Origin of the sequence: Ornithinimicrobium tianjinense, assembly GCF_014636495.1 — a bacterium.
GTDB classification, from domain to species: Bacteria; Actinomycetota; Actinomycetes; order Actinomycetales; family Dermatophilaceae; genus Ornithinicoccus; species Ornithinicoccus tianjinensis.
In genome coordinates, this window is sequence record NZ_BMEM01000001.1 from 519318 (window position 1) to 576089 (window position 56772).

The following is a 56772-nucleotide window of genomic DNA, read 5'->3' on the forward strand; positions in this document are numbered from 1 at the left end:
CCACGGAGGACATGGACTGGACCATCGCCTTCGGCCCCGGTGGCGGCAACGACATCATGGCCCGCACGATGGTCGAGATCATCAAGCAGTACGAGCTCTACCCCGAGGACATTCGACTCGAGAACCGCGAGGGCGGCAGCGGCGCGACCGGGTGGGGCTACCTTCTCAACCAGCGCGGCAGCGGCTACGGCATCTCCACCACGTCCGGCTCCTTCATCACCACCCCGCTGCAGGCCGACACCGGCTGGACCTACAAGGACTTCACCCCCGTCGGCCTGTTCGCCACCGACGACGCCCTGTTCGTCGTGCCCGGCGACAGCGAGTTCCAGACGTGGGAGGACTGGGTCGAGCACGCAACCGCCCAGGAGAGCGTGGTCGTCGGCGGCATCAGCACAGTCAACGTCGACTTCATCCTGCACTCCCTGATCGCCGACGCCGCCGGCTACGAGATCGAGTACGTGCCGTTCAACGAGGAGGGCCAGCTCCAGACGGCGCTGTTCTCCGGCTCGCTGGACGCCATCGTCTCCAACACCGGTTCGATCCTGGGCCAGGTCGAGGCCGAGGAGGTGCGCCCCTTGCTCTACACCGGGAAGGAGGCACTGCCCGCCCTCCCGGATATCCCTACCGGTGAGGACAAGGGCATCGAGGACCTGCCGGCGATGCCGCGCGGCATGATCCTGCCGCCCGAGGCTCCTGCAGAGGCCCAGGAGTGGTGGATCAACACCATGAAGGAGGTTGTCGAGACCCCGGAGTGGGACGAGTACATCGAGTCCAACTACCTGACCGAGAACGTGCTGTGGGGCGAGGACTTCATGGAGTTCCTGGACGCCACCAACGAGGACTTCCGGACCACCCTGGAGGAGGCCGGAGCGCTGTGAGCGACTCGCCGGCCCGGCCGGAGGTCGCCGCCCCGGCGGCCCCGGCCGGGCACGCGGAGGGACGGCCGTGGGGTCGCGCAGTGTTCTTCGCCGTCCTGCTCGCCGTCCTGGTCGGCTACACCGTCATGGCCTTCCAGATGGATCGGATCACCGGCGGCGGGCGGATCGGTCCCGGCTTCTTCCCGCAGATCATCGGTTCCCTCGGCGTGCTCATCGCGGCGGGCGCGCTCGTCAACAGCCTTCGTCCTGGTGAGGCCGCCGTCGAGGACGCCGGCTTCGAGGAGGACGAGGCGGGCGAGGGTGACCTGGGGCGGCACCCGCTCGCCCTCATCGTCACGATCGCCCTGAGCGGGGTCCTGCTGCTCACCCTCAACAGCCTCGGGGCCATCATCAGCTCGGCGCTGTTCACCATCGGCCTGCTCTCGTTCCTCAACCGAGGCCGCTGGGTGGCCAACATCCTGGTGGCGGTGCTGGTGCCGATCGCCATGTACCTGCTCTTCCAGACCGCGCTCAACGCCGGTCTGCCCAGCGGGCTCCTGCCCCGCTTCTAGCGAAACACGACTGCCCGAGGAGAGCGTCAGCGTGGACATCTTCAACGACCTGGGGGCGGGTATCGCCGCGGTCCTGACCCTGCAGAACATCCTGCTGCTCGCAGCAGGCGTGACGGTAGGGATGATCGTCGGTGTCATGCCAGGGCTCGGTCCCTCAGCCGGCCTGGCGATCCTGCTGCCGCTGACGTTCGGGCTGGACCCGACGGGCGCGATCGTCATGCTGGCGGCCGTCTACTACGGGTCGATGTACGGCGGCACCATCACCTCGGTCCTGATCAACACCCCAGGAGAGTCAGCCACCGTCGCCAGCACGTTCGACGGCTACCCGCTCGCCCGGAAGGGCCGGGCCGGACCCGCCCTGGTCATGGCAGCTGTGGCCTCGTTCGTGGCCGGCACGGTCGGCGCCGTGCTCATCAGCTTCTTCGCCCCGCTCACAGCCTCCGTGGCCAAGACATTCGGGCCGCCGGAGCTGTTCCTCGTGGTGGTGGCCGGGCTGCTCACGCTGATCGTCATCGTCGGCAAGCACCGGATGCTCGGCTTTCTCTCCGCCCTCATCGGCTTCGCGCTGGCCACCGTGGGCATCGACGTGGGCGTGGGCCAGCAGCGGTACACCTTCGGCTCGACCGAGCTCATCAACGGCATCGACTTCGTCCCGGTCGCCATCGGGCTCTTCGGCGTGGGCGAGATCCTGCACACGGTGTGGCGCGGCGGCCACCTCGAGAAGATCGCCTACGCCAAGGTCTCGGTGCGCGACCGCGCCTTCTGGCCGACCCGGCAGGACTACCGCGAGAGCGCCGGCGCCATGGGCCGCGGCTCCCTCCTCGGCTTCTTCGTCGGCACCGCGCCGGGTGCCGGAGCCACTGTGGCGTCGCTGATGTCCTACAACCTTGAGAAGTCGGTCTCCAAGACGCCGGAGAAGTTCGGCAAGGGCGCGATGGCCGGGCTGGCCGGCCCGGAGGCGGCCAACAACGGCGCGTCGGCCGGAGCCATGGTGCCGCTGCTCACCCTGGGCATCCCGGGGTCTGGTGCCACCGCCGTGCTGCTTGCAGGCTTCCTGATGTGGGGGCTGCAGCCCGGGCCGCTGCTGATGGAGCAGAACCCGGAGTTCGCCTGGGGTCTGATCGCCAGCATGTACCTCGGCAACGTCATGCTGCTGCTGATCAACGTCTTCATGATCCCCAGCTTCGCGAGCGTCGCGCGCGTCCCGTTCCGGATCCTGGCGCCGGTCATCATCGTGCTGTGCGCCCTCGGTACGTACACCGTGAACGGCAGCATCATCGAGGTCGGGATCATGCTGACCTGCGGCGTGCTCGGGTTCTTCATGCGCCGTTACGGCATGTCGCCGGCGGCTCTGGTGATCGCCCTGGTCCTCGGCCCGCTGGCGGAGGAGACGCTGCGCCAGACGATGGTGATCTCCGGCGGTGACATGACGATCTTCCTGCGGCGGACCACCTCGATGTGGCTGCTCGTGGCGATCGCCGTGCTGGTGACGCTGCCGCTGCTCAGCCCGTGGATCTCCCGGATCGTGAGGGTAAGGGTCCGCAACGCAGGGCTGCGCCGGCGCCGCCGGGAGCGGACCGGGAGGGGTCGGCCGGGCCGCGCCGGTACGGTCGGTACGCACCCGCCGGAGCAACCCCATACCTCCCCGGAGGACACCCAGCACGCGACTGTCGGGGCCGAGCCCCCGCGGCAGAGGGAGGATCTGTGAGGGGACGCAGGTATGCGGTGGTCGGCGGGGGCATCGTCGGCGCTGCCGTCGCACACCGGCTGATCGAGGTCGAGCAGGGGGCCGAGGTGACCGTGCTCGAGAAGGAGTCGGCGCTCGCCCAGCACCAGACCGGCCGCAACAGCGGGGTGGTGCACGCCGGGCTCTACTACACGCCCGGCTCGCTGAAGGCCCGGCTCTGCCGCCGGGGCGTGGGCATGCTCCGGGAGTTCTGCGCCGAGCACGACGTCGCCTACGACGAGATCGGCAAGGTGCTGGTGGCTCTCGACCACGCCGAGGCCTCCCGGCTCGCCGGGATCGCCGGGCGGGCCGAGGCCAACGGCGTCCCAGGCGTGCGCCACCTCTCCGCGGCCGAGCTGCGCGAGCTCGAGCCGCACGTCGAGGGGGTCGCCGGGCTGCTGTCGCCGACGACCGCCATCACCGACTTCCCCGGCGTGGCGCGGCGGCTGGCCGGGCTCGTGGAGCAGGGCGGGGGCCGGGTACGGACCGCCACTGAGGTGACGGACCTGCGGGAGCGCCCCGGCGGGGTCGTCGTCACGAGCACCTCCGGCGGACGGACCGTCGAGGAGGAGTTCGACCACGTCGTCATCTGCGCCGGGCTCCACGCCGACCGGCTGGCCCGCAGGGTCGGCGGCTCCGAAGAGCCACGCATCATGCCCTTCCGCGGCGAGTACTACGCGCTGCGGCCGGAGCGGAGGGACCTGGTCACCAGGCTCGTCTACCCCGTCCCCGACCCGCGATATCCCTTCCTTGGCGTGCATCTGACCCCCAGGGTCGACGGCGAGGTGCTCATCGGGCCGAACGCCGTGCTGGCGCTGGCCCGCGAGGGCTACGGGTGGGGCACCATCTCGGCACGAGACCTGGTCGAGACGCTGCGGTGGCCGGGGTTCGCCGGCTTCGCCCGGAAGAACTGGCGGACCGGCGTGCAGGAGATGGCAGGCTCGCTGAGCCGGCGCCGGTTCATCGCCGCGGCCCAGAAATATGTGCCTGAGCTATCCCCGGACGACGTGGTGGTCGGTCCGCGCGGCATCCGCGCGCAGGCCATGGACCGCGACGGCAGCCTGGTCGACGACTTCCGCATCGACCGCAGCGAACGGGTGACGGTGCTGCGCAACGCGCCGTCGCCGGCGGCCACCTCCAGCCTGGCGATCGCGGAGTACCTTGTCGACCAGCTGGTCGGCCCTTCCTCGACGGTCGGGGAGTAGGCGTGGTCCCGACCGTGCCGGGGACCCTGACCCCGGGCCTCTGGGTCATCCTGACCACGCCCTTCCTCGCCGACGGCCAGGTCGACCTCAGGTCGGCACGACGCCAGGTGCGCTTCGCCCGCCAGGCCGGTGCGGACGGGCTCGTGGCGCTCGGAGTCTTCGGTGAGGCGGCGCACCTGAGCCTGGAGGAGCAGCGCGCCGTCGTCGAGGTGGTCGCGGAGGAGGCGGCCGGTATACCGCTCGTCCTCGGCGTCGCCGGACGCAGCACGGCCGTGGTGGTCGAGCAGGCGCAGAACGCGCTGCAGGCCGCAGGCCGTCCCGCGGCCCTGATGGTCCAGCTCAACTCTCCTGACCCGACTGTCGTCGTGCGCCACCTCACCGCGGTGCACGAGGCCACGGGCATGGGTGTCGTCGTGCAGGACTACCCCGTGGCGAGCGGTGTGGTCATGGTTGTGGATCGGGTTGTCGAGGTGGTCCAGCGCTGTCCCTTCCTCGTCGCGGTCAAGGCCGAGGCGCCTCCGACGCCGCCGGCCATCAGCCGTCTCAGCGAGGTCGGAGCGGTGCCGGTGTTCGGCGGGCTCGGCGGTGTCGGCCTCATCGACGAGCTCGCCATGGGCGCTGCCGGTGCGATGACCGGGTTCAGCCATCCCGAAGGCCTGCGCGCCACCCTCGACGCCTTCGCCACGGGTGGCGTCGCGGCCGCGCGGGACGCCTGGTCCCCGTGGCTGCCCCTGGCCACCTTCGAGCAGCAGCACGGGATCGCCCTGGCGCTGCGCAAGATGCTCCTGCACCGGAGGGGCGTGCTCGACCACCCGGGCGTCCGGCCACCGGCCGCCACCATGCCCGATCGGCTGCTGGCGCTGCTCGAGGACCATCTCGCAGCCGTGCAGCCCCTGCTCCTTGGGGAGGCGTCGCCCTGATGGACCTGGGACTCAGCGACAGGACAGCGCTTGTGCTGGGGGCGACCTCGGGGATCGGCCGGGCCATCGCGCAGGCGCTCGCCGCCGAGGGCGCCAACCTCGTGCTCGTTGGCCGTGACGTCGACCGCGTCCGGGCACTCACGGAGTCGCTGCCCTCTACGGTGGGGGTCGCCGCGGACCTCACGGACTCGGGAACTCCGGAGAGGGTCCTGTCGGTCGCCCAAGAGACGTTCGGCGACGTCGACGTGCTCGTCCTCAACGGCGGCGGCCCACGCCCCGGGACGGCGAGGGAGCTGGGCGCGGACGGCGTCACCACCGCGGTCGACCTGCTCGTGCGGCCGCACGTGGCGCTCGTGCAGGCCGTGCTGCCGGCGATGATCGAGCGGGGGTGGGGCCGCATCGTCGCGGTGGGGTCCAGCGGCGTCCAGCAGCCGCTTCCCAACCTCGCGGCGTCCAACGTCGGCCGCGCCGCCCTGGCCGGCTACCTCAAGACACTGGCGGGCGAGGTCGCGGGCTCCGGGGTGACGGTCAACATGGTGCTGCCCGGCCGGATCGACACCGACCGGGTGACCCAGCTCGACCAGGCTGCCGCGGAGCGCACCGGCCGGACGGTGCAGGAAGTTCGCGCGGGGTCCGAGGCTTCTATCCCGGCCGGCCGTTACGGCACTCCCGAGGAGTTCGCGGCCGTGGCCGTCTTCCTCGCGAGCCAGGCGGCCGCCTACGTCACGGGGGAGCAGATCCGCTGCGACGGCGGTCTCGTCCGCGCCCACTGACGCAGCATCCCTCACGCCCAGCACACGCCATACCGGCGTCAAGAAGTCCAACGACCTGAGAAGGAGTCCACGTGAACCTGGCGACGATCATCGAGGACGGCGTCGAGCTGGCCGTTCTGGTCGACCCTCACCGCGGTGTGGTGACCGCCTCGGACCTCGACCCGGCCGCCGGGGGTGACCTGCTGGCCCTGATCCGGCAGGACCGGGTCGAGACGCTGCGCAGGATGGCCGCGGAGGCCCCTGCGCACCGGTTCCGGCCACGGGAGTCGGTGACGTTCACCGCGCCCTACCGCCACCCGCGGCTGATCTGGGGGATCGGGCTGAACTACCGCGACCACGCCGCTGACCTGTCGGAGGACGTGCCCGAGGAGCCGGCGTCCTTCGTCAAGGGTGACCACACGATTATCGGGCCGAACGAGCCCATTCCCCTGCCACCGCAGAGCGAGCGCACCACGAGCGAGGCAGAGCTGGGCATCGTGATCGGCAGCTACTGCCGCAACGTGGAGGAGGAGGACGCCCTGGACCACGTACTCGGAGTGGTCCCCGTCCTCGACCAGACCGCGGAGGACATCCTCCAGCGCAACCCCCGCTTCCTGACCCGGTCCAAGAACTTCCCCGGGTTCTTCTCCTTCGGGCCAGAGATCGTCCCGCTGGAGACAGTCCTGGCACAAATCGGCAGGCTCGAGGACGTCGAGGTGTCAACCGTGGTCAACGGCTCCGACCGCCGGACCAACGTCGTGGCCAACATGCGGTTCTCGCCGGCGTTTCTCATCAGCTTCCACAGCAAGGTGATGCCGCTGTACCCCGGCGACATCCTCTCGCCCGGGACGCCGGGAGCAATCCACGTGCGGCCGGGCGATGTCGCCGAGTGCCGCATACCCGGGGTGGGCACGCTGCGCAACGATGTTGTGGCGGCAGGCAGTTGACCAGGAACAAGGCAGGCCACGACCTGTCGCACAGGAAGAACGGAGAAGGGGCCCTGGATGTCGACAGCACAGGGACCGACAGACGGACAGGCCCGTTGGCGGGCACGCTGGTGGTCGACCTGACGCGTGCGCTAGCGGGTCCGCAGGCGGCGATGATGATGGCTGACCTGGGGGCGCGGGTGGTGAAGGTGGAGTCGCCGGGAACTGGGGATGACACGCGCTCGTGGGGTCCGCCGTTCGTGCCGGGCTCGGACGGTGATGAGGTGGCGACCTACTTCCTGTCGTGCAACCGCAACAAGGAGTCGGTGGCGCTGGACCTGAAGTCCGATGACGGGCGGGCTGTACTGGCCGAGCTAGTGCGGCGGGCGGACGTGCTGATGGAGAACTTCCGTCCGGGCACGCTGGACCGGTTGGGGTTCCCACCGCAACTGCTGTCCGAGCTGAACCCGCGTCTGGTGGTGCTCTCGATCTCCGGGTTCGGTCATGACGGTCCCGAGGGCGGCCGGGCCGGTTACGACCAGATCGCCCAGGGAGAAGCGGGGCTCATGTCGTTGACCGGCTCAGGACCGGAGGACCCGCAGCGGGTCGGTGTCCCGATCGGGGACGTGCTCTCGGGCATGTACGGCGCCTACGGGGTGATCGCAGCCTTGCTGGAGCGTGAGCGCACGGGTCGCGGGCAGGTGGTGCGGACGTCGCTGCTGGCCTCGATCGTGGGGGTGCACGCCTTTCAGGGGACCCGGTGGACCGTGGCGAAAGAGGTGCCGCGGGCCCAAGGCAACCATCATCCTTCGATCGCCCCCTACGGCTTGTTCCACTGCCGCGACGGGGCGGTGCAGATCGCCTGCGGCAACGAGGGCCTGTGGCGGCGGCTATGCGACGAGTTCGGCCTGGAACCAGACGGGGCGGGCATGGCGACGAACGCCCAGCGGGTCGCGCATCGGCCGCAGGTGATCGCGCTGCTCGAGAAGACCTTTGCCGACCTGGACAAGGCAGACCTGCTGCAGCGGCTCTCTGTTGCCGGGGTGCCCTCGGGACGGGTGCGGACGTTGGAGGAGGTGTACGAGTGGGACCAGACCCGATCCCAGGGCCTGCTCGTGGACGTCGAGCACCCGACTCTGGGGACCGTGCAGCTGCCCGGGCCCCCGCTGCGGTTCTTCACCCCCGACGGCTCCGAGACCACGCCCGTACACCACGCCAGCCCCCCACTGCTCGACCAGCATGGCGACAGCATCCGCGCCTGGCTTTGGGAGGGTGACGATCTGGGCAAGACCCTCCGGCGCGACTAGTCGACGCGTCGTCCCGCCCCATCCCCGGCTGCGACGCGTGGCCGAGCCGGCCATCGAGGGCCGCGTCGTGACCGCGATGGAGGCCCTTGGTCCCGGTTGCTGTCAAGTCCGGTGAGTCGTCACCGTCCGATGTGACCTGTGACGGGTACGGTCGGTGGACGTGGGCCGATAGTGCCGACCACCGCTGTGCGAAGGACTGGTGTGGAAGACATTCGAGTAGCGCTGACCGGTGCCGCCGGCGGGTATGGTCGGACCCTCCTGCAGCAGCTCCGCCTCCGGAGCGACATGCGGGCGACGGTGCTCGTGGACCCCGACACCGACGCGGTGGAGGCGATGCTCGCCAGCCTCGGCGTGCCGACGGACGAGGTAGAGGTGTGCCGCACCCCCGACGACGCGCAGGCCGCGGTGTCGTCCGGTCGCGTGGTGGTCGCCGTCCCGGAGGCGCTCGACGAACGGTCCTACGACGTGCTCGTCGAGGCCACGGGCCGTCCTGCCGCCGGGTTCCGCTTCGCGCGCGACGCCCTGCTCCACGGCAAGGGGGTCGTCATGGTGAGCAAGGAGGTCGACAGCGCGGCCGGCCGTCACCTCGCCCAGCTCGCCCGACGGTGTCGGGTCGGCTACCTGCCGGGCCGCGGCGACCAGCCGGCCAACCTCCTCGAGCTGCTGGACCGGGTGCAGGACCTGGGGCTCGACGTCGTGGCGGCGGGTAAGGCGGGCGAGTACGACCTGCACTTTGACCCCACCAGCGGTGTCGCCGCGCTCAACGGCCGGACGGAGCACGCCCCCGGGCTCGCCGGGACCCTCGTGCCGGACGCCGACCTTCGCGGCTCGCTCGCCCGGCGTGCCGGGTCCGTCGGGACGCTGCTTCGGCATGTCGCCGCCGACTACTGCGAGATGGCGGTCGTGTCGCAGTACTCGGGCCTGGGGTCCGACGGCCTGACCATGCACTACCCGCTCGCACGTCCCGCGGAGCTGGCCGACATCTACGCCGAGCACGCCGACGGTGGGCTGCTGACCTCGACCGGGGTGCTCGATGTCTTCGTCATGCTGCGGCTCCCCGGGGAGGCCAGCTTCGCCGGTGGCGTCTTCGTCGTCGTCCGTACCGGAGACCCGCAGACGTGGGCGATGCTGCGGGACAAGGGGCACGTGGTCAGCCGGGACGGGCGCTACGCCTGCATCTACCACCCCTACCACCTGATGGGTGTCGAGACGCCCGCGTCGGTGGCGCAGGCGGCGTCCGGCGTGGTGCGCGCGCCGCAGCCGCACGGTGTGAGCATGGCGGCGCGAGCCACGCAGGCGATACCGGTCGGTTCGGTGCTGCGCGTGGCGGGCCACCACCATGAGATCGCCGGCTGCGAGCCGGTCTTCGTGAGCACGCAGTCGTCCCCGGCGGAGGCCTGCCCGTTCTACCTTCTGGACGGGGCGCGCACGCGCCGGAACATCCGGCCGGGGGAGGTCCTTCGGCTGGACGACGTCGACGGTGTGGACGCGGAGGTGCTCGACGCGCTGGTCAGCGGCTGACGTGCCGGCGCCAGGTCTGCAAGGACTCGGCCGTGGTCGTCGTGGGCTTGTACTCGAGCGCCACCGCGCCCTGATAGCCGCGGGCGAGCAGCGCGTCGACGAAGGCCGCCACGCGACCGGCTCCGCTGCCCGGTTCGCCCCGGGAGGGTGACTCGGCCACCTGGACGTGCCGGACGTACTCGAGCGTGCGGGCGTCGGGCAGGGGGTCGAAGCCGTTGCGCTCCAAGTGGTACTGGTCGAGCAGGAGAGCGACGTTGGGCAGGCCGGACGTCCGGCGCACCGACTCGATCACTTCCACGGCGTCCTGCGTCGAGCGCAGCGGGTAGTCCGGCGCGCCGCTCAGCGGCTCGATCAGGACGGTTCCGCCCACCTCGTCGAGCCTCGTCGCTGCCGAGCCGAGCGACCGCAGAGCGGTCCGCGCCTGCACGTCCTCCGGCAGGTCCGGTAGGCACAGTCCGTACGGGGCGTTGAACAGCTTCACCCCTAGGCGCTGCGCGAACGTGACGGCGGTGTCGAGGCACGAGCCGAACTCGGCGGCACGGTCGGGGTGGGACAGCACGCCCCGGTCGCCCTGCGCCATGAACCCGGCGAAGAGGTTCATCGCGGTCAGGTGCACTCCTGCCTCGACGATCACCTCGACCAGGCGGTCGACCTCGGTCGGTCGGGGGACGGCGCGGCCGTCGAAGGGCCACCACATCTCCACATCCTCGAAGCCCGCGGCCCTGGCCGCGGCCGGACGCTCCAGCAGAGGCAGCTCGTTGAACAGCATGCTGAGGTTGGCCACCCAGCGCACGGCGGCCGTCACGTGGGCGTCTCCTCGGCGGTAGCGAGGCCCCAGGGCTGGCCGTGGTGCCGGGCCAGCGCGCGGCACTCCTGCTCGGAGAGCAGACGGGCCCGTGGCCTGTCGCCGATCAGCACGGCCGTGCGGGCGGCGACCTCGACCTCCACCGCCCGATCGACGGCCTGCTGCACGTCGACACCCGTGACGACCGGTCCGTGGTTCTGCAGCAGCACTCCGTGGAAGTCCAGGGTGAGGTCGCCGATGAGTTGGGCCTGAGAGGGGTCACCGGGGGCCCGGTAGGGGACGAGGGGCAGGTTGCCCAGGCGCATGACGAGGTAGGGGGTCAGCGGCGGCAGGGCGCTGTACGCGGTCCACGGAGGAAGGCACGAGGCGGCCACCGCATACGTCGAGTGCAGGTGGACCACGCAGGTCACCGAGGGGTCGCGGAGGTACATCGCGGCATGGAGGGACGCCTCCTTCGACGGTCGTGGTCCTGAGAGCGGATCGAGGCCGTTCGGGGACAGGGCGGTGACCGCCACGGATCCCTCGTCGAGGTCTGCCAGCGCGACGCCGGTCGGGCTGAGGTAGAGGCGGTCGCCCTCGCGGACGGAGATGTTTCCGGAGGAGCCGGGTGACAGGCCGAGCTCCGCCAGGTGCTTGCCGGCCCGGCACATCTGCTGGACGACGGTGCTCACACCAGCGCCTCCCATGCGGTGAGGAAGAGATCGGGGCTTCCGAAGTTGCCCGACTTGAGCACGAAGTTGTGGTGTCGGCCGGCTGCCGTGGTCCCGCCCAGCCAGGAGACCCCGGGGGCCAGGGCCTGCCCGACGGCCAGCCGCCGGACCCCGAGCGCCCGCATCACGGCCCCCGACGTCTCGCCTCCCGCCACCAGGAACTCCGTGGCGCCGGCGTCCGAGAGAGCGACCGCGAGCTGGGCGTGCGCGTCCTCCACCAGACGGCTGGCGTCGGTGCCGAGGTGGCGGGTGCGCCGAAGGTCGTCGGTCGAGGCCACGGAGTAGACCAGCGCGGGGCGACGGGGCTCGGCCCGCCAAGAGGCCGAGAGGGCGTCCACCAGCTGAGCCAGGTAGGCCGAAGGACGAGCCAGGAGCTGCTCGACGTCCAGCCGGACGGAGGTCACCCGGCCGGCCGCCCGGCGGACCTGCTCGCGGGTCGCCGTCGAGGCGCTCCCGGAGAGGATGACGCGGTGGCCCGGGACGCTGCGCAGCGCGCGGCGCTCGCCGGCTCGACGCGGCATACCCAGGGCGAGGCCGGAGCCACCGGTGACCAGCCGGTCCGACCGGGTCGCCTCGGCGATCGTGGTGAGGTCGCGGGGGCGCACGGCGTCGACGACCACGAGCCGGCAGCCCGCGCGCGCCTGGTCGTCCAGCGCCCGGCGGAGGACGTCCGGGCCGCCCTCGACCCGATCCAGAGTGACCAGACCCACGTGGTGCCTCGTCTGCGCCGCCAGCAGCCGGGGGACGTGCGAGTCCCGCATCGGTGTCAGTGGGTGGTCCTTCATCGGGCTCTCGTGGAGCAGGGTGCCGCCGACGAAGAGGTGACCCTGGTAGACCGTGCGTCCGTTGTCCGGGAAGGAGGGGACGACGACTGCGCGGTCGGCCCCGGTGAGCTCCAGGAGCGCGTCGGCCACCGGGCCGATGTTGCCCCGCGGCGTGGAGTCGAAGGTGGAGCAGTACTTGTCGTAGAGCTGCACGCACCCCCGCTCCAGGAGGAACCGCCCGGCCCGGACGGAGAGGTCGCGTGCCTCCTGCGGCGGGGCCGACCTGGTCTTCAGGGCCACCACCACGGCGTCGTCGTCACCGCCGCCGAGGTCGGAACTGTCCTCCGGGACACCGAGCAGGACAGAGGTCCTCAGGCCCCGCGAGGCCCAGTTGCCCGCCAGGTCGGTGGCCCCGGTGAAGTCGTCGGCGACCGCTCCGAGCCGCTGCCCCGTCATCGGCCGTGGCTCAGCCGCCGGCCGGCTGCGCCGCCCGGGCGAGGGACGCCCGACGACCCAGGTTGGTGGCGATCTCGAAGGCACGCCGGGTGGGGCCGAGGCTCGCCACGCCCTTGCCGACGATGCCGTATGCGGTGCCGTGGGCGGGGGTGGCTATCGGCACAGGCAGGCCCCCCTGAACGGTCACGCCCTGGTCGAAGCCGAGGAGCTTCATCGCGATCTGGCCCTGGTCGTGGTACATCGTGACGACGCCGTCGAAGCGCCCGTCCCGGGCCTCGATGAAGATCGTGTCGCAGGGGAAGGGCCCGGAGGCGTCGATGCCCTCGGCCCGGGCCAGCTCCACGCCAGGCTCGATGTGGTCGATCTCCTCACGCCCGAACTGGCCGTTCTCGCCCGCGTGCGGGTTGAGCGCGCAGACGGCCAGACGGGGACTCTCGGCGCCGTTGTCCCGGACGACCTGGTGCAGCAGGCGCGTCGCGTCCAGGACCGACCGCGCGCTGATCCGCCGAGACACCTCCGAGAGCGCCACGTGCGAGGTGACGCGCGAGGTGGTCAGGCCAGGCACGAAGTTGAGCTCGGACGTGGTGCCGTCCCAGCCGAGCTCCTTGGCGAACCACCGCAGCTCGTCCTCCTCGTGCATCCCCGCCCAGTGCAGGGCGCTCTTGTTGAGGGGGGTGAACATGATCGCGTCGACCGAGTCCGACCTGTAGAGGTCGAGGCAGTGCAGCAGGTCGGTCATCGCGCGCCGGCCACCCTCCACGGTGGCCCGGCCGCGGGCAACCGGGCGGTCCCCTAGCTGGGGCGGCACCAGGGTCACGTGGCCGGCGGTCGGCTCGGGGGAGGTGGGCACCTGCACCCCGGCCTCCTCGCAGGCCGCGTCGAGCTCGGCCGGGGTCGCGAGGAGCCGCACGTCGGCCTGGTCCAGGGTGTCGGGCTCGGCCAGGAGGCGCACGGCCAGCTCAGGGCCGATCCCGGAGGGGTCGCCCATGGTCATCGCGATCCGGGGGCGCAGTGCGTCGGTCATCGTGTGGTTCCTCTCGCGGCGTCAGTGGTGTCGTTCGCGGTGTCGGCCGGATCCTCGGCGTGGGGGAGAACGGTGTCGTTGTCCGCACCCAGCACGGGCCCGGCGGAACGGCGCACCGTCGGCGTCCGGGAGAACCGCATGGGGGAGCCGAGCTGGCGGACCTTGCCCATGACCGGGTGCGGGGAGTCCCAGAAGAAGTCCCTGGCCAGGAGGTGCTCGTCGGTGAACACCTGGGCGTAGTCGCTGATCGGGGCGCACGGAACCCCGGCCTCGTTGAGCAGCTCCACGATCTCGGCGGTGGTGCGCGTCGAGGTCTCGGCCTCGATCTCGGCGATGAGCTCCTCGCGGTGCTCAAGCCGCTCCCACGCGCCGGCATACCGGGGGTCCTCGAGGAGGGACATCAGGCCGAGCGTCTCGCAGAAGGCCTTCCAGTTGCGGGGTGTCGTCGCCCCGATCGTGACGTAGCCGTCCTGGGTGACGACCGCCTGGTAGGGAGCCTGGTTCTGGTGCGCCGACCCGTTCGGGCCGCCGACACGACCGTCTGTGAAGAAGCCACCCGCCTCCCAGACGGCCAGGGACACACCACTCTCCATCAGGGACACGTCGATGTACTGGCCCTCGCCGCTACGGTCGCGTTCCCGCAGGGCGGCGACCACCGCGAGCGCGACGTACAGCGCCGCGGTCAGGTCGCAGATCGGTACGCCCACCTTCGCCGGCGGCATCCCGGGGTGACCGGTGATGCTCATCAGGCCGCTGCGTGCCTGGGCCATGATGTCCAGCCCCGGAAGGGGGCTCAGCGGTCCGTCCTGCCCCCAGCCGGAGGCGGAGGCGTAGACGAGGCGCGGGTTGACCTCGTGCAGGTCACCCCAGCCCAGGCCGAGCCGCGACAGCGTGCCAGGCCGCAGGTTCTCCACCAGTACGTCGGCCCGGCGCGCCAGCTCGAGGAAGGCCGCCCTGCCCTCTTCGCTCTTGAGGTCCATCGTGACCGACTCCTTGTTGCGGTTCAGCAGCGCGAAGGGGGCGCTCTCGCCCTCGACGTGCGGGCCGGTCGCGCGGGTCTGGTCACCTCCCTGCGGGTTCTCCACCTTGATGACCCGGGCCCCGAGGTCGGCCAGCTGCATCGTGGCGAACGGCCCGGCCATGAAGACGCCGATCTCCAGAACGGTGACCCCTGCGAGCGGGGCGGTCGAGGTGTCGGTCATGGGCATCCTCCAGCAACAAAAGTTCTTCGGCCGCATCGTTGCGTTCCGGTGTGACCTGGGCTATATTCTCTCGCACACTGTATACCAAGTACAGGACCGTTCGGAGGTGACGCATGACGACGCTCGCGACCCGCAAGCTGTCCGAGACGCCGAGTCTTGCGGTGCTCGCCGCCGAGCGGATCGAGCGCGGGATCCTCATCGGGGACTACGTCCCCGGGCAGCGCCTCACCGAGGAGTTTCTGTGCGCCGAGCTCGGCGTGTCCCGGCCCCCCATCCGCGAGGCGCTCCAGTCCCTGGCGCGGATGGGGCTCGTGGAGCACCAGCCGCGGCGGGGCGCCAGGGTGACTCCCCTGACGCAGCACGACGTCTACGAGATCGTCACGCTGCGCAAGGAGCTGGAGCTTATGTCTCTGCGGCTCGCTCTGCCGGACCTGCGCCCCGACCGGGTCCAGCGGTGTCACGACCGCCTCTCGGACATGGAGATGATCGTCGACACCGGGGACGAGGCCGCGATGATCGCCGCGGGGTTCGACTTCCACATCGCGCTCGTGGGCCTCGCCGGTCACTCGCGGGTCGAGGACACCTACCACCGGATGGCGATGCAGCTGCAGCTGTGCATGGCCATGAACAACCAGGCAAGGAGGACCATCGAGGACCTCGAGGGCAACGTGCAGCGACACCGCGACCTCCTGGCCGCGGTGCTGACGGGCGAGCTTGAGGTGGCGTCCACGGCGCTGCGCAACCACGGGGACGGCACCTTCCTCCTCGAGGTCGTCGACACCCTGCCCGGCGCCACCACGGAGTCGCGGGAGTGGCTCCAGCAGCTGAGGGCCGGCGGCGCCGGCGTGCCGCTGCAGACCACCTGACACGTCCACTTCGACGACATATCACCACCTATCAAGGGAGATAGAACATGACCGCACACAAGCGCACCCGTGGTGCTCTGGCCGCGCTCGGGACGGTGAGCCTCATCGCGCTCACCGCCTGCGGGAACGGCGGGGACGCCGGAGACGGCGGAGACGGCGGATCGACCGGCGGAGGCGGGTTCGAGCCCGGCAACGTCACGATGATCGTCCCCTTCGCGGCGGGCGGCGGCAGCGACATTGCCGGCCGGGCGACGGCCGCCGGCTTCGAGGAGGTCTCGGACGCCACGATCACCGTCCGCAACATCGACGGCGGCTCGGGTGCCGTGGGCTACTCGGAGTTCCTCGGGGAGGCCGGCAACGGCAACGTCCTCCTGGCGACGGAGACCGCGCTGATCGCCCTGCCGGCGACCCAGGACGTGGAGTTCACCTACGAGGACTTCACCCCGATCATGATGCTGGGCGAGGACTACACCCTGATCGTCGTCAACGCGGACTCCGAGCTCCAGACGTGCCCCGACCTGGTCGAGAAGGCCAAGAGCGAGGGCGCCGACGTCGGCATCTCCGGGGCGACCGGCCTGGACAACATCGTCTTCACGCTGATGGAGGAGGAGACCGGCGCCAGCTTCAACCGCGTGCCCTTCGAGTCCGGCGCCGAGCTGCTCACCGCCCTGCTCGGCGGACAGGTCGAGGCGATCTCGGTCAACCCGGGTGAGGTGAGCGGACAGATCGAGTCCGGCGATGTCCGTCCGCTGTGCGCCGCGGCGCAGGAGCGCTACGAATACGAGATGCTCGCCGACGTCGAGACGGCCGCCGAGCAGGGCATCGACGTCTCGTTCGCGCAGTTCCGCGGCGTCCTGGCCCCGGGTGACATCTCCGAGGAGGCCCGTGACTACTGGATCGGCGTCGGCGAGGAGTTCGTGGAGACCGATGCCTACACGGAGTACATCGAGAGCAACATGATGCAGCCGACGGCGGCCTTCGGTGACGACTTCACCGCCGTGCTCGAGGAGAACGACCGCATTCTGCGCGAGGTCGTCGGGCAGCAGTGACAGCCCCGGCGGGCACCCCGGACAGCCGGGGTGCCCGCCGGCCGGACCAACCCCTTCAAGGACGGAGTGTGTGACGTGACGGGTGCAGACGAGCCCGCGCTCGCGGAAGAGCGCAGCGGCCCGTCCCGGGCGGACGTGATCGGGACGGCCATCGTCCTGGTGGTCGGTCTCGTGGTCGCGGTGATGGGCTGGGGCTACGGCTTCCAGGCGGACAACGGCCAGGTCGGTCCTGGCTTCCTGCCGGTACTGACCGGGAGCTTCATCGTCGTCGCCTCCGCGCTCGAGCTCCTCCGCATGTTCCTCGCGCCCACCGCCCCGGTAGAGGGCTCATTTATGGAGGGGGTCGAGAAGGTCGAGGCCCGCGCCAAGGAGGAGCTGGCCAGGGCTATGGCCGAGTCGGGCGGTGGGGAGAAGGAGGAGCTCGACGTCTTCGGCCGCACCCACCGGCAGCGCGGCCGAGCGGTCCAGCTGGTCTTCGGCGTGATGTTCGTCGCGATTCTGCTCATCCCCCTCCTGGGGCTGCTGCTGTCCATGACCCTGATGACCTTCGTGATCCTGCGGTTCATCGAGAGCAGGGGGTGGCTCATGTCGGCCGCCGTCAGCGCCGGAGCCTTCCTCTTCTTCTTCCTCATCTTCCGACTCGCGCTCGGCCTGCCGCTTCCCACCGGCATGCTCGGGCTGGTCTGACAAGGCGCGCACATGCTGGACAACCTCGTCCTCGGCTTCCAGACAGCCATCACCCCCGAGAACCTGCTCTTCTGCCTCGTCGGCGTGGTCCTGGGGACAGTCATCGGGATGCTTCCCGGGCTGGGCTCGGCCACTGGTGTCGCCATCCTGCTGCCGGTCACGCTGAGCCTTGACCCTGTCACGGCGTTGATCATGCTCGCGGGCATCTACTACGGCAGCCAGTACGGCGCCTCGACCAGCGCCATCCTCATCTCCACGCCAGGAGACTCCTCCAGTGTGGTGCTGTCCCTGGACGGCTACCAGATGGCGAGACGGGGCCGGGCGGGAGCCGCTCTGTCGATCTCGGCGATCGCGTCCTTCATCGCGGCGATCGTGTCGCTGGTCGGACTCATGGCCCTGGCGCAGCCGATCGCCCGGTGGGCCCTGAACTTCGGTCCGCCGGAGAACCTCGCCATCATCCTGCTCGGTCTGGCGACGATCGTGTCGTTCGCCGGGGAGAACGTGCTGCGGGGCATCACCATGGCGGCGCTCGGGCTGGCGGTCTCGATGATCGGCGTCGCCTCCGGCTTCTCCACCGCCAGGTTCACCTTCGGCAGCATCAACCTGCTCAGCGGACTGCAGTTCGTGGCCGTCATGCTCGGCATCTTCGCCATCGGGGAGGTGCTGAACCAGATCAGGGCGGGGGGTGTGACGCCCATACGGGCCAGGTTCCGCGACCTGCTCATCACGCGGACAGAGCTGCGCAGGTCGGTGGCGCCGACGCTGCGGGGCACCGGCCTCGGCTTCATCGTCGGCGTGCTCCCCGGTGCCGGCGCGACCTTAGCCTCCTTTATGGCCTACGGGGTGGAGAAGCAGGTGAGCCGCTACCGCCACGAGATGGGCAACGGCGCTCCCGAGGGGGTGGCCTCGCCCGAGGCGGCCAACAACGCGGCCGCCAACGCCAGCTTCATCCCTACGCTGGCGCTCGGTATCCCGGGCAGCGGGACGACCGCGATCCTGCTGGGTGCGTTCATCATGTTCGGCCTTCAGCCGGGTCCGCTCCTGTTCGCGCAGCAGCCGGACCTGGTCTGGGGGCTCCTCGTCTCGTTCTTCTTCGGCAACCTGATCCTGCTGCTGCTGAACCTGCCGATGGCCCCGGTCTTCGCCCAGGTGCTGCGGGTCCCCTACGCCTACCTCTACCCCCTGGTGCTCTTCGTCAGCCTCGTCGGAGCCTTCGCGCTCGGCAACAACACCTTCACCGTCTGGGTCGTCTTCTTCGCGGGGCTGCTGGGCTACTTCATGAAGCGGTTCGACTTCCCCGCAGCGCCGTTCGTCCTCGGACTGGTCCTGGGCCCCCTCCTGGAGCGGGCCCTGGTGCAGACCTCGGCGATGGGGCACGGCAGCCTCCTCATCCTCCTCCAGCGCCCGGTGTCGGCCGTTCTGCTCGTCGTGGCGCTGCTGGCGCTCTCCCTGCCCCTCATCTCCTCCGTCATCGGGCGCTACCGCCGTCGCCACCCCGCCCGCCAGGACATCTGACTACTCACAGGAGAGATCCATGACCCCATCCGCACACCTGGTCTCCTATCGCGGCAAGAGCCCCTCCGTCAGCGCCGATGCATGGCTGGCACCCGGGGTCGTCCTGGTCGGGGACGTCCGCGTCGAGGCCGGCGCCAGCATCTGGTTCGGCACCGTCGTGCGCGCCGAGGACGGAGCCGTCGTCATCGAGCAGGACGCCAACATCCAGGACGGGTGCGTCCTGCACGCCGACCAGGGGCACGTGCTCACCGTGGGGGCCAACACGTCCGTCGGGCACCGGGCCGTGCTGCACGGCTGCACGGTAGGACGTGACGCCCTCGTCGGCATGGGTGCGGTCGTGCTCAACGACGCCGTGATCGGCGCCGGCGCGATGTTGGCCGCCGGCGGCGTGGTCCTCGAGGGGACCCACATCCCGGACGGGGGGCTGGCCGCGGGCGTCCCGGCCAAGGTACGTCGCGAACTGAGCACGGAGGAGCGTGAGCAGGTGCGGCAGAACGGACGCATCTACACCGGCCTGCGGGACGACTACGCCGCCATCCTTCCCACGACGTCCGAGCAGCGGTGATGGAGGGCCACGACATCCTCGTCGAGAAGCAGGACGGGGTGCTGACGGTCACCTTCAACCGGGTCCGCCAGCGCAACGCGATGACCTGGGAGATGTACCACGGTCTGTACGACGCCTGCGAGCAGGCTGACGCAGATCCGCAGGTCCGGGTGATGGTGCTGCGCAGCTCCAGCGAGAAGGCCTTCATCGCCGGGACCGACATCGCCCACTTCCAGTCCTTCGACGGAGGGCAGGACGGGCTCACCTACGAGACGAGCATCGGCCGCTGTGTCAACCGGCTCGAGGACGTCGACGTCCCGACGGTCGCGGCGATCCAGGGTTACTGCGTCGGGGGCGGCCTGGCCATCGCGAGCGTGTGCGACCTGCGCGTCGCCACGCCCTCGGCCCGCTTCGGTGCGCCGATCGCCAGGACGCTGGGCAACTGCCTGTCCATGAACACCTACTCGATCCTGCTCAGCCAGGTCGGGCCCTCGGTCGCGCTGGACATGCTCCTGCGCGCCCGCATGGTGACCGGCGAAGAGGCGAAGGCCCTCGGTTACGTGGCCGAGCTCGTCGAGGACGAGTCGCTGGAGGCCTGCCTCACGGAGGTGACCGACACGCTGCTCGCCCACGCGCCGCTGTCGATGTGGGCGGCGAAGGAAAGTCTGCGCCGATTCCGCCGTGCCAACGTCCCGTGGGGCGACGACATCGTCCAGCGCGTCTACTCCAGCCGGGACTTCGAGCAAGGGGTGGAGGCCTTCACGAGCAAGGGGCAGCCCTCCTGGGAGGGCAGATGACCGAGGTTCCTTCACCCTGGTCGGCGGCTGACTGGCCCATCGGCATGTCCACGCTGCCGCTGTCGAGCAGCTTCACGGACGGCCATGACGACTCCGCCGCCCTGCGCATGAGTGGCTACGGGACCTGCGCGAGATCGCGGCCCTCGGGTTCTCCCACGTCGAGCTGACCGACGCCTGGCTCCCGGTGGCCGACCTGGAGCGCTCCCGACGGGAGGAGCTGCGATGGGCCCTGCAGGAGGCCGGGCTCGGCGTGGTGGCGATGACCGTGTCGCGCCGCTCCGTCCTCGACCCCGACCTCGGCGAGGTCAACCTGGCCTACTCCCACCGGGCCGTCGACGCCGCCGCCGAGCTCGGCACGGGGGTCGTCTGCCTCGGGCTCCACCGTCCGCTGACCGAGGCCCAGCGCGCGGCGCACTGGTTCTGGCTGGAGCCTGGCGCGAGCGACCCGCTCGACACGGACACGTTCGAGCGCGTCGTCACGCGTTTCCGGGAGATCGGCCGGCACTGCGCAGATCTGGGGCTGCAGCTCTCCCTCGAGATCTACGAGGACACCCTGCTCGGCACCGTCGACGGCGCGCTGCGCCTGCTCGAGGCGATCGGTCTGGACAACGTCGGGCTCAACCCGGACGTGGCCAACCTCGTCCGGCTCCACCGGCCTAAGGAGGGGTCCTGGTTCGAGGACCTGAGCAGGCTGCTCCCGGTGTCCAACTACTGGCACGTGAAGAACTACCTCGTCGACCACGACCCCGCGACAGGAGCCTGGTCCAGCGCGCCGACCACCCTCGAGCTGGGCGTGCTCAACTACCGGGCGCTCCTGCAGGTCGCCCTCGACCACGGCTTCGCCGGCCCGTTGTGCTGCGAGCACTACGGCGGGGACGCGCTGGGCGTCGGGGCGACGAACCTGGCCTACCTGCGGCGCACCCTGTCCACGAAGATCAGAGAGGTGATCGCATGACCTGGCTGCTGAACGACCCGGCGGACTTCGCGCGGGAGGCGCTCGAGGGCTTCTGCGCCGCGCATCCGGAGTACGTCCAGGCCGTCCGGGGAGGAGTCCTTCGGGCCACCGCGAGCCCGGAGGGCGAGGTGGCTCTCGTGGTCGGGGGCGGGTCCGGGCACTATCCCGCCTTCGCCGGCTGGGTGGGTCCTGGTATGGCGCACGCCGCCGTGTGCGGCAACCTCTTCGCTTCACCGTCGGCCTCCCAGGCCCACTCCGTGGTCTCGTCCGTCGACAACGGCGGCGGCGTCGTCCTGGCGTTCGGCAACTATGCCGGAGACGTGCTCCACTTCGGCCAGGCCGCGGAGCGGCTGCGGGCCGAGGGCGTCGACGTCCGGGTGGTCACCGTGTCGGACGATGTGGCGTCGAACACTCCCGACAAGCACCGCGACAGACGGGGCATCGCCGGCGACCTGCCGGTCGTCAAGACCATGGGCGCCGCCATCGCCCGCGGCGCGGACCTCGACGAGGTCGAGCGGCTGGGCTGGAAGGCCAACGACGCGACGCGGACCCTGGGTGTGGCCTTCGACGGGTGCACCCTGCCGGGACAGGACGCCCCGCTGTTCTCGCTGCGGGAGCGCCGCATGGGCGTCGGCCTGGGGATCCACGGCGAGCCCGGGGTCCGTGAGGAACCGCTGGCCAGCGCGGCCGAGGTGGCCGACCTCCTCGTGGACGGCGTCCTCGCCGAGGAGCCTTCGCGAGGAGCCGGTTACGCGGGGCGGGCCGCGGTCATCCTCAACGGGCTGGGCACGGTCAAGTACGAGGAGCTCTTCGTCGTCTACCGCCGCGTGGCGCAACGTCTCCAGGACGCCGGCATCACGCCGGTGCAGCCTGAGGTCGGCGAACTGGTCACGAGCCTGGACATGGCCGGGCTGTCGCTGACCCTCGTCTACCTCGACGACGAGCTGGAGAGCCTGTGGGTCGCTCCGGCCGACACCCCGGCCTTCCGCCGGGGCGAGGTCCGCCCGTCAGCTCCGAGGCGACCCCCGTTGGTCGAGGAGGAGGGCGGCCAGGAGCCGGTGCCGCCCTCGTCCGAGGCGTCCCGCCGTGCCGCGCGCACGCTGCTCGGGCACCTCGAGGCGGTGGCCGAGAGCGCGAAGGGGCACGAGTCTCACTTCGCCACCCTCGACTCCGTCGCCGGGGATGGGGACCACGGCCAGGGGATGTCATTCGGGTCCAAGGCGGCCCACGAGGCCGCCCGCGCGGCCGTGGCCGAAGGCGCCGGCGCCCGCACCACCCTGGTGCGCGCGGGCGCGGCATGGGCGGATGCGGCCGGCGGGACCTCGGGCGCGCTCTGGGGCGCCCTGCTGACGGCGGCGGGCGGCGCGCTCTCCGACGAGTCTGACGAGACCACCAAGGAGGACGTCATACGGGCCGCGGAGGCCGGTGGTCAGGCGGTCCTGCGTCTGGGCGGTGCAGCTGTCGGGGACAAGACGATGGTGGATGCGCTGGTGCCCTTCCTCCGCACGCTGCGGTCCGAGGCCAGTGGTGGTGCTGACGAAGCCTGGCGCGCAGCGGCGACGCACGCCCACGAGGCAGCGGAGAGCACGGCCGACCTGGTCGCGCGCCGGGGCAGGTCACGTGTCCTGGGAGAGCGCAGCCTGGGTACGCCCGACCCGGGCGCCATTTCGTTCGCAGTACTCATGAGCGCGGTCGCCGAGCGGCTGGGCAGGGAGGAGACATCATGAACCTTCGTATCGCCGTGGGCGGGGACAGCGCCGGGGTTGGCTACAAGGACGCGCTCGCCGAGGACCTCCGCCGGGACGCGCGCGTCTCCGACGTCGTCGACGTCGGCATCGCCGAGGGAGACGACGTGGACTACCCCCATGTCGCGGTGCGTGCGGCTCGACTCGTGGCCTCCGGCGAGGTCGACCGGGCCCTCCTGGTGTGCGGCACCGGCCTGGGCGTCGCGATCTCGGCCAACAAGGTGACCGGCGTGCGCGCCGTCACCGCGCACGACTCCTACTCCGTGGAGCGCTCGGTGCTGTCGAACAACGCCCAGGTGCTGTGCCTCGGTCAGCGGGTCATCGGGCTGGAGCTCGCGCGTCGGCTGGTGCGGGAGTGGCTCGGCTACGAGTTCGACCCGACCTCCGCCTCGGCACCCAAGGTGGCGGCGATCGACAACTACGACGAGGGTTTCGAACCGGACCGTACGGGGACAGCCTGCTCATGACCATCTGGGTGGGGACGTCGTGGAAGATGACGAAGACACTCTCCGAGGCGGAGGACTTCGCGCAGGGGCTCGCAGCACGCCGGCGCGAGACCGGCTGGCCGGGCGTGCAGGCCTTCGTCATCCCCTCCTTCACGTCTCTCCACCTCGTGGCCGGCGTCCTGGAGGGGAGCGGCGTCCTCGTCGGTGCCCAGAACGCACATTGGGAGGACGACGGTGCGTGGACCGGTGAGGTCTCCGTCCCGCAGGTAGCCGACGCGGGAGCGGTCCTGGTCGAGATCGGCCACTCTGAGAGACGCATGCACTTCGCCGAGACCGACGACACCGTGCGAATGAAGGTGGCTGCCACGCTGCGCCACGGCCTGACGCCGCTCGTCTGTGTGGGGGAGCCGGAGGAGGTGCTCCGGGAGGGGCGCAGCGCCGACTTCGTCAGCGCGCAGCTCGAGGCCGCCCTCCAGGGCGCGGTGGACAGTCCGGACGACGCCACGGTCCTGGTCGCCTACGAGCCGGTCTGGGCGATCGGAGAGCATGGACGCCCCGCACGGCCGGAGGAGATCAGCGGCGTGTTGGGGCTCCTGCACTCCCGCTTCGGAGACCGCGTCTCGGGCTTCCTCTACGGTGGCTCGGTCGCCGAGGACACCGTCGCGCGCACGCTGGAGGTTCCGCACGTCGACGGGGTGTTCGTGGGTCGGTCGGCGTGGGCGCTGCCGGGTTTCCTCGGGATCCTGGATACCGCCGCCTCCTCAGCGCCGCACGCGCGTCGCCCTCGACTACCGTGAGCCGGACCACATACTGACCCACGCGGACCCGCGGGGCAGGCAGCCGGCAGGACGGAGAGCGACGTGCGTATCGGCATCCTCACCGGGGGCGGCGACGTCCCGGGTCTCAACCCGTGCATCAAGGCCGTGGTCAACCGGGTCTACGAGCACGGCCACCAGGTCACCGGCATCCGCCGCGGGTGGGGCGGCCTGCTGAGCACGGACCTGGACGACCCCGCCTCGCGGGCCGCCAACCTGATGGAGCTCGACCCCGTCGCTGTCCGCACCGTCGACCGGACCGGCGGCACCTTCCTGCACAGCTCCCGCACCAACCCCGGCCGGGTGAAGACGGCCGACGTGCCCGACTTCCTCACCGGCTCGGTCAGCGGTGACGGCCCGCACGACCTCACGCCCCACGTGCTGAGGGTGATCGAGGACGCCGGCATCGACGTGCTCATCCCGATCGGTGGCGACGACACGCTGTCCTACGGGCTGCGCATGCACGAGGAGGGTGTGCCGACCATCGCCATCCCCAAGACGATGGACAACGACGTCAACGGCACCGACTACTGCATCGGGTTCTCCACGGCGGTGACCCGCGGCGTGCAGTTCATCCACAACCTACGCACCTCCACGGGCTCGCACGAGCGGATCGCCGTCGTCGAGCTCTTCGGCCGCTACTCCGGGGAGACCTCGCTGATCACGGCATACCTCGCGGGGGTCGACCGGGCCCTGATCCCCGAGGTGCCCTTCGACCTCGACCGGGTCTGCGAGCTGCTGCTGGCCGACAAGGCGCGCAACCCCTCCAACTACGCCATGCTGACGATCTCCGAGGGGGCGACGATCAAGGGCGGCGACATGATGCTCTCGGGCGAGGCGGACGCCTACGGCCACCGCAAGCTCGGCGGCATCGGCCAGCTCACCGGGGCACTCATCAAGGAGCGGACCGGCGAGGACATCGTCTACCAGCAGGTGGGCTACCTCATGCGCTCGGGCAGCCCCGACTCCCTCGACCTCATGGTGGCCACGAACTACGCCGTCATGGCCGCCGACCTCGCCCTGGACGGCTCGACCGGGCGGATGGTCGCGCTGCGCAACGGCAGCTACAGCAGCGTGCCGATCTCGGTGACGGGCGAGGGGGTCAAGCGGGTGGACGTCGGTGAGCTGTATGACGTGCCGAACTACCTGCCGAAGGTGCGGCACGTGCGCGGCAAGCCGATGTTCCTCTACTGAGGGTGCTCTTCGTGAGCCGCGGGACCAACGCCCCGCGCTAGGACCGACTCCGCCGCAGCCAGCCGCCGCCGTAGAGAGCGGCCAGCACCAGCACGGGCTGGAAGAAGAGCCGCACCAGCCGCTTGCGGTCGGTGTCCAGCCCGAAGGCGTCCGTGCCCTCGAGGTACTGGGCGACGTTGCCGGGGAAGATGACGACGAAGAACGCCGCGAGCAGCCCACCGATGAGTCTCTTGTGGCGGGGGAGCGCGACGTAGGCGGCTCCCAGCGCGATCTCGACGACGCCGGAGGAGACGACCGTGAGGTCCTCGTCGAGCGGGAACCAGCCGGGCACCTGGGCCTGGAACTCCTGCCGCTGAGTCGTCAGGTGGGCGATCCCGGCAGCGACCATGGCCGCCCCGAGGGTGACGCGCGTGACCGTCCGGGTCAGCGAGGCGCGCGTCCTGTCACCGCGTGAGCGACTCCTCCGGATCACTGCCCGGCCGCCACCGGCGCGGGGGCGAACTCCGCCGGCCCCACGACCCGCTCACGGTCCACGATCGCCTGCACCATGCGGGCGGCGACGTGGTCCGGGTCCAGACCCGTGGGCATCGTCGGCGCCGTGCCGCTGAGAGCGCGCTCGGCGAGTCCCGTCTCGGTGTGCGGCGGGCGCAGGTCAATGACGTCCACGCCGTCGCGGCGCAGCTCGCGGGCCAGCGAAGAGCTGGCCGCGGCGAGCCCGGCCTTGCTCGCGCCGTACGCCGCCATCCCCGGGAACGCCTGCTCGGCGACCACGCCGGTGATCTGGGCGACGAAGCCGCTGGAGCGCTGCAGGAGCGGCACCACGCGGCGCAGCAGGCAGAGCGGTCCCACCAGGTTGGTGAGGGCCAGCTGCTCGGCGACGTCGTCGGGCAGCTCGCTGACCGGCCCGAACGCCACGACCCCGGCCGCGTTGACCAGCCCGTCGAGGCGCCCGCCGAAGTGCTCCTCCACGACCGACACCAGACGGTCGCCGAGGCTGCTGTCGGACAGGTCCCCGACGACGACCGCGCCGCCGCGGGCCAGGGGCCACAGCCGCTGCTCGTCACGACCGACCACGGTGACGGTGGCGCCGCGCTCGTGGAGCAGCTCGACCAGTCGCGAGCCGAGCGCCCCGCTCGCGCCTACCACCGCCACGTGCGAGCCGCGCAGGTCCCGGATGCTGGGGCGTTGTGTGCCGCTCACGGTGACTCCTCTCGATGTCTATGGTCTGTCCATAGTTTGTCTAGAGTATGCCGTGTTCGTCCCCGCGTCCACCTGGGCCCGTTGACCAGTGGGCTGCGCCGGTCCCACACTGGGCGGATGGATCTCACAGGGGGAGCCGCGGTCCGGGGCAGGCGCCTGCTCCTCTCCGCTCGCGTCCTCGCCACCGCCTTTGGCCTCTTCCAGCTCGCCGGTGTGTTCTTCTTCACCGTCCTCGCCCCTGAGGAGGCGGTCTGGCTCGGCCCGCTGATCGACGTCCCGGTCGTAGCGGTGATGGTCCTGGGCATGCTGCTCAAGGTGGCGTGCGGTGTCTGGCCCAGACTGAGTGATGAGCGCCGGATCCGCGTCGGACTGGCTGGTGCGATCATCGGGATCGCGATCACGCTCCTCAAGATCCCGCTGTACGACGAGCCTGAGGGCGTCATCTTCCTGGCTGTCGATGCGGGTCTGCTCGTCCTGCTGCTCCTAGCCAGGCGGAAGCTCGGCGTCGGCGCGGGTCGAAGCGTCGCGCGGATGCCGGCCTGACTGCGCGGTGCTCCCGATAGACGTCGGGTTGACGGGCTCACAGCGCCAGGCGTCGGCGCCGAGCGGGTGAAGGGCCGGCATACCTGCAGGTCAGCGGGGCTGTCGGTGGGCGCTCCTAGGCTTGGGGTATGTCGCAGACCTGGGGCGGGGAGGTGCTCCGGACGACCTATCGCGAGGTCGTCCGGGACGGCGCGGTGCCGACCGTGCGGCCGGTGGGGGAGCGGGTGGTCGGCCTCCTGGGCGAGACCGGCCGGGAGGCTGCGTGTGCCGAGCTGAGCGTGCGGGGGTCGTCCCTGCTGCAGGACGCCGAGGTGAGCACTGGCCTGGAGGGGCTTTCCCGGGCGACAGCGACGCTGGAGCGGGTGCGACTGCGGCTGGCGTGCGAGGCGGCCGAGCGGGGGCTGCACACCATCGACGGTTTCGGCCTGGTCGACTGGTTGGCGCTGCGGTGCCCGGACCAGGAAGCACGGCAGGTGCGCGACCTCGCGCGCGTGGCCATGGCCAGCAGGGAGGCCGTGCACGAGCCACTGTTGCGCGGCGTCCTCAACGGCGGCATGACCGTGGCCCGGGCGGCGACGGTGCACCGGGCGCTGTCGAGGATCCGTCGGGCTATCACGGCGGAGGAGTACGCGCAGGCCGTGGCGCTGCTGGCCGACGCGGCCTGCAACCCGCTCTTCGACGACAAGGACCTCGCGCGGATCATCGCGGAGCTGCTGCGCCGGTGCCTGCCCGAGAAGGACCACGACGACCGACGGCGGTCCCGGCACCAGCTGCGGGACGTCCACGAGTCGAACCTGGCCGGCGGGACGGTCAAGAGGATCATCGTGACGTTCGGTGACGACGCCGACTACGAGGCGGTGCGCGCGATCCTCACGTCACCGCTGGCCGCGCCGGCGTCAAAGGAGGAGCGCGCGGCCACGGGAGAGCCTGACCTTCGCACCCCGGGCAACCGACGTTACGACGCCTTGATGACGGTGATCCGTCGCGGCGTGGCCGGCACGGCAGGGCAGCCCACGACACCGAAGGCGACGCTGGTGGTCACCCTGGACTGGGAGACGCTCAGGCGGCAGCTGCTCGAGACTCGTGGGCGGCAGCCGGGCTGCGGGTCAACCCTGGAGGGCGCGTCCGTGAGCGCCGAGAGCATCCGCCGGCTGGCCTGCGAGGCCGACATCATCCCGCTGGTGCTGGGTGGCCCCAGCGAGATCCTCGACCAGGGCCGCCGGCGCCGCCTGGTCACGCCAGGACAACGGCTGCGGCTGGCCGCAAGGGACCGGGCCTGCACCATCCCGGGGTGCACGGTGCCGGCGACCTGGTGCGACGCGCACCATGTGGTGCCCTGGGCCCTCGGCGGAGCGTCGGACCTGTCGAACTACGCCCTGCTGTGCCCGCGGCACCACACCTGGGTCCACGACCGAGGGCTGAGCGCCACGGTCGACGAGCTCGGCGTGCGCTGGCACCTGCGATGACCCCGCCCCGCACCCGGCCAGCGACGGCCGGGTCACAGTCATGTCGACCGCTGCTGGCCGCCGCCCGCCATCCCCGCACGCAGAGGGCGCCGGCGGGCTCGGTGGCCGGGGTGCCTGAGCCCACACGCACGCGGATGCTGCTCGGGCCCTCTCAGTAGGGTGAGCCCACCCCACGTGGAGGAGCACTGATGCCGGAGTCACCCGCCCCGCTCTGGGAGCCGTCGGAGGAGACGGTCCGCAGAGCCCACGTCACCGCGTTCCAGGAGTTCCTCACGCGGCGCACGGGGGCGACGTTCTCGGCATACCGCGACCTCTGGAAGTGGTCGACGAAGGACCTCGACGGGTTCTGGGGAGCGGTGTGGGACTTCTACGGTCTCGACGTGCTCTTCGGTCCGCACGGTCGCGTGCTCGCCGAGGAGCGCATGCCCGGGTCGACCTGGTTCCCCGAGGTGGCCGTCAACTACGCGGAGTATGTCGTCTCCCGTGGCCCTGACCAGGCGGTCGCCATCGTCGGGGCAGGCGAGGACGGGCGCGTCGTCGAGCTGACCTGGCGCGAGCTGCGCGGGCAGGTCGCGTCGCTGTCCGCCTGGCTGCGCGAGCGCGGCGTCGGGCGGGGGGACCGGGTCATCGGCTACCTGCCCAACATCCCGGAGGCGGTGGTGGCGATGCTGGCGACCGCTGCCGTCGGTGCGGTGTGGGCCAGCGTGGGGCAGGACTACGCGCCGCACGCGGTGGGGGACCGGATGGGTCCGCTCGGTGCCACCGTGCTCGTCACCGCCGACGGCTACCGCTACGCCGGCCGCGAGGTCGACCGGGCCGGCGCGGTGCGCGAGGTGGTCGGGCAGCTGCCGACCGTCACCGACGTCCTGGTTGTGGGGCGGCTCGGCGCGGAGCAGCTCGAGGTGCCGGGGACGGCGACGCACGACTGGGCGGAGGTCGTGGCCGGGGAGGTCAAGCCTTCCTTCGAGCGGGTGGGGTTCGACGACCCGCTGTGGGTGCTGTTCTCCTCCGGCACGACCGGGCGGCCCAAGGGGCTCGTGCAGTCGCACGGCGGCATCCTCGTCGAGGAGCTCAAGCTGCTCGGCCTGCACCTGGACATCGGGCCGGCCGACCGGCTGTTCTGGTTCACCTCGCCCTCGTGGGTGATGTGGAACATCCAGGCCTCCGCACTCGCGACCGGTGCCTCGATCCTCTGCTACGACGGCGCGCCCGCCCACCCGGACGCGCGCCGGTTGTGGCGGCTGGCCGCCGAGCACCGTGTGACGGTCTTCGGCTCCAGCCCTGGTTATCTCGAGGCCTCCCGCGGGACCGGCCTCGAGCCCGCCGCGGAGCTCGACCTCTCCGCGCTGCGGAGCATGGCGTGCACCGGCGCGCCGATCAGCCCGAGCACCCACGCGTGGGCGGTCGAGTCCTCCGGCGGGCTGCCGCTCTACTCGATGAGCGGCGGCACCGACATCTGCAGCGGCTTCTGCGGCGGCGTCCCGACCGTGCCGATCTGGCCGGGCGAGCTGTCGGTGCGCAACCTCGGCGTCGCCATGGACGCCTGGGACGAGCAGGGTGAGCCCGTGCGCGAGCAGGTCGGCGAGCTGGTGATGACGCGGCCGCTGCCCTCGATGCCGATCCGGTTCTGGGACGACCCTGCCGGCTCGCGCTACCGGGAGTCCTACTTCGAGACGTATCCAGGCGTCTGGCGGCACGGCGACTGGATCACGATCACGGCCCGCGACAGCGTCGTCATCCACGGCCGCTCCGACGCGACGCTGAACCGGCACGGCATACGCATGGGGACGGCCGACATCTACAACGCGATCGAGCACCTGCCCGAGGTCGCCGAGTCGCTCGTGCTCGGTGTCGAGGAGCCCGACGGCGGCTACTGGATGCCGCTGTTCGTCGTCCTCGCCGACCCGGCGGCGAGCCTGGACGAGGAGCTGCGCGACCGCATACGCGACGCGATCCGGGCCCACGCCTCGCCGCGGCACGTCCCCGACGAGATCGTCCAGGTCGCCGGGATCCCGCACACGCGCACGGGCAAACGTCTGGAGGTGCCGCTCAAGCGGCTGATGCAGGGCGCCGACCCCGCCCGCGTCGTGCAGCCGGCGGCGCTGGACGACCCCGCGCTGCTCGAGCCGTTCCTCGCCCTGGCGCGCGAACGGCGGGGCCGCTAGCCCGATCAAGGACGGCGGCGCGGGCGCCCCGAGCACGTCCGCGCCGTCGTCCGGCCTGTGTCGTCAGCGTGCGACCCCTCCGACCCGAGGTCCCCTCGGTCGTCGGACCAGACGGGCTGCCGCTGCTCGGGAGTGTTGAAGGTGTCAACGATAGAGACACGTGGGCTCACCAGGCCGGATTGAGCGCGTTTCTTGAACAAATCTTTACCTTCGGCGACTGAACTCTGTGGGGGACCCGTTGCCTGTGGACTTGACCGTGGCTTGACCTTCTGGTGGCCCGGCCGCCCGCGCGGTGTCGCCGGGAGGTGCCCCTGGCTTCTCCGGCGGTTCACCTGCGGCTGGTGATCTGCTCTCGCCGGCCGTCCGGCCGGCACCAGCTGAGAAGGAGCTCGACCGTGCTACCGAAGCCTGCTTCCCTCCGACCCTCCTCCACCCGCAGTGCGGCACTGGCTGCCGCGGCGGCACTGTCCCTGAGCGCCACCGGCGTGCTCGTCGGACCCACCAGCGTCAGCGCCGCCCCGCCGGTCCACGACTGGGCGGACACGGCATACCGAGGATCCGTGCACGTGGTGCCAGGGAGCGACGACGACGCGACCGTGCTCAGGGGCACCGTCTTCGTCGACCGCGACCGTGACTCCGTCCAGGACGCCGGCGAGCGCGGGCTGGGCGGCGTGACCGTCTCCAACAGCCGCGACGTCACCACGACCGATCGGCACGGCCGCTACGAGCTGCCCGTCTCCGAGGGCATGACCGTGTTCGTCACCCAGCCTCGCGGCTACCAGGTGCCGGTGGACGACGACAACGTCGCGCAGTTCTTCTACCACCACCTCCCGGAGGGGTCCCCCGAGCTGCGCTTCGGCGGGCTCGAGCCGACCGGGCCGCTGCCGCAGGAGGTCAGCTTCCCCCTCGTCGAGAGCGCGGAGACGCGCTCGCCCGAGCAGCACTGCGTCATCGGCGGTGACGTCCAGACCTACGACCTGGAGGAGGTGGGGTATGCCGCCCGCGGCGCCTTCGCCGACCTGGCCGCCCGGACCGACTACACCGGGTGCGGCGCGCTGTTCATCGGGGACGTCGTCGGCGACGACCTCTCGCTCTACCCCAAGACCCGCGGGCTGGCGGGCATGCTCAACGGGCCGGCGCGCTTCCTGCCCGGCAACCACGACCTCGACTTCGACGCCACGTCGGAGCACCGCTTCGACACCTTCAAGGCTCAGCTCGGCCCGGAGTACTACTCCTACGACTCCGGCAAGGTGCACGTGGTCTCGCTGAACACCGTCGAGTACCCGACCCGGGACAACCCGCGCAAGGGTGACTACAACGGCGAGATCGACGAGGACCAGCTCGAGTGGCTGCGCAACGACATCGCCCAGGTGCCGCAGAACAGCCTCATCGTCCTGGCGGCCCACATCCCGCTGCTGGACTACGCCGACCAGGGCAGCACCAAGCACCAGGTCGACCAGGTCCGTGAGATCTACGAGATCGTCGAGGGCCGGGAGGTGATCGCCCTCGGTGGGCACACCCACAGTCTGGAGAACCTGCGCGAGGGCGACAGCATGGAGGGCTGGTCGCGCCTGTTCGGGGTAGAGGGGTTGCCGTTCCCGCACATCACCGCCGGTGCCATCGCGGGGGACTGGTTCTCCGGCCGCACGCTCGAGGAGGGGTACCCGCTCGCGGTCCAGCGTGACGGTGCCCTGCCCGGCGTGCTCACCCTCGACGTCCGCAACACCGAGGTCACCGAGCGCTTCACCGTCCGAGGTGAGGACGAGACTCACCAGATGACGCTGGGGCTCAACAGCGCTCGTTACCGCGAGTGGTTCGCCGAGCACCGTTCCAGCGTCGGGTCGGCCCCGGTCTTCGAGGACCCCCTGGTGATCAGCCAGGAGGACCTGGCCGGCACCACCTGGCTGACGACGAACTTCTTCATGGGCAGCATCGGCGCCACCGTCCGCGTCTCGATCGACGGCGCGGCCCCGGTCGAGGCGACGCGCACCCAGCAGATGCAGGGCGAGGGTCAGCTCGTCGGCGCGGAGTGGTCCGACCCGACGGCTGTGCAGGAGCAGCTGGTGCACGGCGGCAGCGTGGCTGAGCGGTCGATGCACATCTGGCGGCTGGAGCTCCCCGCGGACCTGGGTCCCGGTGTGCACACCGCCGAGGTCGTGGCGACCGACGTCCACGGGCGGCAGTTCACCCAGACCCTGACCTTCGAGGTCACCGGCTGAGCGCAGCCGCACCGCAGGCCAGTCGGCCCCGCCGTCCGAAAGAACGGCGGGGCCGACGGGCGTCTGTCGGGTGAGTACAGCTAGAAGGGCACGCCGCTGCGCAGCAGCACGTTCGCGTAGGGCGTGGCTTCGCCGGTGCGCACGACGAAGGCGCAGTCGGCGACGAGCGCCTTGAGCTGCTGATGGCTGACCACCTCACGCGGCCCGAGCCGCTCGGCTGCGGCCCGGAGGACCGCGGCTGCCGGCTGGCCGTCGATCTCCTCGGCGACGACATGGTGCTCCACGACCAGCTCGTCGAGCAGGGCAGTGAGCACGTCGGCGAACGACGGCAGCCCCTGGACCACGGCGAGATCCACGATCGGCACGTCGGCCGGGACGGGGAGCCCGCAGTCGGCGACGCAGACCAGGTCGGTGTGCCCGAGGCGGGCGCAGCGGGCGGCGAGGTCGACGTTGAGGATGCCCTGGCGTTTCACGGCAGCTCCTGCTCGAGACCCGGGTATGACGGTTGAGCGCCGTGGTGCTGCACGGCATACGCCCCGACGCGCACCGCGTGCTCGACGGCTGCACGGAGGGGGTCGCCGGCGATCAGGCGCGCGGCGAGCGCGCCGGTGAAGGCGTCGCCGGCGCCGGTGGTGTCCACGGCGGTGACGCGGCGGCTCGGGACGGTGTCCGTGCCCGAGGCGTCGACGACCGCGGCGCCCTCGGCGCCCAGCGTGACGACGACCGACGGCGTGCCGGCGGTGACGAGCGCCTCGGCCAGCGCGGTTCCGCCGTCGCCGGAGGCCTCGAGCCCCAGTTCTTCGACAGCCTGGGCGGCCTCGTGCTCGTTGAGGACGAGCGGATCGGCGGACGTCAGCACGTCGCGGTCGAGGGCGTTCCACGGCGCGACGTTGAGGACGACACGGCGACCCGCGGCCACGGCCGCACGCACCGCGGCCTCGGTCGTGGTCCGGGGCAGCTCGCCCTGAAGGAGCACGACGTCGTCTGGCCCGGAGGCCGCGACGGCGGCCTCCGCCTGCTCGGGCGTGACGGTGGCGTTCGCGCCGGAGATGACGACGATCGTGTTCTCGCCGTCGGCGGAGACGGTGATGATCGCGAGCCCGGTCGGGGCATCCGCGACGGCGGCCACCCTCGAGAGGTCCACGCCCGCCGTGCGCAGCGCGCCGAGCGCCACGTCGGCGTCCCCGTCCTGGCCGACCGCGCCCACGAAGGTCACGGGCGCGCCCTGGAGGGCGGCGGCCAGGGCCTGGTTGGCGCCCTTGCCTCCGCCCGCCCGCTCACCCCCCTGCCCGAGGATGGTCTCCCCGGGCGTGGGGTGGCGGGCGACGTGCGCGAACAGGTCGACGTTGGCCGACCCGATCACGAGGAGGCGTGCGGTCACTGGAAGTCCGCGACGTTGTCCTCGGTGACGGTGACGACCTCGACCGGCTGCTGGGCCGGCAGCTCCTCGCCGTTGATGGCCTTGAGCGCCTGCTCGACGGCGACCTTGCCGAGCTCGGCCGGCTGCTGCGCGATGGTGGCGACCATGGTGCCGTCGGCGACCGCCTTGAGGCCGTCCTCGGTGCCGTCGAAGCCGACGACGAAGACGTCCTGGCCGGCCCGGTCGCCCAGCGCCTGCAGTGCGCCGAGCGCCATCTCGTCGTTCTCGGCGAAGATGCCGGTCACGTCGGCGTTGCTCTCCAGCAGGTTGGTGGCGACGTCCAGTCCCTGGGCGCGGTCGAAGTTGGCCGGCTGCATCGCGACGACCTCGATGTCCGGGAAGGCCGCGATGCCCTCCTCGAAGCCCTTGCCGCGGTCGCGGCTGGCGGAGGTGCCGGCGACACCCTGCAGCACGATGACCTTGCCCTTGCCGCCCATGGCCTCGGCGAGCGCCTCGGCGGCCTGCTTGCCCCCGGCGACGTTGTCGCTGCTCACCGTGGAGTTGACGTCCTTGCCCTCGACCGAGCGGTCGACGGCGATCACCGGGATGTCGCCGTCGAGCACCGGGGTCACGGCAGCAGCCGCCGCCTCGGAGTCGACCGGGTTGATGATGACCGCGTCGACGCCCTGGGTGGCGGCGTTGGCCAGCTGGTTCTGCTGGGTCGCGGCGTCGTTCTGCGCGTCGACGACCTCGAGCGTCGCGCCGGCGGCGTCGGCCGCCTCCTGGGCGCCGTCGCGCAGGGTGATGAAGAAGGGGTTGTTCAGCGTCGAGACGGCGAGGGTGATCGTCTGGCCGCCCTCACCGCCTCCGCTGGTGGCGCCGGCGCCGTCGTCAGCGGCGTCGTCGCCCCGGTTGCACGCAGTGGTGGCGAGGGCGAGGACTCCGGCCAGCGAGAGCGCCAGGCTGCGGCGGGTGATGCTGTTCATCTGCTTCTCCTTGTGGGGGTTGTGCGGTGGGGGAGGGTATGGGGTGGGTCAGCTGGTCTTGCGCCGCAGCACGTCGATACCGACGGCCAGGGCGATGACCAGGCCGATGACGACCTGCTGCCAGAACGAGCTGACGTTGAGCAGGTTGAGGCCGTTGCGGATCACGGCCAGGACGAGGGCGCCGATGAGGGTGCCGGTGGCCCGGCCCTGCCCGCCGGACAGGCTGGCCCCACCGATGACGACGGCCGCGATGGCGTCGAGCTCGTAGCCGACGGCCGCCTGCGGCTGGGCCGAGCTGAGGCGCCCGGCGAGGACCATGCCGGCGATACCGGCATACAGCCCGCTGAGGGCGAAGACCGCAGCGGTGAGCTTCTTGACGGCCAGGCCGGAGAGGCGCGCGGCCTCCTCGTTGCCGCCGACGGCATACAGGGAACGGCCGAAGACGGTCCGGTTGAGCACGAACGCGGTGATCGCGAACATCACGAGCGTCACGAGGATCGGGACCGGCACGCCGAGGACGCGCGAGCCGAGCCAGCTGATCTCGTCGGGCATCGACTGCGGGCGGCCGCCGGAGATCACGAGCGTCAGGCCGCGCGCGACGGAGAGCATGGCCAGCGTCGCGATGAAGGACGGGAGCTTGCCGTATGCCGTCGCCAGGCCTGAGAGCAGGCCTGCCAGCAGTCCCACGAGGGGACCGGCGACCAGGCCGAGCGCGCCCGGCATACCCTGGCCGACGATCCAGCCGGCGCTCACCGCGGACAGTGCAGCGACGCTGCCGACCGACAGGTCGATGCCCGCGGCGACGATGACGTAGGTCATGCCGAAGGCCAGGATCGCCACGACCGCGGCCTGGACGCCGACGTTGAGCAGGTTGGTCGTGGTGAGGAAGTCGGGGGTGGCGATGAACATCGCCACGACGACCACGACGAGACCGACGAGCGCGCCGTTGTCGGAGAGGAACTGGCCCAGGCGCTGGCGCGACGTGCGCGCCGGCTTCGCGGGGGTGGTGGTTTCAGTGGACACGGGTGGACTCGACCTCCTTGACGGCCAGCGACATCACGCTGTCCTGGGTTGCTTCGTCGGCGGTCAGCTCGCCGACGATCCGGCCTCCGGCCATGACGAGGATGCGGTCGCTCATGCCGAGGACCTCGGGCAGCTCGCTCGAGGCGAGGAGCACGGCGCCCCCGGCCTCGGTGACGGCGTTGATGAGCTCGTAGATCTCGACCTTGGCGCCGACGTCGACGCCGCGGGTCGGCTCGTCGAGGAGCAGGACCTGCGAGCCGGCCAGCGTCCACCGGCCGAAGACGACCTTCTGCTGGTTGCCGCCGGAGAGTGAGCGGACGGGCTGGCGGACGTCGTTGAGCCTGATCCGCAGCTGCTCGCTGACCTGGTGGGCGCGCCGGCGCTGGCCGGCGAGGTCGGCGAGGGGACCTCTGGCGTGGCTGCGCAGGGTGGCGTAGCCGACGTTGTCCTCGACGCTGGCGCCGAGGACGAGGCCCTGCGTCTTGCGGTCCTCGGGCACGTGGCCGAGCCCGAGGGCGACCCCGGCCGCGACGTCGTGGCGGGGGACCTGCCTACCCCCGACGGCCACGGTGCCGCTGTCGTAGTTGTCCGCGCCCGAGATCGCGCGGAGCAGCTCGGTGCGACCTGCGCCGACGAGCCCGGCCAGGCCGACGACCTCGCCGCGACGGACCTGCAGGCTGACGTCGTCGAACCGGCCCTCGGAGGACAGGCCCTTGACCTGGAGCAGGACCTCGCCGAGGTCGGGCCGTCGGCGCGGGAAGAGCTGCTCGATGCTGCGGCCGACCATGAGCCGGATGAGCTCGGGCTCGGGTGTGCTCGCCGGCACCTCGTCGACGAAAGCACCGTCCCGCAGGACGGTCACGGTGTCGCCGATCTCGGCGATCTCGTCGAGGTGGTGGCTGATGAAGACCATGCCGACCCCGTGGTCGCGCAGCTGGTTGACCACCGTGAAGAGCTGGGCGATCTCGGTGCGGGTCAGCGCCGCGGTCGGCTCGTCGAGGATCAGGATCCGTGCGTCGACGCTGAGCGCCTTGGCGATCTCGACCAGCTGCTGCCGGGCGATGCCGAGCGTGCCGACCTTGCGGTCGAGATCGACCGACAGACCGATCCGGTCCAGCGCCTCCTGGGCGAGCTTCCGCATACCGCGCCGGTCGACCAGACCGAGGCGGCTCGGGGTCCGGCCGAGGGTGATGTTCTCGGCGACGCTGAGGGTGGGGACGAGGTTGAGCTCCTGGTGGATGGTCGCGATGCCGTGCGACTCCGCGTCGCGGGTGCTGGTGATCCGCACCGGGCGGCCGTCGATCTCGATCGAGCCGGTGTCCGGCTCATGGACGCCGGCGATCATCTTGACCAGCGTCGACTTGCCGGCGCCATTCTCGCCGAGGAGCACCTGCACCTGGCCGGCGCGCACCGACAGGTCGACGTCGCGGAGCGCGACGACGCCGCCGAACCTCTTTCCCACCCCCTTCAGCTGCAGCAGCGGGTGCTCGGACGTGGTCATGCTGACCTCCTGGCGGGGATGGACGAGGTGGTGCACGAGCGGCGGACGACGAGCCGGGTGGGGACCACGACGTCGCCTGAGGGGCGGCCCGCGACGAGGTCCTTGAGGGCGCGGTATGCCGCGAGCCCCAGGCTCTCCACGTCCTGGGCCACCGCGGTCATGGGCGGATCGAGCAGCGGGAACCACCGACTGTCGTCGAAGGAGACGACCGCGATGTCCTCGCCGATGCGCAGGCCGCGCTTGCGGGCCTCGGACAGGACCCCGACGGCCATGAGGTTGTCGCCGGCGAAGACGGCCGTGGGCCTCGGCGTCGTGTCCAGCAGGGCAGCGGCCGCGACGTGGCCGGACCGCTCCTGGAAGTCGCCCTCGACGATCCACTCCGGGCGCGGCGTGCACCCGTGGCCCTCCAGTGCCGCCAGGCAGGCGGCCAGGCGCTCGCGGCCCGAGGAGGAGGACTGGGGCCCGGCCACCAGCGCAATGTCGCGGTGCCCCAGCTCGACGAGGTGGTCGATCATCTGGCGGGAGCCGAGCTCGTTGTCGGACTGGATCACGGGCGCCGGCGATCCGTCGACGCGGCGGTCCAGCAGCACGAGCGGCATCCCCGTGGGAACCTCCAGGGTCGCGCCGCCCTGCGGGACGACGATCAGGCCGTCGACCCGCTGGGTGGCGAGCGAGCGGAGGGCCGCCTCCTGGCGGTCGGTGCGCTCGTCGGCGTTCATGGTGATGACCGAGACGTGGTCCGCGGCCGCTGCCTGCTCGATGACGTAGGCCAGGTCGGAGAAGAACGGGTTGCGCACGTCGGAGAGGAGCAGCCCGATCGTGTCCGTGCGCTGGGTGCGGAGGGACCGGGCGGCCTTGTTGACGCGGTAGCCCAGGTCGTCGGCCGCGCGCCGCACGAGCTCGACGGTGCCGGGGGAGGCGGGACCGGAGCCGTTCAGGGCTCGGCTGGCGGTCGCCACGGAGACACCGGCGCGGGCGGCGACGTCGCGGATCGTGGCCATGGCACCTCCTCGTGCGGTACAGGGTGAAGTCAGATCAGGTGAAGCAGATCAGGTGAAGCAGATCAGGTGAAGACAGATCAGGGTGGAAACGTTTCCACATCGAGAACGTAGCCGCCTTGCTGCCGTTCGTCAAGCCCCTCGACGCCGGAGCGTCCGACGATGTCGAGATCACGCCACCGGTTCCGTCCCAGGGGTGATCACGACCACACTGGTCGTGGCGACGGAAGGAGACAACGATGGCCAAGTACCTGCTGCTCAAGCACTACCGCGGCGCGCCCGCGGCGACCAACGACGTGCCGATGGACCGCTGGGCGCCGGAGGAGGTGGACGCCCACATCCGGTTCATGGGCGACTTCGCCAAGCGCTTGGAGGGCACCGGTGAGTTCGTCGACGGTCAGGCGCTGTCGCCGGACGGCCTGTGGGTCCGCTACGACGGTGAGGGCCGGCCGCCGGTGACCGACGGTCCCTTCGCGGAGACCAAGGACCTCATCGCCGGGTGGATGATCATCGACGTCGACTCGCAGGAGCGGGCGGTCGAGCTCGCCGGCGAGCTGTCCGCGGCACCGGGCGCCGGTGGTGCCCCGGTCGGGGAGTGGCTCGAGGTCCGGCCCTTCATGGGCGTGGGCTCCGCCGACCTCTCCTGACCGATGGACCTTGTCGAGCTGCGGGGCCTGGTCCCTGCGGTGGTCGGCGTCCTCGTCCGACGCGGGGCAGACTTCGCGTCGGCCGAGGACGCCGTGCAGGAGGCGCTCATCCGGGCGCTCGCCGCCTGGCCGCACGACCCCCCGCGCGATCCCAAGGCCTGGTTGGTCACGGCGGCGTGGCGCAGCTTCGTCGACTGGGCCCGCTCCGACGCCGCGCGCCGCGCGCGGGAGGCGCGACTGCATACCGAACCCCCTCCGGGGGAGGTGTCGTCGGTCGACGACACGCTGCGGCTCTACCTGCTGTGCGCGCACCCGTCCCTGAGCCCGACCTCCGCGATCGCCCTGACGCTGCGGGCGGTCGGCGGCCTCACCACCCGGCAGATCGCCGAGGCCTACCTCGTGCCCGAGGCCACGATGGCCCAGCGGATCAGCCGGGCCAAGGCACGTCTGGCCGACGTCGAGATCGCGGACGGGTCGCGCGACCTGGGTACGGTGCTCCACACGCTCTACCTCGTCTTCAACGAGGGCTACTCCGGCTCGATCGACCTCGCGGCGGAGGCGATGCGGCTCGCCCGACAGCTCGCGACCCGCACCGAGGAGCCGGAGGTGCTCGGCCTGCTGGCGCTCATGCTCCTGCACCACGCCCGTCGCCGGGCGCGCACCACCGCGGGCGGTCGGCTGGTGCCGCTGGCCGAGCAGGACCGGTCGCTCTGGGACACGGCGATGATCGCCGAGGGGGTCGCGCTGCTGCAGGCGGCGCTCGCGCGCGACCGGCTGGGGGAGTACCAGGCGCAGGCCGCGATCGCGGCCCTCCACGCCGACGCCCAGCGGGTCGAGGAGACCGACTGGGTGCAGATCGTCGAGTGGTATGACGAGCTCGTGCGCCTCTCCCCGTCCCCGGTCGCCCGGCTCAACCGGGCGGTCGCGGTCGGGGAGGCGGACGGAGCTGCGGCCGGTCTCGCCGAGCTGGCCAGGATCGAGGAGGGGGTGCCGCGCCGCACCGCGGTGGCGGCCTATCTACATACCCTGGCAGGGGAGACGGGGCTCGGCGCCGACCTCTATGCGCGCGCAGCCGCCGAGGCGAGAAGCACAGCCGAGCGGGACCACCTCACCAGGGAGGCTGCGCGTCTGCGGCAGCAGCTCGGCTGACCGGTCGACCGGCTGGGCGTGCTGGGTGCTGTCGGACGCCTCGCCGAGCAGACGGGCGACCGGCTGGCTAGCGTGGCGTTCATGAGCGATCAGCAGAGCAGCCCCGGGCCGGAGGAGGCCGACGCGCGCCAGCAGGCCGCGGAGTACGTGGTGGAGCGGGTCGAGAGCTGGGACGAGGGCGCCGAGCCCGAGACCGTCCGCGAGGATCTCGAGGAGGGCATGGCCGAGGCGGAGGTGGACGTGCCGGAGGAGGAGCTGGACCGCATGGCCGACGACATCCACCGCGACGGCAGCACGGACGCCCCCGACGTGGAGTGAGCCAGGGCCTGCGACTGGTGATGCTGGCTGACACCCATGTGCCGGCGCGAGCCCGGCAGCTCCCGACCGAGGTGTGGGACGAGGTCGAGCGGGCCGACGTCGTCCTGCACGCCGGCGACTGGGTCACGCCGCTCCTGCTGGACGAGCTCGAGGCGCGCTCGGCGCGGCTGGTCGGCGTGTGGGGCCACAGCCACATCCCCTGGGACACCGAGCACGAGGGACTCCGCCTGCTCAACCCGGGCTCGCCCACCGACCGCCGGCGCGAGCCGTACCGGACCTTCCTGACCTGCACCGTGGCTGACGGTGTGCTGCGCGACGTCACCCTGCACCGGCTCTGAGGGCGCTCTCAGCAGCCGGTGGCGGTAGACGCTGCAGGCCGGGCTCGCCAGCTCTAGAGTGCCGTCGTCCCCCCTCGCGACGACGAAAGACACCCTCTGATGCCTTCCGCCCGACTGACCGCCTCCGGCGTGGCTTTGGCCCTCGTGCTGGCGCCCGCTGTGGCCTCCGCCGCCGGCCCGCAGGGCCCCGGCCAGGACGCCCACGACCTCGACCTGACCCTGCTGGCGACGACCGACATGCACGGTCGCGTCCTCAACTGGGACTACTTCAAGGACGCCACCTACACCGAACGCTCCGGCGACACCGTCGGCCTCGCCAAGGTCGCCTCGGTCGTCGACCAGGTCCGCACCGAGGTGGGCGACGACAGCCTGCTGGTCGTCGACAACGGCGACGCCATCCAGGGCACGCCGCTGACCTACTACTACGCCAAGGTCGAGCCGGTCGCCGAGACGGGCGAGGACCACCCGATGGCGACGGCATACAATCAGATCGGGTATGACGCGCAGGTCGTGGGCAACCACGAGTTCAACTACGGGCTGGATCACCTGCGCGCCTACGAGGGCGACCTGGCCATGCCGCTGCTGGGCGCCAACGTCGTCGACGCGCAGACCGGCGAGCCGTGGCTCGAGCCGTGGACGATGGTCACCAAGAAGGTCGAGGGCCACAAGCCCGTCAAGGTCGGCATCCTCGGGCTCACGACGCCGGGCTCGGCGATCTGGGACAAGGGGGTGGTCGAGGGCACCCTGGAGTTCCGCGACATGGTCGAGACTGCCGCGGAGTACGTCCCGCAGATGCGGGCGGCCGGCGCGGACGTCGTGGTCGTGCTCTCGCACGCCGGCAAGGGTCCATCCTCCTACGACACCTCCCTGCTGCCGCCGGAGAACCCCTCCGACGTCATCGCCCGTACTGTCCCGGGCATCGACGTCATGGTCGTGGGGCACACCCACCGCGACGTCCCCCAGGAGGTCATCCACAACGAGGTGACCGGCGAACCGGTGCTGCTCACCCAGCCCTACCGCTGGGGCGGCACCGTCACTCGCGTCGACCTCGACCTGGAGAAGTCCCGCGGTCAGTGGGACGTCAAGGACGCTGCGGGTATGGCGTACCGCACCCGGGACTTCGTCGAGGACCCCGCGGTGGTGGCCGCCGCGGCGCAGGCGCACGGCAGGACCGTTGACTACGTGAACCAGGTCGTCGCGACGGCGACCGAGGAGATGTCCGGTGCGGAGTCCTTCTGGAAGGACACGGCGATCGTCGACTTCATCCAGCACGTGCAGACCGAGACGGTCGACCAGGCCCTCGAGGGCACGGCCTACGCTGACGTGCCTGTGCTGTCGATCGCCGCACCGTTCTCGCGGACCGCGCTGTTCCCGGCCGGTGACGTGACGATCCGCGACATGGCCGGCCTGTACATCTACGACAACACGCTGGAGGCCGTGACGATGACGGGCGCGCAGGTGCGGGACTACCTGGAGTACTCCGCCAAGTACTTCGCCACCGTGCCGGCGGGGGAGTCCTTCGACCCCGCCAGCGACGTCAACGCCGACGGCACCCCGGACTACAACTACGACATGCTCTCCGGCGTCTCCTACGAGCTGGACCTGTCGCAGCCGGTCGGAGACCGCGTCGAGAACCTCGCGCTGGCCGACGGCACCCCGGTGACCGACGACATGGAATTCGTCGTCGCGGTCAACAACTACCGGCGCTCCGGCGGCGGTGCCTTCCCGCACGTGTCCACCGCGCCGGTCGTCTACAACGAGCAGCAGGAGATCCGTCAGCTGCTCATCGACTGGGCCTCCGCGCGCGGGGTCATCGACCCGGCTGACTTCTCGGTCGAGAACTGGTGGCTCACCGTCGCGGACGTGCCCGTGGCCCCGTGACCTGACGCCCTCGCGACGAGGACGCCCGGCCGCCTGCGCGGCCGGGCGTCCTGCCGTCGGGGAGCTCAGTCGATCCGCAGCTCGCCCATCGGCTCCCAGCCGTTTCCCTCCACCTGGCGGGAGACGATCTTGGGGGTGGCGCTCAGGTGCGGCCGCATGGCCTCGATTCCCTCGGAGAAGTGTGGGCTCGCGACGTGCGCGGCGGCGCCCTCGTCGGTGAAGGCCTCCACCAGCACGAACTCGTGCGGGTCCTCGACGCTGCGGGACCACTCGAAGAAGAGGTTCCCCTCCTCGGAGCGGCAGTCGGAGGTGTAGTCGGCCACGACGTCCATCCAGGTGTCGACGGACCCGGGCCTGACAGGGAACTTGACCACGATGAAGTACATACCCGGCATGGTGTCGAGCGGTCGACCGGTCCGCAACCGGACCCTCTGCGCGCCGCATCCGTAGAACTACCCATGTCCTCGGGCGGGCGCCGACTGCTAGACCAGCAGGGACAGGTCCGGAAGCGATGCGGGGAGCGTGACATGAACAGTGGGACCACGACACGGCCGTTGATCCTGGTGCGCGGGTTCGGCGGGCTCGACGTCGGCAGCGAGCAGGCCAACGCTTACCAGGGGTTCAACGAGGGCACGGTCTATCCGGGCCGGCGTGGCGACAACTTCATCTACGAGGGCTTCCTCCTGCGCGCGATGAAGTCGACCGACTACCCCTACCGCGACGCGACCAACGTGGTCGGCTACTACGCCTCGCCCGTCTCCGCGCTCGAGGAGGCCGACGGGTGGGGGCCCGCGGAGACCGGGGGCACCGTGGTCATCGACCAGGCGGTCGCCCGGCGCGTCCTGCGCGACGCGGCGTTGGGCACCCTGTGGGTCTACCGGTTCTACGACCTCACGCCCCGCTCCCTGGCCCGCTACGGCGAGGGGCTCGTCCGCCTGATCTCGCTCATCCGCAAGGCGGTCGAGCGGCACGAGCCGGGCTCCTTCGACGGGGTCGACCTCGTGTGCCACAGCATGGGCGGGCTCGTCATGCGTGAGGCGCTCCTGGCGATGGACGCGCAGGAGAAGGGATCGGCGAGGCTTCTGGTGAACCGCGTCGTCACCCTCGGCACCCCGCACCGCGGCATCGCCTTCCAGGGCATGCCGCGCTGGCTCCTCGAGGCCCTGCCCGGGGCCAGGGACGGCTCGGACGAGCTGGCCGGCTTCTCACCGGACAGCACGAGGTTCCTCCAGATCGAGAAGGTCTTCCCCGTCGACCGGATCCTCACGGTGATCGGCACCAACTACCGGACCTACAACGTCCGGGCCTCCAGCGTGCTCAACCGCCTGTCCACGCTCCTCGACGAGGGGACGCTGGCGACCAACCGCAGCGACGGCCTGGTCAAGCAGGCGGCCGCACAGCTGCCGGGCGCCCCGAGGACGTTCGTGCACAAGAGCCACGGCGGCGCCGACTCGGTCGTGAACTCGCGCGAGACCTACGAGATCGCGATGCGCTTCCTGCACGGCACGCACAAGGTCTCGCTCTGGATGGAGGAGGCCGAGATCACGCGGGGCAAGGACTGGTTCGGCGACAGCGAGTTCTACTTCGGCGTGAGCATCAAGCCGCGCTACGTCGACTTCGAGCTGTTCCACCAGAGCGCCGAGGCCGAGAACTGCTACGGCCCGTTCCACAAGGCCGATCTCTCCGACGACCTGGGCGACCTGGAGGTCGAGCTGAGGAAGCCGCTGGCCGCCCCCGGCGACCGGACCACCGGTTGGGCCGGGCGGGACCGGCTGATCTGGGAGGGGTGGATCGACGGCCGCGCGACGCCGTCAGAGCAGGCCTACGGGATGGTGTTCCGCCTCGATGTCTACGTGGGCGAGAGGGACAGCCGGGGGATCGGCTTCTCCGACAACGTCATCTTCCGCAAGCAGTACTACGTCCAGGTCTTCCCCGGCACCCACGCCGAGCTCTTCCTGCACACCGGTGAGGAGTACCTCGGGCAGCGGGAGCCCAAGGACGCCGCGGCGCTGCTGGAGATCGCGGCCTCTCAGGCCCACCTCGGCACGAAGGCGCCGGTCCAGCACCTGGAGGAGGTCCGGTCGCGTCCGGGCTGGTTGTTCGAGGTCGGGGGCACCGGCTTCCGCGCGACGATGCGGGTCGCGATCGCCGCCAACCGGGAGAGCTGAGCGGTCCGGCGAGGCGGGCCGACGGCTCAGCAGCCGACCAGCACCGTCGGCACCCCACGGACGACGACGGCTCCACAGGCAAGCGGATCGCCGGTGCGCGCGACGGGCCGACCGCCCACGAGCACCGTCGCGCTGCCCCGGACCACGGGCTGAGGACCGGGGAGGGCGGGGTGCGCCAGGCCCGGACACAGCACGACGTCCCCCACCGTGGCCGCGGGCAACCCGCCGACGAGGACCGTGCTGACCCCGGGTCCGACGACGACTCCGCCGTGGGAGGTCGTGTCCCCGACGCGGGCGACGGACGGCATACCCGGTCCCTCAGTTGATCCGCACGAGGGCGCCCGTGACGGACACCGTCGCGGCCGACCGGAGGTCCAGCGGCGCGGCGGCGCTGACGTCCATCGGCCCGGCCGAGCGCAGGGTGACGCCGTCGCGACGGAGGGTGAGGGACGCGGAGCCGTCGGCGAGCTCGAGGGTGATGCCCTCCTCGGCGATCGTGATGCGGTGGCCGGCGTGGGTGATCTGGAGCTGCTGGTCGGGCGTCGCCGGTGTCGCGACGCGGCCCAGCACGACAGGCCGGTCAGGGTCGCCGTCCTCGAACCCGAGGAAGACCACCTCGTCGACGTCCGGGAGCGGCGCGCCGCCCGTCGCCCCGAGCGGCGAGCAGACGGGCGCCCAGGCCTGGTACGTGCCCTGGCCGACGGTGTAGCTGACGCGCACACGGCCCTGGTCCGTGGGGTCGGCCGTGTCATTGACGGTGGCGCGCAGGAGGCCACGCTGAGGAGGAGCCATGGCCCATCGTGCCGCGCGGAGGGGCCGGCGCGCCATACCGGACGGAGGTCAGGCCGCGGGCGCGGCTGAGCGGTCCCGCCGCATCGCCCGGGCGAGCAGCGGCCCGGTGACGATGAGGGTGAGCCAGACGATGCTGATGACGATGATCTCGAAGCTGTCGGCTCGGTCGCGGCCTCGGATCAGGGTGACCACGACCAGCGACCCGGCCACCGCGCCCGCGGCTGCGGCGAAGATCCAGCGGGCCACGGCCTCCGCGCGCGAGGTGCGCGACAGCGTGGGCACGAGGGCCAGGAAGACCAGGCTCATGAGCAGGTAGCCGAGCTCCTCCAGCGCGATGAAGACTCCGTGCGGGTTGTACTGGGTGAAGAGGGCGTAGCCCTCGAGCTCGCCGCGCTCCAGGCTCAGCGGCAGCACGGTGGCCTGGACGTAGTAGTCGATGAGCAGGACCGCCGCCGCCACGCCGGCGAGCGTGAGCGCGAGCGTCCCGAAGACCTTCCGGTCTGCCGGTGCGCGGTGGTTGAGCACCGCGACGAAGGCTACGAAGAGCACCATCAGCGCCATCGCCGGGAACATCCAGTAGTAGTCGCCCGGCCACTGCGCGAGGATCGTCGGGTCGGTGAACGGGTAGGGCACCCGGTCCGGGAGCGCGGTGAGCGCGAGGACGAAGGTGAGGAGCGTCATACCCGAGGTGGCGAGCGCGACGACCGGACCGAACCATCCGGCTGCGCGGGAGCCGCTGGCAGGTGTGTGTCCATGCGGGGAAGTGCTCGTGCTGACGGTCATGCCGGTCCCCTTTGCTCTCTCCTCCGACCGTAGCGCCGCTGCGTGCGGGCTGGGGAGGGAGCTCGTTCTCCCGAGGTATGGCGTGCGTCACCCACTCACGTGAGCGGGTTGGGACCGCCCTGTCGGCGTATGGCGTGCGTGAGCCACTCATGTGAGTGGGCTGGGAGTCTCACGCCCCCAGGCAGGCCTCCTGCGCACGGGGGTCCATCTCGAGCTCGCCGACCGGCCCGTCGAGGACCACCTTTCCTCGGCCCAGGACGTAGCCGCGCTGCGACAGTCCGCTGACGCCGGCGCCGGGATTGACCCGGGCCGTCCGAGGCGCGCTCGACGAGCTGGTTCAACTGCAGCATCGCGACGAGCCGACAGGTGAAGGCGCGGTGCACGCCCAGCTCGGCGGTGAGCTCGGCGACGCTGACCCGTGCGGCCCGCCGGCGAAGAGCCCGAGCACGGTCAGGCCCCGGTCCAGGGTCTGCGGGGGCGCGCTCTCGGGGGCGCATCGTGGCACGGGGTCGCCGGCGAACCTCAGCTTCGGACGTCGGCCCGCGCCTGCGCCGCCAGCCGGAAGGGAGCGTTGCGGGCGCCGAAGCCGGCGTAACCGTCGACGCGCTGCACGAACTCCAGAAAAACGCCGCCGACGGTCTGCGTGAACAGCTGCAGGTAACGCCCTGCGCCCACCTCGTCGACGAGGACGGCGCGGCTGCGCCACCGCTCCACGTCCTCGTCGGCGAACGCGTAGAGAGCCTGGAGGTCCTCGTAGTAGTTGTCACCCACGTGCAGGAGCGGCACCCCCTGACGCTGCAGGTGGTCGGCCATCGCGACGATGTCGTCGGTCTGGAAGGCGATGTGCTGGGTCCCGTCCCGCACGGGCGCGCCGTGCTCCTGGGCGCGTCGCGGCTGGACGTTGAGCACGACGGCGACCTCGCGTCCGCAGCTGGTCATGGCTTGCGAGCGCACGAGGCCGTAGGGGTCGGCGACGTCGTTGCTCGGCAGACTGTCGAGCCCGCCGACCGCGGTCCAGAACAGGGTCGCTCCGTCGAACTCGTGCCACGGCTGGGTCAGCGCGACGTGGTCGATCCCGAGCAGTCCCGGGACGCCGACGCCGGCGGGCGGGTGCGCGGGCAGCTCGGCGGGACAGAAGGTGACCCGGGTGCCGTCGGGGGCGTCGACGGCCTGCAAGGGCTGGCCGAGGGCCTCGACGGAGATGAGCTCGCAGCCCAGCTGCGCGGCCCGCGCGGCGGCGCGGGCGGGATCAGGCACGCGGACGCCCAGCCCGCTGACCCGGGCGACGTCGGCGTCGACGGGCCGTGTCGCGATCCAGACATCCTCGTGCACCCAGGCCGTCGCGTCCTCGGCGTCCTTGGCGCGCGCGAAGCCGACCGCGTCGACCAGGGCGGCGAGCGGCCCTCCCGACTCGTCGTCGAGCTCGACGAAAGCCAGGCCGCGCGGCGTCGGCGCCGGGGGGATCGGCAGGAGCAGCGACTCCACACGGTCCAGCTCGTGGGCGCTGGCGCGGACTCCCGACGCACGCCGTGCGGCGAGGCGCCGGCGCATCCGGTCCTGGAGGTGGAGCAGCGAGCGGTGGGCGTCCCGCGCGGTCTGCCGAGCCGGTGCCTGCCGGAAGATGTCGTTGAAGACCTCCAGGGACAGGGGGCCCTCGTATCCCGCGAGCAGCGCGTTGAGCGCGACGCCGGGCACGTCGAGGCCGCCCTGGCCGGGGAAGCACCGGTAGTGACGGCTCCAGGGGAGCACGTCCATGGCCAGGCGCGGGGCGTCGGCGAGCTGAAGGAAGAAGATGAGCTCCCCGGGGATCTCCAGGATCCCCGCCGGGTCGATGCCGCGGGAGAGGATGTGGAAGCTGTCCAGGCAGGTCCCGACCGCGGGATGGTCGGCGTCGAGCGCCGCGCGCGCGGCCACCCGGTAGTCGTCGACGTGGGTGCCCCAGGCGAGCGCCTCGTAGGCGATCCGGGCGCCGTGCTCCTGCGCGACCTCGCCCATCGACCGCAGCTGCGCGGCCAGCTGCTGCGGCGCGGCGACGGCGTCCGGGGCGACGCTGGAGCAGACGAGCATCAGGTCGACCCCGAGCCGCCTCATCAGGTCGAACTTGTGGCGGGCCCGCTCGAGGTTGGCGGCGAAGCGCTCAGGGTCTCGCGAGTCGAGGTCGCGGAAGGGCTGGAAGAGGTTGATCCGCAGACCCAGGTCGGCGCACCGGTCCCGGACCTCCTCGGGGGACCAGGCCCCCGAGAGCAGGTCGTGCTCGAAGATCTCCACGGCCTCGAAGCCGGCCTGCGCCGCGGCGGCGAGCTTCTCCGGCAGCGTGCCGCTCAGCGAGACGGTCGCGACGGAGGTCTCAAGGGTGGGCACGGTCGGCTCCTTCCAGGGCGATGAGTCGGTCGAAGTGCTGCGCGAAGTCGGCCGGGTCCGGTCGCACCCCGGTGAAGAGGTGGAACGACTCCGCCGCCTGGCCGATCGCCATACCCGCGCCGGTCGCCGTCCGGCACCCGCGCTCGCGGGCGGCGCGGACGAGCTCGGTGACGAGCGGGCGGTAGATGACGTCGACGAGCCAGTGCTCCGCGCGCAGGAGGTCGGGGTCGAAGGGCAGGCCCGGATGGTGGGCCATGCCGACCGGGGTGCAGTTGACGATCCCGTCCGCGCGGCCGAGCCGGTCAGGCAGGCTCTCGGGCGCAGCGCCGACGACGGCACCCCCGGTCGCCACCGCGACCTCCGAGGCCAGCGCGACCGCCCGGTCCTCGTCGACGTCCACGATCGTCAGGTCCTCGACACCGAGGCCGACCAGGGCGTGGGCGACGGCGGCCCCTGCCCCGCCGGCGCCGACCTGGACCACGTGGCCCAGATCGGCGCCGGGCATGTCGCGCCGGAAGCCCAGCGCGAAGCCGGTGACGTCGGTGTTGTGCCCCACGGCCCGGCCGTCGGTGAAGACGACCGTGTTGATCGCCCCGATCCGAGCGGCTTCGGGGGACAGCTCGTCCACGTGGGCCACCGCGAGCCGCTTGCAGGGGTGGGTGATGTTGAGCCCGGTGAAGCCGAGGTGGCCGGCGGGGCGGATCAGGCCGACACCCTGCTCCGCGCTGAGCCCGAGCTCGGTGATGTCGACCGTGCGGTAGGTGTAGTGCAGCCCGCGTCGGTCGGCCTCGGCCTCGTGCATGCCGGGTGAGAGAGACCTGCCGATGCCGCCGCCGATGAGCCCGCACACGAAGCGGGTCCTGGCGGCGCTCGTCGGCGCCTGCTCCGTCATCCGCCGATGGAGTTCTGGATCGTCTGGTAGAGCTCGAGCTTGTCGCCCTCGAGGTTCTCCTCGAAGTAGGCCTTGGCCTTCGCGCGGAACGCCTCGACGTCGACGTCCTCGACGATCTCCATGTCGCCGCTGCTGCGCCACTCGTCGAGGGCGGCCTGCTCAGCCTCCTCGACGCAGCCGGGCACCTCGCCGACGGCGGTGCTGACGGCGTCCTGCAGAGCCGTCTTCTGCTCCTCGTTCAGCTCGTCCCAGACGGGGCCGACGATGATCAGGTTGGAGTTGAGCTGGTGGCTGGACATGCTGAGGTAGTCCTGCACCTCGTGGAGGCTGATCGCCTGGATGTTGACGATCGGGTTCTCCTGCCCGTCCACGGTGCCCTGCTGCAGGGCGAGGTAGAGCTCCTCGTAGGCGACCTCGGTGGCCTCGGCGCCCATCGCCGCGGCGTTCATGAGGTACTGCTCGGAGTTCGGGAACCGCATGCGCAGCCCCTTCAGGTCCTCCGGCGTCCGGATCGCCTTGTTGGCCGTGAACTGCCGCGCGCCGGCCGACCAGGCGCCCAGCACGGTGACGCCGGAGGCCTCGTGGAAGGCGTCGCGCATCTCCTGGGAGTCCTCGCCCGCGATGAAGTCGCTGAGCTGCTGGCCGTCCTCGAAGACGTAGGCGCCGTCGATGATGCCGATGGGCTCGTAGACCGCACCGAGCGCCGAGGCGCCCTGCATGTCCATGTCGATGTCCCCGGAGACGACCGCGGAGATGCGGTCGGCGTCACCGCCGAGCTGGCTGGAGCCGAAGATCTCGACCTCCAGCCCCACGTCGGCGTTGGCGAGCTCCTCCTGGATGACCTTGGCCCCGCACTCGGACTGGGGCTGGGTGTCGGTGTAGCTGTGGGCGAACCGCAGGGTGCGGGTCTCCCCGGCGGCGGTGCCGTCGGTGCCGTCGCTCCCGTCGCCTCCGCCGCCACAGGCGGCGAGGGACAGGGGCAGGGCGAGGGCGGCCGCGGCGGCGAGCGTGCGGGTGGTGCTCATGGGTTCTCCTTCGAACAGTGGTCGGGGTGGTGGGTGGTCTCAGAGCCCCAGCTGCTCGGGCAGCCAGAGGGCGATGCCGGGCACGAGGATGATCGCGACCAGCAGGACGAGCAGCGGGACGATGAAGGGCAGGCTGCCGCGGAAGACCTGGCCGACCGGCACCTTGAGCGTGGCCGAGAGGACGAAGAGCACGGTGCCCACGGGTGGGGTCAGCAGGCCGATCATCAGCGACAGGATCATCACCACGCCGAGCAGGATCGGGTCGACGTCGAGGGTCTTGGCGATCGGCATGAGCATCGGGATGACCAGGACCAGGATCGCCGTGGCGTCCATCACCGTGCCGAGGATCAGCATCAGCACCGCCACGAGCACCAGGTAGACCGTCCCGTCGCTGGTGAAGCCGAGGACCGCCTCGCTCAGCAGCTGCGGGACCCGCTCCAGCGCCAGGATGTAGCCGAGCAGGGCCGCCGAGGCCACGATCAGCATGATCGACGCAGCGGTGGTCACGGACTCGGAGAGGATCCGCGGCACGTCTCTCAGGGTGATGGTCCGGTAGACGAGCCCGAGCACGAACATGTAGCCCGCGCCGATGGCAGCGGCCTCCGTCGGCGTGAACGCACCGGAGAGGATGCCGCCCAGGATGATGACGGGGGCCAGAGCCGGGCCGACGACGCCCCGCGCGGCGGCCGCGAGGCGGGACCGGTCGAAGGGCACCTGCTGGATGTTGTCGTCGTGGCGGGTCAGCACCCACACGGCGATGCACAGCCCGAGGGCCATGAGCAGGGCCGGGATGACGGAGGCCGCGAAGAGCTTGCCCGTGGAGACGGCGGCCTGTCCGGAGAAGATCACGGCGGGGATGCTCGGCGGCATGATCGGGGCGATGAGGGCTGCCGCCCCGGTGACGCCGAGGGCGAACGGCTTGCTGTAGCCGTAGCGGACCATCTGCGGCACCTGGACCTTGCCCAGTGCCGCGGCGTCCGCGACGGCCGAGCCGGACATCCACGAGAAACCGAGGCTCACGCCGACGTTGACGTAGCCCAGGCCGCCCCGGACGCGGCCGAGCAAGGCCATCGCGAAGTCGTAGATCCGGGCCGCGATGCCGGCGTGGACGGCGATGACCCCGAGCAGGATGAACAGCGGCACGGCGAGCAGCGGGAAGCTGGCGATCGAGTTGCTCATCAGCCGGACGGCCTGACCCAGCGACTGGCCCTCGACCATCATGTAGAGCAGGGACGGACCGAGGAAGGCGAAGCCGATCGGCACGCGCAGGGCGAGCAGGGCGATGATCGCCGCGAGCAGGAGGAAGACGGTCACTGGAAGGTCGCCTCTCCGGCCGTGACCTCGCCGAGGTCCGCGCGGTGGGGACCGTGCCGGAGCACCTGGACGACGGCGACGAGGGCGCGGACCGTCAGGCTGGCGAAGCCGATGGCGGGGACGATGAACAGCCAGGACATCGGCATACCCATCGCCGGGGAGGACAGCCTGGCCTGGGTCTGGACGAGGTTGACCGCCTCGGCGCACCCGCCGACGCCGACGGCTGCCACCACCAGCAGGGCGAAGACCTGGATGCCGGTGAGGAGTCGGTCGCTGCGCAGCCCGTCCACGAGCTGCAGCGTGATGTGGTCGCCCCGGGTCAGCAGCACGCCCAGCACCGAGAACGTCATCCAGACCATGGAGAACCTCGCCAGCTCGCCGCTCCAGGACAGCGTGGCCCACGGGCTGTATCGCTGGGCCGCCTGGATGAACACCATGGTGAAGATCAGCGTGAGCGCGAGGCAGCCGAGGGCGATCTCGAATCGGCCGAACCAGGCGGTCCAGGCGGGGGCCCGACCCGTGTGCGGCGGGTCGGCCAGGGGGGTCTCAGGCACCGCTTCAGCTCCTTCGTCCGAGGTGCCGGTCGCCGGGCGACGGCCGTGTCACGTGGTCCTAGGGACGTTAGGAGGCCTCGTGCAACCACATCAAGAAGTTTCACAAAATTTCATCTCGTGGAAGAATGACGCGCGTGGCTGCCCGGACGACGATCTACGACGTGGCGCGTGCGGCCGAGGTCTCGCCCGCCACGGTCAGCCGGGCGCTGAGCCGGCCGGACGCAGTCCACCCGGAGACGCTCGCGCGCGTGCTTGGCGCGGCAGAGCGCCTGGGTTACCGCAAGGCGCCCGGCGCGCGGGCCGGCGGTGCGCGGCATACCGACACGATCGCGATGGTGGTCCCCGACATCACCAACCCCTACTACTTCAGCGCGATCACCGGTGCCGAGCGCCGCGCCCAGGCCGCGGGGCTCACGCTGGTGCTCGTCAACTCCGAGGAGAACGCCGCGCACGAGCGACGCAACGTCGAGCGCCTGCTCGGCCGGGTCGACGGCTTCGTGCTGGCCTCCTCGCGGCTGCCGGACGAGGAGATCGTCGGGTTCGCCTCGCGGACCAAGGTCGTGCTCCTCAACCGCTGGGTCGACGGCATCTCCTGCGCCATGGTCGAGCAGGACCACGGCTCCCGGCAGATCGTCCACCACCTCGTCTCCCTCGGGCACGAACACCTCGTCTACCTCGGCGGACCGGTCAACAGCTGGGTGCGTCACCAGCGCTGGAACGCGCTGCGCGGCGCGGCCGAGGCCGAGGGCGTGCGGATCGACCTGCTCGGCCCCTACCGGCCGTCCTCGGTCGACGGGGGTGCGGCTGCCGACGCCGCGATGCGGACCGGTGCGACGGGCTTCGTGGCGCACAACGACCTGCTCGCCATCGGTGTGCTGCAACGACTCCGGGCACGCGGGGTGGACGTGCCGGGGGAGGTCAGCGTGGTGGGCTACGACGACATGTTCGTCGCCACGATCTGCACGCCGGCGCTGACCACCCTGGGCGGGGAGTACGAGGAGGCGGCGCGGTTCGGTGTCGAGCTGCTGCTCGAGGAGCGGCGGGACTCCCAGGTCGTGCTGCCCTCGAGCCTGACCATCCGGGGATCGACCGGACGCGCGCCGCTGGCGTGATCCATCTCACACTTGTTCGTCTGGCGAACGTCTGGTCAAGATGCGAACGCCTCGCTAGGGTCCCTGCATGGCGCTCACCGATGACACCGTGCGAGAACCGTCCGACGACGAGGTCTTCGCCCCGGCACCCTCGCCGCTGGACGTGCCGATCGCGGAGCAGAGCGAGATCTCCGAGGAGATCTCGCGACGTCACGCCGCCGCGCGACCCGGGCTGGTCCAGCCGGCCGTCGACTTCCGGCCCTACCGCAGCTCCGAGCTGCGCCACCCCACCAAGGACCTCCGGCACGCCGACCCCGAGGGCGTGGAGCTCTTCTCGCCGGTCTTCGGCCACCGCGACGTCGACCCGATCGAGTCCGACCTGACGCTGCACCCCGCCGGTGAGCCGGTCGGGGAGCGGATCCGGATCACCGGCCGCGTGCTCGACGGCGACGGCCGTCCGGTCGCGGGCCAGCTGGTCGAGATCTGGCAGGCCAACGCCGCCGGGCGCTACGTCCACAAGCGCGACGCGCACCCGGCCCCGCTCGACCCGCACTTCACGGGGGTCGGGCGGACCATCACCGGCGCCGACGGCAGCTACGACTTCGTCACCATCAAGCCCGGCCCCTACCCGTGGAAGAACCACCGCAACGCCTGGCGCCCGGCCCACGTGCACTTCTCCCTCTTCGGCAGCGAGTTCACCCAGCGCATGGTGACCCAGATGTACTTCCCCGGGGACCCGCTCCTGCCGCTCGACCCGATCTACCAGGCGATCACCGACCAGCGGGCCCGAGACCGCCTCGTCTCCGTCTACGACCACGACGTCTCCGAGCACGAGTGGCTGCTCGGCTACCGCTGGGACATCGTCCTGACGGGGACGCACAGCACCCCGATGGAGCCCGAGGAGGGCGAGCACTGATGAGCGAGCACACGCAGGTCCACACCGCCGCGGGCGACCTCGTCCCGACACCGGGCCAGACCGTCGGCCCGTTCTTCGGCTTCGCGCTGCCCTACGAGCGCGGCCACGAGCTCGTCCCGCCGTCGACGCCCGGGGCCGTCCGCCTCCACGGCACGGTGTACGACGGCGCGGGCGACCCGGTCCCCGACGCCATCCTCGAGATCAGCCAGGCCGGCGCGGACGGTCGCGTGCACGGCCAGGAGGGCACGCTCGCCCGGGACGGGATGACGTGGAGCGGCTGGGGCCGCTGCCCCACCACCCGCGCGGGCACCTACTCCTTCACCACCGTCGTCCCGGGCCCGGTCGACGGGGCGGCGCCGTTCTTCGCGGTGGTCGTCTTCGCGCGCGGTCTGCTCAACCGGCTCTTCACCCGCGCCTACCTTCCCGGCGATGACGCGGCCCTGGCGGCCGACCCGCTGCTGTCCTCCCTCGACGAGGCCGACCGCGCGACCCTCGTCGCCGTGGCCGAGGACGACGGCTCGCTCCGCTTCGACATCCGGCTCCAGGGCGAGGGCGAGACCGCCTTCCTCACCTACCCGCGCCACGACGCCTGAGCCGCTCGAAATGACGTCCGACACCCACCTTCTCGAGCCGGGCTCCGCCCCGGGGTATGCCGTCGCCGGCGACCCCGCGGTCCTCGCCGCCCTGGTCCGGGCGGAGGTGGCCTGGGTCGACGTCCTCGGCCGCGCGGGCATCGCGCCGGCGGGCCTCGGCGCCGCGCTGCGCTCCTCGCTCCAGGCGAGCCCGGTCGACCTGGCGTCCGTCGCGGGGCGCGGCGCGGACGGTGGCAACCCCGTCATTCCGTTGGTCGCCGACCTGCGCGAGCGGGCGGGCTCCGACGGGCGCTGGGTGCACGTCGGGCTGACCAGCCAGGACGTCCTCGACAGCGCGCTGATGCTCGTCGCCCGTGACGTCCTGGAGCTGGTCGCCGACGAGCTCACGGCCGCCGGTGACGCGCTCGCCGGACTCGTGGAGGCGCACCGGGGCACGGTGATGGTCGGGCGCACGCTGACCCAGCACGCGGTGCCGATCACCTTCGGGCTCAAGGCAGCGCAGTGGCTGACGTCGGTGCAGGACGGCCTCGAGGAGATCCGCGCGGTCCGGGCCGGCCTGCCGGTCCAGGCGGGCGGTGCAGCGGGGACGCGCGCGGCATACCACCTGGTGGCCGGGGGCGCGGGTGAGGAGCTGGGCCGGGCCTGGGCGGAGGAGCTCCGTCTCACCTGGCCGGACCTGCCGTGGCACACGCGGCGCCGCCCGGTCACCCGCGTCGGCGACGTCCTCGCCGCCGTGCTGTCCACGCTCGGGCACCTCGCGACCGACGTGCTGAGCCTGGCGCGCCCCGAGGTCGCCGAGGTCGCCGAGGGCCGGGCCGAGGGGCGGGGCGGGTCCTCGACGATGCCGCACAAGCGCAACCCGGTGCTGTCCGTCCTCGTGCGCTCCGCGGCGGTCCAGGCCGGTCCGCTCGCGGGCGTGCTGCACCAGTGCGCCGCGCTCGCCGTCGACGAGCGCTCCGACGGCGCCTGGCACGCGGAGTGGCCCACGCTGCAGCGGCTCATGGTGCTCGCCGCCTCGACCGCCGTCACGAGCCGGGAGCTGGTGACGGGGCTGCAGGTCGACGTCGCGGCGATGTCGGCGCGGGCCGACGCGGCCGCCGAGGCGCTGCTGTCCGAGCCTCGGGGGCTG

The 56772-nt window shown here is 71.5% G+C and carries 56 protein-coding genes (2 of these 56 running past the window's edge); 34 read left to right on the plus strand and 22 right to left on the minus strand.

Annotated features, from left to right (window positions below; all coding sequences use genetic code 11):
* From IEV65_RS02470 to IEV65_RS02510, 9 genes are all read left to right on the plus strand, one after another.
* Positions 1–878, plus strand: the 3' portion of a protein-coding gene (locus tag IEV65_RS02470; RefSeq protein WP_188428014.1) for a Bug family tripartite tricarboxylate transporter substrate binding protein. The gene continues 118 nt to the left of window position 1, outside the view; 878 of the gene's 996 nt are visible here — the last part of the coding sequence; its start codon lies beyond the left edge, outside the window; its stop codon occupies positions 876–878.
* Positions 875–1429 (plus strand): tripartite tricarboxylate transporter TctB family protein, encoded by a 555-nt coding sequence (locus IEV65_RS02475; RefSeq protein ID WP_188428015.1) that lies wholly within the window; start codon positions 875–877, stop codon positions 1427–1429. Before IEV65_RS02470 ends, IEV65_RS02475 begins: the two co-directional genes overlap by 4 nt.
* Before the next feature lie 31 nt (positions 1430–1460).
* Entirely contained in the window at positions 1461–3137 is a 1677-nt protein-coding gene (locus tag IEV65_RS02480; RefSeq protein WP_188428016.1) for a tripartite tricarboxylate transporter permease, read from the plus strand.
* Positions 3134–4360 carry an L-2-hydroxyglutarate dehydrogenase gene (lhgD, locus tag IEV65_RS02485; protein WP_188428017.1) on the plus strand — a complete coding sequence of 409 codons (1227 nt, stop codon included), beginning with the start codon at positions 3134–3136 and terminating at the stop codon, positions 4358–4360. Before IEV65_RS02480 ends, lhgD begins: the two co-directional genes overlap by 4 nt.
* A gap of 2 nt (positions 4361–4362) precedes the next feature.
* Complete coding sequence (locus tag IEV65_RS02490; protein WP_229734806.1) at positions 4363–5280, plus strand: dihydrodipicolinate synthase family protein; 918 nt, start codon at positions 4363–4365, stop codon at positions 5278–5280.
* The gene (locus tag IEV65_RS02495; RefSeq protein ID WP_188428018.1) at positions 5280–6053 is read left to right on the plus strand and encodes an SDR family oxidoreductase; all 774 of its coding nucleotides are present in this window, start codon (positions 5280–5282) and stop codon (positions 6051–6053) included. Before IEV65_RS02490 ends, IEV65_RS02495 begins: the two co-directional genes overlap by 1 nt.
* A gap of 71 nt (positions 6054–6124) precedes the next feature.
* A complete protein-coding gene (locus IEV65_RS02500; RefSeq protein ID WP_188428019.1) occupies positions 6125–6979 on the plus strand; it encodes a fumarylacetoacetate hydrolase family protein in 855 nt (284 codons plus the stop codon).
* Positions 6980–7074: 95 nt separating this feature from the next.
* Complete coding sequence (locus tag IEV65_RS02505; protein ID WP_229734808.1) at positions 7075–8265, plus strand: CaiB/BaiF CoA transferase family protein; 1191 nt, start codon at positions 7075–7077, stop codon at positions 8263–8265.
* Between the two features lie 201 nt (positions 8266–8466).
* Positions 8467–9786: a homoserine dehydrogenase gene (locus tag IEV65_RS02510; RefSeq protein WP_229734810.1), complete on the plus strand. Its 1320-nt coding sequence runs from the start codon at positions 8467–8469 to the stop codon at positions 9784–9786.
* On the opposite strand, the gene IEV65_RS02515 is transcribed toward IEV65_RS02510, so the two are convergent.
* Genes IEV65_RS02515 through IEV65_RS02535 form a run of 5 tightly spaced genes read right to left on the minus strand, consistent with a single transcriptional unit; the run spans position 9776 to position 14747 of the window.
* Positions 9776–10591 carry a hydroxypyruvate isomerase family protein gene (locus IEV65_RS02515; protein WP_188428021.1) on the minus strand — a complete coding sequence of 272 codons (816 nt, stop codon included), beginning with the start codon at positions 10589–10591 and terminating at the stop codon, positions 9776–9778. The genes IEV65_RS02510 and IEV65_RS02515 overlap by 11 nt on opposite strands.
* A complete protein-coding gene (locus IEV65_RS02520; RefSeq protein WP_229734811.1) occupies positions 10588–11262 on the minus strand; it encodes a class II aldolase/adducin family protein in 675 nt (224 codons plus the stop codon). The genes IEV65_RS02515 and IEV65_RS02520 overlap by 4 nt, the downstream gene beginning before the upstream one ends.
* Positions 11259–12521: a 3-oxo-tetronate kinase gene (gene otnK, locus IEV65_RS02525; protein ID WP_188428023.1), complete on the minus strand. Its 1263-nt coding sequence runs from the start codon at positions 12519–12521 to the stop codon at positions 11259–11261. The genes IEV65_RS02520 and otnK overlap by 4 nt, the downstream gene beginning before the upstream one ends.
* Before the next feature lie 10 nt (positions 12522–12531).
* The gene (locus IEV65_RS02530; RefSeq protein ID WP_188428024.1) at positions 12532–13545 is read right to left on the minus strand and encodes a 4-hydroxythreonine-4-phosphate dehydrogenase PdxA; all 1014 of its coding nucleotides are present in this window, start codon (positions 13543–13545) and stop codon (positions 12532–12534) included.
* On the minus strand, positions 13542–14747 hold the full coding sequence (locus IEV65_RS02535; protein WP_188428025.1) for a CaiB/BaiF CoA transferase family protein: 1206 nt from the start codon (positions 14745–14747) through the stop codon (positions 13542–13544). The genes IEV65_RS02530 and IEV65_RS02535 overlap by 4 nt, the downstream gene beginning before the upstream one ends.
* Positions 14748–14860: 113 nt before the next feature.
* Here IEV65_RS02535 and IEV65_RS02540 point away from each other — a divergent pair, with 113 nt between their 5' ends.
* The 11 genes from IEV65_RS02540 to IEV65_RS02590 all read left to right on the plus strand — a co-directional run bounded on the left by IEV65_RS02540 (position 14861) and on the right by IEV65_RS02590 (position 25360).
* The gene (locus tag IEV65_RS02540; RefSeq protein WP_188428026.1) at positions 14861–15613 is read left to right on the plus strand and encodes a GntR family transcriptional regulator; all 753 of its coding nucleotides are present in this window, start codon (positions 14861–14863) and stop codon (positions 15611–15613) included.
* 47 nt (positions 15614–15660) lie between these two features.
* On the plus strand, positions 15661–16662 hold the full coding sequence (locus IEV65_RS02545; protein ID WP_188428027.1) for a tripartite tricarboxylate transporter substrate binding protein: 1002 nt from the start codon (positions 15661–15663) through the stop codon (positions 16660–16662).
* Positions 16663–16737: 75 nt separating this feature from the next.
* Positions 16738–17349, plus strand: a complete 612-nt coding sequence (locus tag IEV65_RS02550; protein ID WP_188428028.1) for a tripartite tricarboxylate transporter TctB family protein — start codon at positions 16738–16740, stop codon at positions 17347–17349.
* 12 nt (positions 17350–17361) lie between these two features.
* Positions 17362–18864 carry a tripartite tricarboxylate transporter permease gene (locus IEV65_RS02555; RefSeq protein WP_188428029.1) on the plus strand — a complete coding sequence of 501 codons (1503 nt, stop codon included), beginning with the start codon at positions 17362–17364 and terminating at the stop codon, positions 18862–18864.
* A gap of 19 nt (positions 18865–18883) precedes the next feature.
* Positions 18884–19429, plus strand: coding sequence for a gamma carbonic anhydrase family protein (locus IEV65_RS02560; protein ID WP_188428030.1), 546 nt, complete (start codon positions 18884–18886; stop codon positions 19427–19429).
* Positions 19429–20205, plus strand: a complete 777-nt coding sequence (locus tag IEV65_RS02565) for an enoyl-CoA hydratase/isomerase family protein (protein WP_188428031.1) — start codon at positions 19429–19431, stop codon at positions 20203–20205. Before IEV65_RS02560 ends, IEV65_RS02565 begins: the two co-directional genes overlap by 1 nt.
* 184 nt (positions 20206–20389) lie before the next feature.
* Positions 20390–21160 carry a sugar phosphate isomerase/epimerase family protein gene (locus IEV65_RS02570; RefSeq protein ID WP_229734812.1) on the plus strand — a complete coding sequence of 257 codons (771 nt, stop codon included), beginning with the start codon at positions 20390–20392 and terminating at the stop codon, positions 21158–21160.
* The gene (locus IEV65_RS02575) at positions 21157–22887 is read left to right on the plus strand and encodes a dihydroxyacetone kinase family protein (protein WP_188428032.1); all 1731 of its coding nucleotides are present in this window, start codon (positions 21157–21159) and stop codon (positions 22885–22887) included. Before IEV65_RS02570 ends, IEV65_RS02575 begins: the two co-directional genes overlap by 4 nt.
* On the plus strand, positions 22884–23372 hold the full coding sequence (locus IEV65_RS02580; RefSeq protein WP_188428033.1) for a ribose-5-phosphate isomerase: 489 nt from the start codon (positions 22884–22886) through the stop codon (positions 23370–23372). Before IEV65_RS02575 ends, IEV65_RS02580 begins: the two co-directional genes overlap by 4 nt.
* The gene (locus IEV65_RS02585) at positions 23369–24148 is read left to right on the plus strand and encodes a triose-phosphate isomerase (protein WP_188428034.1); all 780 of its coding nucleotides are present in this window, start codon (positions 23369–23371) and stop codon (positions 24146–24148) included. The genes IEV65_RS02580 and IEV65_RS02585 overlap by 4 nt, the downstream gene beginning before the upstream one ends.
* Before the next feature lie 63 nt (positions 24149–24211).
* Positions 24212–25360 (plus strand): 6-phosphofructokinase, encoded by a 1149-nt coding sequence (locus IEV65_RS02590; RefSeq protein WP_188428035.1) that lies wholly within the window; start codon positions 24212–24214, stop codon positions 25358–25360.
* A gap of 37 nt (positions 25361–25397) precedes the next feature.
* Here IEV65_RS02590 and IEV65_RS02595 read toward each other — a convergent pair whose 3' ends face one another.
* Complete coding sequence (locus tag IEV65_RS02595) at positions 25398–25748, minus strand: DoxX family protein (RefSeq protein ID WP_188428036.1); 351 nt, start codon at positions 25746–25748, stop codon at positions 25398–25400.
* Positions 25749–25828: 80 nt separating this feature from the next.
* Positions 25829–26560, minus strand: a complete 732-nt coding sequence (locus tag IEV65_RS02600) for an SDR family NAD(P)-dependent oxidoreductase (protein ID WP_188428037.1) — start codon at positions 26558–26560, stop codon at positions 25829–25831.
* 117 nt (positions 26561–26677) lie between these two features.
* On the opposite strand from IEV65_RS02600, the gene IEV65_RS02605 reads away from it, so the two are divergent.
* The 4 genes from IEV65_RS02605 to IEV65_RS02620 all read left to right on the plus strand — a co-directional run bounded on the left by IEV65_RS02605 (position 26678) and on the right by IEV65_RS02620 (position 32953).
* On the plus strand, positions 26678–27103 hold the full coding sequence (locus tag IEV65_RS02605; protein WP_188428038.1) for a hypothetical protein: 426 nt from the start codon (positions 26678–26680) through the stop codon (positions 27101–27103).
* A gap of 128 nt (positions 27104–27231) precedes the next feature.
* Positions 27232–28569, plus strand: a complete 1338-nt coding sequence (locus IEV65_RS02610) for an HNH endonuclease signature motif containing protein (protein WP_188428039.1) — start codon at positions 27232–27234, stop codon at positions 28567–28569.
* A gap of 188 nt (positions 28570–28757) precedes the next feature.
* Positions 28758–30734, plus strand: coding sequence for an acetoacetate--CoA ligase (locus IEV65_RS02615; protein WP_188428040.1), 1977 nt, complete (start codon positions 28758–28760; stop codon positions 30732–30734).
* A 395-nt stretch (positions 30735–31129) separates the two neighbouring features.
* Complete coding sequence (locus IEV65_RS02620) at positions 31130–32953, plus strand: calcineurin-like phosphoesterase C-terminal domain-containing protein (RefSeq protein ID WP_188428041.1); 1824 nt, start codon at positions 31130–31132, stop codon at positions 32951–32953.
* 80 nt (positions 32954–33033) lie between these two features.
* Here the strand turns inward: IEV65_RS02620 and rbsD are convergent, their stop codons facing one another.
* The 6 genes from rbsD to IEV65_RS02650 are packed head-to-tail and all read right to left on the minus strand — an operon-like array spanning position 33034 to position 38824.
* The gene (rbsD, locus tag IEV65_RS02625) at positions 33034–33426 is read right to left on the minus strand and encodes a D-ribose pyranase (protein WP_188428042.1); all 393 of its coding nucleotides are present in this window, start codon (positions 33424–33426) and stop codon (positions 33034–33036) included.
* On the minus strand, positions 33423–34334 hold the full coding sequence (locus IEV65_RS02630) for a ribokinase (protein WP_188428043.1): 912 nt from the start codon (positions 34332–34334) through the stop codon (positions 33423–33425). The genes rbsD and IEV65_RS02630 overlap by 4 nt, the downstream gene beginning before the upstream one ends.
* A complete protein-coding gene (locus IEV65_RS02635) occupies positions 34331–35299 on the minus strand; it encodes a substrate-binding domain-containing protein (RefSeq protein ID WP_188428044.1) in 969 nt (322 codons plus the stop codon). The genes IEV65_RS02630 and IEV65_RS02635 overlap by 4 nt, the downstream gene beginning before the upstream one ends.
* A gap of 48 nt (positions 35300–35347) precedes the next feature.
* The gene (locus IEV65_RS02640; protein ID WP_188428045.1) at positions 35348–36322 is read right to left on the minus strand and encodes an ABC transporter permease; all 975 of its coding nucleotides are present in this window, start codon (positions 36320–36322) and stop codon (positions 35348–35350) included.
* Positions 36312–37823, minus strand: a complete 1512-nt coding sequence (locus tag IEV65_RS02645; RefSeq protein WP_188428046.1) for a sugar ABC transporter ATP-binding protein — start codon at positions 37821–37823, stop codon at positions 36312–36314. Before IEV65_RS02645 ends, IEV65_RS02640 begins: the two co-directional genes overlap by 11 nt.
* Complete coding sequence (locus IEV65_RS02650; RefSeq protein WP_188428047.1) at positions 37820–38824, minus strand: LacI family DNA-binding transcriptional regulator; 1005 nt, start codon at positions 38822–38824, stop codon at positions 37820–37822. Before IEV65_RS02650 ends, IEV65_RS02645 begins: the two co-directional genes overlap by 4 nt.
* A 236-nt stretch (positions 38825–39060) precedes the next feature.
* Between IEV65_RS02650 and IEV65_RS02655 the strand changes: the two genes are divergently transcribed.
* The 5 genes from IEV65_RS02655 to IEV65_RS02675 all read left to right on the plus strand — a co-directional run bounded on the left by IEV65_RS02655 (position 39061) and on the right by IEV65_RS02675 (position 43154).
* On the plus strand, positions 39061–39468 hold the full coding sequence (locus tag IEV65_RS02655; protein WP_188428048.1) for a YciI family protein: 408 nt from the start codon (positions 39061–39063) through the stop codon (positions 39466–39468).
* Between the two features lie 3 nt (positions 39469–39471).
* Positions 39472–40617, plus strand: coding sequence for an RNA polymerase sigma factor (locus IEV65_RS02660; RefSeq protein WP_188428049.1), 1146 nt, complete (start codon positions 39472–39474; stop codon positions 40615–40617).
* An 81-nt stretch (positions 40618–40698) separates the two neighbouring features.
* Positions 40699–40935 carry a hypothetical protein gene (locus IEV65_RS02665; protein ID WP_188428050.1) on the plus strand — a complete coding sequence of 79 codons (237 nt, stop codon included), beginning with the start codon at positions 40699–40701 and terminating at the stop codon, positions 40933–40935.
* Positions 40936–40955: 20 nt separating this feature from the next.
* Positions 40956–41273 (plus strand): metallophosphoesterase family protein, encoded by a 318-nt coding sequence (locus IEV65_RS02670; protein WP_229735040.1) that lies wholly within the window; start codon positions 40956–40958, stop codon positions 41271–41273.
* Between the two features lie 99 nt (positions 41274–41372).
* Positions 41373–43154, plus strand: coding sequence for a bifunctional metallophosphatase/5'-nucleotidase (locus IEV65_RS02675; protein WP_188428051.1), 1782 nt, complete (start codon positions 41373–41375; stop codon positions 43152–43154).
* Between the two features lie 65 nt (positions 43155–43219).
* Here IEV65_RS02675 and IEV65_RS02680 read toward each other — a convergent pair whose 3' ends face one another.
* Positions 43220–43540 carry a putative quinol monooxygenase gene (locus IEV65_RS02680; protein WP_188428052.1) on the minus strand — a complete coding sequence of 107 codons (321 nt, stop codon included), beginning with the start codon at positions 43538–43540 and terminating at the stop codon, positions 43220–43222.
* Positions 43541–43681: 141 nt separating this feature from the next.
* On the opposite strand from IEV65_RS02680, the gene IEV65_RS02685 reads away from it, so the two are divergent.
* Complete coding sequence (locus IEV65_RS02685) at positions 43682–45322, plus strand: esterase/lipase family protein (RefSeq protein WP_188428053.1); 1641 nt, start codon at positions 43682–43684, stop codon at positions 45320–45322.
* Positions 45323–45348: 26 nt separating this feature from the next.
* On the opposite strand, the gene IEV65_RS02690 is transcribed toward IEV65_RS02685, so the two are convergent.
* From IEV65_RS02690 to IEV65_RS02725, 8 genes are all read right to left on the minus strand, one after another.
* The gene (locus IEV65_RS02690) at positions 45349–45630 is read right to left on the minus strand and encodes a PAAR domain-containing protein (protein WP_188428054.1); all 282 of its coding nucleotides are present in this window, start codon (positions 45628–45630) and stop codon (positions 45349–45351) included.
* Between the two features lie 10 nt (positions 45631–45640).
* A complete protein-coding gene (locus IEV65_RS02695; protein WP_188428055.1) occupies positions 45641–46114 on the minus strand; it encodes a phage baseplate assembly protein V in 474 nt (157 codons plus the stop codon).
* A 48-nt stretch (positions 46115–46162) separates the two neighbouring features.
* On the minus strand, positions 46163–46897 hold the full coding sequence (locus IEV65_RS02700) for a hypothetical protein (protein WP_188428056.1): 735 nt from the start codon (positions 46895–46897) through the stop codon (positions 46163–46165).
* A 522-nt stretch (positions 46898–47419) separates the two neighbouring features.
* Positions 47420–49258: a sugar phosphate isomerase/epimerase and 4-hydroxyphenylpyruvate domain-containing protein gene (locus tag IEV65_RS02705; RefSeq protein WP_188428057.1), complete on the minus strand. Its 1839-nt coding sequence runs from the start codon at positions 49256–49258 to the stop codon at positions 47420–47422.
* The gene (locus IEV65_RS02710; RefSeq protein ID WP_188428058.1) at positions 49245–50150 is read right to left on the minus strand and encodes a shikimate dehydrogenase; all 906 of its coding nucleotides are present in this window, start codon (positions 50148–50150) and stop codon (positions 49245–49247) included. Before IEV65_RS02710 ends, IEV65_RS02705 begins: the two co-directional genes overlap by 14 nt.
* Positions 50147–51175, minus strand: coding sequence for a DctP family TRAP transporter solute-binding subunit (locus IEV65_RS02715; RefSeq protein ID WP_188428059.1), 1029 nt, complete (start codon positions 51173–51175; stop codon positions 50147–50149). Before IEV65_RS02715 ends, IEV65_RS02710 begins: the two co-directional genes overlap by 4 nt.
* Before the next feature lie 39 nt (positions 51176–51214).
* A complete protein-coding gene (locus IEV65_RS02720) occupies positions 51215–52489 on the minus strand; it encodes a TRAP transporter large permease (protein WP_188428060.1) in 1275 nt (424 codons plus the stop codon).
* On the minus strand, positions 52486–53043 hold the full coding sequence (locus IEV65_RS02725; RefSeq protein WP_188428061.1) for a TRAP transporter small permease: 558 nt from the start codon (positions 53041–53043) through the stop codon (positions 52486–52488). Before IEV65_RS02725 ends, IEV65_RS02720 begins: the two co-directional genes overlap by 4 nt.
* A gap of 134 nt (positions 53044–53177) precedes the next feature.
* On the opposite strand from IEV65_RS02725, the gene IEV65_RS02730 reads away from it, so the two are divergent.
* The 4 genes from IEV65_RS02730 to IEV65_RS02745 all read left to right on the plus strand — a co-directional run.
* The gene (locus IEV65_RS02730; protein WP_229734816.1) at positions 53178–54155 is read left to right on the plus strand and encodes a LacI family DNA-binding transcriptional regulator; all 978 of its coding nucleotides are present in this window, start codon (positions 53178–53180) and stop codon (positions 54153–54155) included.
* Between the two features lie 67 nt (positions 54156–54222).
* Positions 54223–55050, plus strand: a complete 828-nt coding sequence (gene pcaH, locus IEV65_RS02735) for a protocatechuate 3,4-dioxygenase subunit beta (RefSeq protein WP_188428063.1) — start codon at positions 54223–54225, stop codon at positions 55048–55050.
* Positions 55050–55643 (plus strand): protocatechuate 3,4-dioxygenase subunit alpha, encoded by a 594-nt coding sequence (gene pcaG / locus IEV65_RS02740; protein WP_188428064.1) that lies wholly within the window; start codon positions 55050–55052, stop codon positions 55641–55643. Before pcaH ends, pcaG begins: the two co-directional genes overlap by 1 nt.
* Positions 55644–55653: 10 nt before the next feature.
* Positions 55654–56772, plus strand: the 5' portion of a protein-coding gene (locus IEV65_RS02745) for a lyase family protein (protein ID WP_188428065.1). The gene runs 105 nt beyond the window's last position; the window shows 1119 of its 1224 coding nt (coding positions 1–1119); its start codon is at positions 55654–55656; the stop codon falls past the right edge of the window.

Coding starts and splice junctions, on each gene's coding strand:
- IEV65_RS02540 (WP_188428026.1), top strand. CDS start 14,861: ATGACGACGCTCGCGACCCGCAAGCTGTCCGAGACGCCGAGTCTTGCG.
- IEV65_RS02585 (WP_188428034.1), top strand. CDS start 23,369: ATGACCATCTGGGTGGGGACGTCGTGGAAGATGACGAAGACACTCTCC.
- IEV65_RS02605 (WP_188428038.1), top strand. CDS start 26,678: ATGGATCTCACAGGGGGAGCCGCGGTCCGGGGCAGGCGCCTGCTCCTC.
- IEV65_RS02670 (WP_229735040.1), top strand. CDS start 40,956: ATGCTGGCTGACACCCATGTGCCGGCGCGAGCCCGGCAGCTCCCGACC.
- IEV65_RS02680 (WP_188428052.1), bottom strand. CDS start 43,540: ATGTACTTCATCGTGGTCAAGTTCCCTGTCAGGCCCGGGTCCGTCGAC.
- pcaG (WP_188428064.1), top strand. CDS start 55,050: ATGAGCGAGCACACGCAGGTCCACACCGCCGCGGGCGACCTCGTCCCG.
- IEV65_RS02655 (WP_188428048.1), top strand. CDS start 39,061: ATGGCCAAGTACCTGCTGCTCAAGCACTACCGCGGCGCGCCCGCGGCG.
- IEV65_RS02675 (WP_188428051.1), top strand. CDS start 41,373: ATGCCTTCCGCCCGACTGACCGCCTCCGGCGTGGCTTTGGCCCTCGTG.
- IEV65_RS02565 (WP_188428031.1), top strand. CDS start 19,429: ATGGAGGGCCACGACATCCTCGTCGAGAAGCAGGACGGGGTGCTGACG.
- IEV65_RS02555 (WP_188428029.1), top strand. CDS start 17,362: ATGCTGGACAACCTCGTCCTCGGCTTCCAGACAGCCATCACCCCCGAG.
- IEV65_RS02650 (WP_188428047.1), bottom strand. CDS start 38,824: ATGGCCACGATCCGCGACGTCGCCGCCCGCGCCGGTGTCTCCGTGGCG.
- IEV65_RS02495 (WP_188428018.1), top strand. CDS start 5,280: ATGGACCTGGGACTCAGCGACAGGACAGCGCTTGTGCTGGGGGCGACC.
- IEV65_RS02580 (WP_188428033.1), top strand. CDS start 22,884: ATGAACCTTCGTATCGCCGTGGGCGGGGACAGCGCCGGGGTTGGCTAC.
- IEV65_RS02660 (WP_188428049.1), top strand. CDS start 39,472: ATGGACCTTGTCGAGCTGCGGGGCCTGGTCCCTGCGGTGGTCGGCGTC.
- IEV65_RS02645 (WP_188428046.1), bottom strand. CDS start 37,823: ATGACCACGTCCGAGCACCCGCTGCTGCAGCTGAAGGGGGTGGGAAAG.
- IEV65_RS02610 (WP_188428039.1), top strand. CDS start 27,232: ATGTCGCAGACCTGGGGCGGGGAGGTGCTCCGGACGACCTATCGCGAG.
- IEV65_RS02715 (WP_188428059.1), bottom strand. CDS start 51,175: ATGAGCACCACCCGCACGCTCGCCGCCGCGGCCGCCCTCGCCCTGCCC.
- pcaH (WP_188428063.1), top strand. CDS start 54,223: ATGGCGCTCACCGATGACACCGTGCGAGAACCGTCCGACGACGAGGTC.
- IEV65_RS02615 (WP_188428040.1), top strand. CDS start 28,758: ATGCCGGAGTCACCCGCCCCGCTCTGGGAGCCGTCGGAGGAGACGGTC.
- IEV65_RS02665 (WP_188428050.1), top strand. CDS start 40,699: ATGAGCGATCAGCAGAGCAGCCCCGGGCCGGAGGAGGCCGACGCGCGC.
- IEV65_RS02560 (WP_188428030.1), top strand. CDS start 18,884: ATGACCCCATCCGCACACCTGGTCTCCTATCGCGGCAAGAGCCCCTCC.
- IEV65_RS02635 (WP_188428044.1), bottom strand. CDS start 35,299: ATGAACAGCATCACCCGCCGCAGCCTGGCGCTCTCGCTGGCCGGAGTC.
- IEV65_RS02700 (WP_188428056.1), bottom strand. CDS start 46,897: ATGACCGTCAGCACGAGCACTTCCCCGCATGGACACACACCTGCCAGC.
- IEV65_RS02535 (WP_188428025.1), bottom strand. CDS start 14,747: ATGACCGACACCTCGACCGCCCCGCTCGCAGGGGTCACCGTTCTGGAG.
- IEV65_RS02575 (WP_188428032.1), top strand. CDS start 21,157: ATGACCTGGCTGCTGAACGACCCGGCGGACTTCGCGCGGGAGGCGCTC.
- otnK (WP_188428023.1), bottom strand. CDS start 12,521: ATGACGGGGCAGCGGCTCGGAGCGGTCGCCGACGACTTCACCGGGGCC.
- IEV65_RS02710 (WP_188428058.1), bottom strand. CDS start 50,150: ATGACGGAGCAGGCGCCGACGAGCGCCGCCAGGACCCGCTTCGTGTGC.
- IEV65_RS02690 (WP_188428054.1), bottom strand. CDS start 45,630: ATGCCGTCCGTCGCCCGCGTCGGGGACACGACCTCCCACGGCGGAGTC.
- IEV65_RS02530 (WP_188428024.1), bottom strand. CDS start 13,545: ATGACCGACGCACTGCGCCCCCGGATCGCGATGACCATGGGCGACCCC.
- IEV65_RS02595 (WP_188428036.1), bottom strand. CDS start 25,748: ATGGTCGCTGCCGGGATCGCCCACCTGACGACTCAGCGGCAGGAGTTC.
- IEV65_RS02545 (WP_188428027.1), top strand. CDS start 15,661: ATGACCGCACACAAGCGCACCCGTGGTGCTCTGGCCGCGCTCGGGACG.
- IEV65_RS02685 (WP_188428053.1), top strand. CDS start 43,682: ATGAACAGTGGGACCACGACACGGCCGTTGATCCTGGTGCGCGGGTTC.
- IEV65_RS02695 (WP_188428055.1), bottom strand. CDS start 46,114: ATGGCTCCTCCTCAGCGTGGCCTCCTGCGCGCCACCGTCAATGACACG.